46 protein-coding genes (1 of these 46 cut by a window edge) are annotated in these 52,364 nt (G+C 66.5%); 20 read left to right on the top strand and 26 right to left on the bottom strand.

Annotated features, from left to right (window positions below):
- On the bottom strand, positions 1–1,983 hold a 1,983-nt coding region (locus GST15_RS11970), incomplete at its 3' end, for a lytic transglycosylase domain-containing protein (protein ID WP_159017500.1).
- A gap of 211 nt (positions 1,984–2,194) precedes the next feature.
- Between GST15_RS11970 and GST15_RS11965 the strand changes: the two genes are divergently transcribed.
- Positions 2,195–5,116 carry a TonB-dependent receptor plug domain-containing protein gene (locus tag GST15_RS11965; protein WP_159017499.1) on the top strand — a complete coding sequence of 974 codons (2,922 nt, stop codon included), beginning with the start codon at positions 2,195–2,197 and terminating at the stop codon, positions 5,114–5,116.
- 279 nt (positions 5,117–5,395) lie between these two features.
- Here GST15_RS11965 and GST15_RS11960 read toward each other — a convergent pair whose 3' ends face one another.
- The 4 genes from GST15_RS11960 to GST15_RS11945 all read right to left on the bottom strand — a co-directional run bounded on the left by GST15_RS11960 (position 5,396) and on the right by GST15_RS11945 (position 8,617).
- Positions 5,396–6,157 carry an endonuclease/exonuclease/phosphatase family protein gene (locus tag GST15_RS11960; RefSeq protein ID WP_159017498.1) on the bottom strand — a complete coding sequence of 254 codons (762 nt, stop codon included), beginning with the start codon at positions 6,155–6,157 and terminating at the stop codon, positions 5,396–5,398.
- A gap of 10 nt (positions 6,158–6,167) precedes the next feature.
- Complete coding sequence (locus tag GST15_RS11955; RefSeq protein WP_159017497.1) at positions 6,168–7,010, bottom strand: thiol:disulfide interchange protein DsbA/DsbL; 843 nt, start codon at positions 7,008–7,010, stop codon at positions 6,168–6,170.
- Entirely contained in the window at positions 7,007–7,633 is a 627-nt protein-coding gene (locus tag GST15_RS11950) for a thiol:disulfide interchange protein DsbA/DsbL (RefSeq protein ID WP_159017552.1), read from the bottom strand. Before GST15_RS11950 ends, GST15_RS11955 begins: the two co-directional genes overlap by 4 nt.
- Before the next feature lie 147 nt (positions 7,634–7,780).
- On the bottom strand, positions 7,781–8,617 hold the full coding sequence (locus tag GST15_RS11945; protein ID WP_159017496.1) for a c-type cytochrome: 837 nt from the start codon (positions 8,615–8,617) through the stop codon (positions 7,781–7,783).
- 137 nt (positions 8,618–8,754) lie between these two features.
- On the opposite strand from GST15_RS11945, the gene yihA reads away from it, so the two are divergent.
- Positions 8,755–9,366 carry a ribosome biogenesis GTP-binding protein YihA/YsxC gene (yihA, locus tag GST15_RS11940; protein ID WP_425482241.1) on the top strand — a complete coding sequence of 204 codons (612 nt, stop codon included), beginning with the start codon at positions 8,755–8,757 and terminating at the stop codon, positions 9,364–9,366.
- Between the two features lie 12 nt (positions 9,367–9,378).
- Here the strand turns inward: yihA and GST15_RS11935 are convergent, their stop codons facing one another.
- Entirely contained in the window at positions 9,379–10,074 is a 696-nt protein-coding gene (locus GST15_RS11935) for a VIT1/CCC1 transporter family protein (RefSeq protein ID WP_159017494.1), read from the bottom strand.
- Positions 10,075–10,270: 196 nt separating this feature from the next.
- Between GST15_RS11935 and GST15_RS11930 the strand changes: the two genes are divergently transcribed.
- The 3 genes from GST15_RS11930 (at position 10,271) to fghA (ending at position 13,821) form a co-directional block, all read left to right on the top strand.
- Positions 10,271–11,635, top strand: a complete 1,365-nt coding sequence (locus tag GST15_RS11930) for a glutamate--cysteine ligase (protein ID WP_159017493.1) — start codon at positions 10,271–10,273, stop codon at positions 11,633–11,635.
- A 105-nt stretch (positions 11,636–11,740) separates the two neighbouring features.
- Positions 11,741–12,850, top strand: coding sequence for an S-(hydroxymethyl)glutathione dehydrogenase/class III alcohol dehydrogenase (locus GST15_RS11925; protein ID WP_159017492.1), 1,110 nt, complete (start codon positions 11,741–11,743; stop codon positions 12,848–12,850).
- 134 nt (positions 12,851–12,984) lie between these two features.
- Complete coding sequence (gene fghA / locus GST15_RS11920) at positions 12,985–13,821, top strand: S-formylglutathione hydrolase (protein ID WP_159017491.1); 837 nt, start codon at positions 12,985–12,987, stop codon at positions 13,819–13,821.
- 48 nt (positions 13,822–13,869) lie between these two features.
- Here the strand turns inward: fghA and GST15_RS11915 are convergent, their stop codons facing one another.
- Both GST15_RS11915 and GST15_RS11910 read right to left on the bottom strand, forming a co-directional pair.
- Positions 13,870–14,214: a hypothetical protein gene (locus GST15_RS11915; protein ID WP_159017551.1), complete on the bottom strand. Its 345-nt coding sequence runs from the start codon at positions 14,212–14,214 to the stop codon at positions 13,870–13,872.
- A gap of 70 nt (positions 14,215–14,284) precedes the next feature.
- Positions 14,285–15,226, bottom strand: coding sequence for a DegV family protein (locus GST15_RS11910; protein ID WP_159017490.1), 942 nt, complete (start codon positions 15,224–15,226; stop codon positions 14,285–14,287).
- A gap of 119 nt (positions 15,227–15,345) precedes the next feature.
- On the opposite strand from GST15_RS11910, the gene GST15_RS11905 reads away from it, so the two are divergent.
- Positions 15,346–17,007: a sensor domain-containing diguanylate cyclase gene (locus GST15_RS11905; protein ID WP_159017489.1), complete on the top strand. Its 1,662-nt coding sequence runs from the start codon at positions 15,346–15,348 to the stop codon at positions 17,005–17,007.
- Positions 17,008–17,031: 24 nt separating this feature from the next.
- On the opposite strand, the gene grxD is transcribed toward GST15_RS11905, so the two are convergent.
- Positions 17,032–17,955, bottom strand: a complete 924-nt coding sequence (grxD, locus tag GST15_RS11900) for a Grx4 family monothiol glutaredoxin (protein ID WP_159017488.1) — start codon at positions 17,953–17,955, stop codon at positions 17,032–17,034.
- Positions 17,956–18,036: 81 nt separating this feature from the next.
- Between grxD and GST15_RS11895 the strand changes: the two genes are divergently transcribed.
- Positions 18,037–18,873 carry a polysaccharide deacetylase family protein gene (locus GST15_RS11895; protein ID WP_159017487.1) on the top strand — a complete coding sequence of 279 codons (837 nt, stop codon included), beginning with the start codon at positions 18,037–18,039 and terminating at the stop codon, positions 18,871–18,873.
- 26 nt (positions 18,874–18,899) lie between these two features.
- On the opposite strand, the gene GST15_RS11890 is transcribed toward GST15_RS11895, so the two are convergent.
- Genes GST15_RS11890 through GST15_RS11880 form a run of 3 tightly spaced genes read right to left on the bottom strand, consistent with a single transcriptional unit; the run spans position 18,900 to position 21,514 of the window.
- The gene (locus tag GST15_RS11890; protein ID WP_159017486.1) at positions 18,900–19,589 is read right to left on the bottom strand and encodes a class I SAM-dependent methyltransferase; all 690 of its coding nucleotides are present in this window, start codon (positions 19,587–19,589) and stop codon (positions 18,900–18,902) included.
- On the bottom strand, positions 19,582–20,238 hold the full coding sequence (locus tag GST15_RS11885; RefSeq protein WP_233263171.1) for an SGNH/GDSL hydrolase family protein: 657 nt from the start codon (positions 20,236–20,238) through the stop codon (positions 19,582–19,584). Before GST15_RS11885 ends, GST15_RS11890 begins: the two co-directional genes overlap by 8 nt.
- Before the next feature lie 13 nt (positions 20,239–20,251).
- Positions 20,252–21,514 (bottom strand): aminotransferase class I/II-fold pyridoxal phosphate-dependent enzyme, encoded by a 1,263-nt coding sequence (locus GST15_RS11880; RefSeq protein ID WP_159017485.1) that lies wholly within the window; start codon positions 21,512–21,514, stop codon positions 20,252–20,254.
- Positions 21,515–21,656: 142 nt separating this feature from the next.
- On the opposite strand from GST15_RS11880, the gene rsgA reads away from it, so the two are divergent.
- Positions 21,657–22,772: a ribosome small subunit-dependent GTPase A gene (rsgA, locus tag GST15_RS11875; protein ID WP_233263170.1), complete on the top strand. Its 1,116-nt coding sequence runs from the start codon at positions 21,657–21,659 to the stop codon at positions 22,770–22,772.
- 133 nt (positions 22,773–22,905) lie between these two features.
- Positions 22,906–24,117: a flavohemoglobin expression-modulating QEGLA motif protein gene (locus GST15_RS11870; RefSeq protein ID WP_159017548.1), complete on the top strand. Its 1,212-nt coding sequence runs from the start codon at positions 22,906–22,908 to the stop codon at positions 24,115–24,117.
- Here GST15_RS11870 and GST15_RS11865 read toward each other — a convergent pair.
- Positions 24,114–25,472, bottom strand: a complete 1,359-nt coding sequence (locus tag GST15_RS11865; RefSeq protein ID WP_159017484.1) for a hypothetical protein — start codon at positions 25,470–25,472, stop codon at positions 24,114–24,116. The two genes, GST15_RS11870 and GST15_RS11865, sit on opposite strands and share 4 nt — an antisense overlap.
- Before the next feature lie 121 nt (positions 25,473–25,593).
- Between GST15_RS11865 and GST15_RS11860 the strand changes: the two genes are divergently transcribed.
- Positions 25,594–27,930, top strand: coding sequence for an NADP-dependent malic enzyme (locus GST15_RS11860; protein ID WP_159017483.1), 2,337 nt, complete (start codon positions 25,594–25,596; stop codon positions 27,928–27,930).
- A 190-nt stretch (positions 27,931–28,120) separates the two neighbouring features.
- Here the strand turns inward: GST15_RS11860 and GST15_RS11855 are convergent, their stop codons facing one another.
- Positions 28,121–28,594 carry an REP-associated tyrosine transposase gene (locus GST15_RS11855; RefSeq protein WP_159017482.1) on the bottom strand — a complete coding sequence of 158 codons (474 nt, stop codon included), beginning with the start codon at positions 28,592–28,594 and terminating at the stop codon, positions 28,121–28,123.
- 253 nt (positions 28,595–28,847) lie between these two features.
- Between GST15_RS11855 and aceE the strand changes: the two genes are divergently transcribed.
- Genes aceE through GST15_RS11835 form a run of 4 tightly spaced genes read left to right on the top strand, consistent with a single transcriptional unit; the run spans position 28,848 to position 33,721 of the window.
- Positions 28,848–31,535 carry a pyruvate dehydrogenase (acetyl-transferring), homodimeric type gene (gene aceE / locus GST15_RS11850; protein WP_159017481.1) on the top strand — a complete coding sequence of 896 codons (2,688 nt, stop codon included), beginning with the start codon at positions 28,848–28,850 and terminating at the stop codon, positions 31,533–31,535.
- 24 nt (positions 31,536–31,559) lie between these two features.
- Positions 31,560–32,606, top strand: coding sequence for a DUF262 domain-containing protein (locus tag GST15_RS11845; RefSeq protein ID WP_159017480.1), 1,047 nt, complete (start codon positions 31,560–31,562; stop codon positions 32,604–32,606).
- Between the two features lie 10 nt (positions 32,607–32,616).
- Positions 32,617–33,294, top strand: coding sequence for an MAE_28990/MAE_18760 family HEPN-like nuclease (locus GST15_RS11840; RefSeq protein ID WP_159017479.1), 678 nt, complete (start codon positions 32,617–32,619; stop codon positions 33,292–33,294).
- A gap of 19 nt (positions 33,295–33,313) precedes the next feature.
- Entirely contained in the window at positions 33,314–33,721 is a 408-nt protein-coding gene (locus GST15_RS11835; RefSeq protein ID WP_159017478.1) for a very short patch repair endonuclease, read from the top strand.
- 5 nt (positions 33,722–33,726) lie between these two features.
- Here the strand turns inward: GST15_RS11835 and GST15_RS11830 are convergent, their stop codons facing one another.
- The 3 genes from GST15_RS11830 to GST15_RS11820 all read right to left on the bottom strand — a co-directional run bounded on the left by GST15_RS11830 (position 33,727) and on the right by GST15_RS11820 (position 37,197).
- On the bottom strand, positions 33,727–34,578 hold the full coding sequence (locus GST15_RS11830) for a hypothetical protein (protein WP_159017477.1): 852 nt from the start codon (positions 34,576–34,578) through the stop codon (positions 33,727–33,729).
- A 27-nt stretch (positions 34,579–34,605) separates the two neighbouring features.
- Positions 34,606–35,835 carry a DNA cytosine methyltransferase gene (locus GST15_RS11825; protein ID WP_199268771.1) on the bottom strand — a complete coding sequence of 410 codons (1,230 nt, stop codon included), beginning with the start codon at positions 35,833–35,835 and terminating at the stop codon, positions 34,606–34,608.
- Between the two features lie 579 nt (positions 35,836–36,414).
- Positions 36,415–37,197, bottom strand: a complete 783-nt coding sequence (locus GST15_RS11820) for a TerC family protein (RefSeq protein ID WP_159017476.1) — start codon at positions 37,195–37,197, stop codon at positions 36,415–36,417.
- A 296-nt stretch (positions 37,198–37,493) separates the two neighbouring features.
- Between GST15_RS11820 and GST15_RS11815 the strand changes: the two genes are divergently transcribed.
- From GST15_RS11815 to GST15_RS11805, 3 genes are all read left to right on the top strand, one after another.
- Positions 37,494–38,354: a glycosyltransferase family 2 protein gene (locus GST15_RS11815; protein ID WP_159017475.1), complete on the top strand. Its 861-nt coding sequence runs from the start codon at positions 37,494–37,496 to the stop codon at positions 38,352–38,354.
- A 262-nt stretch (positions 38,355–38,616) separates the two neighbouring features.
- The gene (locus GST15_RS11810) at positions 38,617–40,407 is read left to right on the top strand and encodes a TIR domain-containing protein (protein ID WP_159017474.1); all 1,791 of its coding nucleotides are present in this window, start codon (positions 38,617–38,619) and stop codon (positions 40,405–40,407) included.
- A 183-nt stretch (positions 40,408–40,590) separates the two neighbouring features.
- Positions 40,591–41,433, top strand: a complete 843-nt coding sequence (locus GST15_RS11805; protein ID WP_159017473.1) for an energy transducer TonB — start codon at positions 40,591–40,593, stop codon at positions 41,431–41,433.
- 123 nt (positions 41,434–41,556) lie between these two features.
- On the opposite strand, the gene GST15_RS11800 is transcribed toward GST15_RS11805, so the two are convergent.
- From GST15_RS11800 to GST15_RS11785, 4 genes are all read right to left on the bottom strand, one after another.
- Positions 41,557–41,949 (bottom strand): hypothetical protein, encoded by a 393-nt coding sequence (locus GST15_RS11800; RefSeq protein ID WP_159017472.1) that lies wholly within the window; start codon positions 41,947–41,949, stop codon positions 41,557–41,559.
- A 185-nt stretch (positions 41,950–42,134) separates the two neighbouring features.
- Entirely contained in the window at positions 42,135–43,136 is a 1,002-nt protein-coding gene (locus GST15_RS11795) for a GlxA family transcriptional regulator (protein WP_159017471.1), read from the bottom strand.
- 4 nt (positions 43,137–43,140) lie between these two features.
- Complete coding sequence (locus GST15_RS11790; RefSeq protein ID WP_199268770.1) at positions 43,141–44,295, bottom strand: DJ-1/PfpI family protein; 1,155 nt, start codon at positions 44,293–44,295, stop codon at positions 43,141–43,143.
- 177 nt (positions 44,296–44,472) lie between these two features.
- A complete protein-coding gene (locus GST15_RS11785; protein WP_159017469.1) occupies positions 44,473–45,384 on the bottom strand; it encodes a hypothetical protein in 912 nt (303 codons plus the stop codon).
- Between the two features lie 230 nt (positions 45,385–45,614).
- Here GST15_RS11785 and GST15_RS11780 point away from each other — a divergent pair, with 230 nt between their 5' ends.
- Positions 45,615–46,778 carry a right-handed parallel beta-helix repeat-containing protein gene (locus GST15_RS11780; protein ID WP_159017468.1) on the top strand — a complete coding sequence of 388 codons (1,164 nt, stop codon included), beginning with the start codon at positions 45,615–45,617 and terminating at the stop codon, positions 46,776–46,778.
- 71 nt (positions 46,779–46,849) lie between these two features.
- On the opposite strand, the gene GST15_RS11775 is transcribed toward GST15_RS11780, so the two are convergent.
- Together GST15_RS11775 and GST15_RS11770 are read right to left on the bottom strand one after the other, a co-directional pair.
- Positions 46,850–48,106 (bottom strand): alkaline phosphatase family protein, encoded by a 1,257-nt coding sequence (locus GST15_RS11775; protein WP_159017467.1) that lies wholly within the window; start codon positions 48,104–48,106, stop codon positions 46,850–46,852.
- Positions 48,107–48,292: 186 nt separating this feature from the next.
- Complete coding sequence (locus GST15_RS11770) at positions 48,293–49,117, bottom strand: hypothetical protein (protein ID WP_159017466.1); 825 nt, start codon at positions 49,115–49,117, stop codon at positions 48,293–48,295.
- 296 nt (positions 49,118–49,413) lie between these two features.
- On the opposite strand from GST15_RS11770, the gene GST15_RS11765 reads away from it, so the two are divergent.
- Positions 49,414–50,349: a glycosyltransferase family 2 protein gene (locus tag GST15_RS11765; protein WP_159017465.1), complete on the top strand. Its 936-nt coding sequence runs from the start codon at positions 49,414–49,416 to the stop codon at positions 50,347–50,349.
- A 56-nt stretch (positions 50,350–50,405) separates the two neighbouring features.
- Here the strand turns inward: GST15_RS11765 and GST15_RS11760 are convergent, their stop codons facing one another.
- Entirely contained in the window at positions 50,406–50,708 is a 303-nt protein-coding gene (locus GST15_RS11760; RefSeq protein ID WP_159017464.1) for a hypothetical protein, read from the bottom strand.
- A gap of 206 nt (positions 50,709–50,914) precedes the next feature.
- On the opposite strand from GST15_RS11760, the gene GST15_RS11755 reads away from it, so the two are divergent.
- Positions 50,915–51,586, top strand: coding sequence for an SDR family oxidoreductase (locus tag GST15_RS11755; RefSeq protein ID WP_159017463.1), 672 nt, complete (start codon positions 50,915–50,917; stop codon positions 51,584–51,586).
- A 54-nt stretch (positions 51,587–51,640) separates the two neighbouring features.
- Here GST15_RS11755 and GST15_RS11750 read toward each other — a convergent pair whose 3' ends face one another.
- Positions 51,641–52,045 carry a hypothetical protein gene (locus tag GST15_RS11750; protein ID WP_159017462.1) on the bottom strand — a complete coding sequence of 135 codons (405 nt, stop codon included), beginning with the start codon at positions 52,043–52,045 and terminating at the stop codon, positions 51,641–51,643.
- A 74-nt stretch (positions 52,046–52,119) separates the two neighbouring features.
- Positions 52,120–52,364, bottom strand: partial view of a LytR/AlgR family response regulator transcription factor gene (locus GST15_RS11745; RefSeq protein ID WP_159017461.1) — the 3' portion only. It continues 532 nt past the right edge of the window; 245 of the gene's 777 nt are visible here — the last part of the coding sequence; the start codon falls outside the window, past its right edge — the gene reads right to left on this strand; its stop codon occupies positions 52,120–52,122.

Below are 52,364 nucleotides of genomic sequence, written 5' to 3'. Positions count from 1 at the left end.
GGCATCCGCCGTCGGCAGGGCCGGCGGGCAGGTGAACCCCTTGCGCGCGGCGCCAAGGTTGCCGCGCATGCGATCGCTCAGCGGCAATGCGTTTCCGTTGAGGCGCCAATCGTAGATCGTGCTGAACGACAGCACGCGCGCGACGTATTCGCGGGTTTCCTTGTAGCTGATCGTCTCGATCCAGAAATCCGGATCCATGCCCGGGCGCTGCGACTGCCAGCGCGCCAGCGGCGCTGGACCCGCGTTGTATCCGGCGATGGCGAAATAGGGCTGGCCGCCATCCTTGTCCAGCAACTGGCGCAGGTAGGCCGTGCCCAGGGTGATGTTGGTATCGGGGTCGTAGAGGCTGTCGGCGCCGGACCACGGGATCCCCAGCCGGCGCGCCACCGCCATGCCCGTTCCGGGCAACAACTGCATCAGGCCCATCGCATTGGCGGCCGAGTGCGCAGCGGGGTTGAACACGCTTTCCGCACGGATCTCCGCCGCGACCCATGCCGGGTCCAGTGTGTTGTTCGCGGCTTCGCGGCGGATGGTCTGCTGATGGTGCAGCGGGAACCGCAACTGGTACAGGCGCAGTTCCTCCGGCTTTTTGCCCAGCGCGAACACGGCGCGGTCGAACCAGCCGTTGTCCTGCGCCACCTCCACCGCGAGGCGGCGCTGGGTGTCGTCGAAGCGGCCCAGGGCATCGTCCCACTCGCGCTGCGCCCATGCGGGACGATCGATCCGGTACAGCTCCATCGCGCGCACCAGCGCCGGATCGGCGGCCACGGCAGCCTTGGCCGCATCGCTGTCATCCGGCAGCCAGGGGCATAGCGCGTAGGGCTGGTTGATGCGGTCGGCGGCGAGGAATCCGTGGAACTGCGGCTCGCGCGCGGCACGCCGGTACGCCAGTTGCGCGGCCGTCTTGTCGCCGGTGAGTTCGAGCAGCCGCGCCTCGAAATACGTCCAGCGCGAATCGCTGCGTTGCTTGTCCGGCATCGCGCGGATCGCGGCGAGGGCACCGCGCCAGTCCGAGCGCGCCATCGCCTCGCGCACCTGCCATTCGTGCAGCTTGTCGTCGTAGGCGGAGGCGGGCACCGCCGCCAGGCGCCGCGCGGATTCGGGTTCGTAGGATGCGACCGTCCACAGGGCGATCTGGTACAGCACGCGTGCGCGATCGGCTTCGGTGAATCCCAGCGCCTGCGCGAATCGTGGCAGCGCCTGTTCGGCCGCCAGCGGTACCGACTTGCCCAGCCGTGCCAGGCCCTGCGAGGCCATCCAGCGGCTGCGCGTCGTCGCTGGCCATGCCAATGCGCGGTCGTTCACCGCTTCCATGAAGGCGGCATAGTCGCTGGCCAGCGCGAAGTCCGCCGCCGGCAGGCCCTGCGCGGCCTCGCGCATCACCGTCGGGTTCCATTCCCCGGCGGCCTTGTCGATCCGTTCCCAGCGCAGGTCCGGCGGCAGTCCGCCGCGCGCGGCGAGCACGGCGAACGGCGTGTCGCATTCGTCGGGCAGCGGCTTGCCGGTGCTGCGCCACAGCGCCTGCGCATCGCTGACCCACTGCGCGTCGGCGTTGCCGGTGGCCTGGCGCGCGTTCAATTCGGCGCAGCGCAGGGTGCTGCCGCGTACGGAAGGCGCCCACGCGGCGCGGAAGGCCGGCCAGTCCTGGCGACGGGCCGTCGACGCCAGCCACAGCTCGCGGAAGGCCTCGGCCACCGGCTGGCCGCGATAGCGCGCCAGGAAGGACTGCGCCTGGCTGGCGGGGAGGGTGTCGATCGCGCGGACCAGCACCGCGTATTCGACCCAGCCATAGGCAGGGTCGCGCGCGAGCCCCGGGAACTGGCTGGCATCGAACAGGCCGCGCTCGGCCGAATCGATTGCCGCCCGCAGCGGCGACGCCGGCTGCGGGGCGGCGGCCGGCTGCGGGGCAGCCTGGGGCCAGCACTGGGCGGGCGCCAGCAGCAGCAACGCCACCAGGGGGGAAAAAGCGGTGCGATAGGTCATCGTCGGACTATAACGAAGCGAAAATGAATCCCTTTCCGGCCAACGGTCCCCCGGGGGTGTCTGGCCCCCCGGGGCAGCCCGGAGGCGGCGCACATCACGACCATGACGCAGTGCCGCTTGAACCGTCTTCACGAATTGTTTACAACACAGTTACCGCGGCGGCACAGGGGCGCTGGCGGGCGTCATCAACCACCTCTTTCCGGAGTTCACGATGCAATCGCTGCGCCGCAACCGCCTGACCATTGCCGTCAATCTCTCGCTCCTGCTGCTGCCCGGCCTTGCCGCGGCGCAGGATGCCGCCACGCCGCCTGCGCCCGCCGCTGCACCGGAGGAGGCCAAGACGCTCGACCGCGTCCAGGTCACGGGCACACGCATCAAGCAGACCAACGCCGTCACCAGCCAGCCGGTTGCGATCATCACGCGTGCGCAGATCGACCAGAGCGGCGCGACGTCCATCGGCGATTTCCTGCAGCAGTTGACCGCCAGCGGCCAGGCGCTCAACGCGAAGTTCAACTCCAGCGGCAACTTCGGTTATCCGTCCAGTGGTGGCGGCATCGGTGCCGGCTCCTCGCAGGTCGACCTGCGCAACCTGGGATCGCAGCGCGTGCTCGTGCTGGTCGATGGCATCCGCTGGGTCAATGAGTCGTCCGCGTCGGGCGTGAGCGGCAGCGCCGACCTCAACACCATCCCGATGGCGATCGTCGATCGCATCGAAGTCCTCGAGGACGGCGCATCGGCGATCTATGGTTCGGATGCGATCGCCGGCGTGGTGAACATCATCACCCGCAAGAAATATGACGGTGCGCTCGTGCACGTCAAGGCCGGCAGCTACGGCCATGGCGGCGACGACCGCGAGGCCGACATCACCGTTGGCGGCGCCAGCGATCGCTTCTCGGGCGTGTTCTCTGCCGGATACGTGGAGACCAAGGGCATCAGCTCCGGTGTGTGGGGGCAATCCTCCATGCCGATTCCGGGCGCGGGCATCGGCGCCGGCAGCTCCGCCACGCCGCAGGGTCGCTTCACGTTCTGCGATCCGCGCATCACCACGCCCGGCACGCAGGGCTACTGCGATGCACAGGGCAATGACTGGTTCGACATCACCCTCAACGACGGAACGACGACGCCGAACTACAACGGCGGCGATCCGACGGGTGCTGGCGGCACGTACCACAACTGGAGCGGCGCCGACCGTTTCAACTACGCCCCCTACAACCTGTTGCTGACGCCGTCCAAGCGCAAGTCGCTGTTCGCCAGCGCGACCTACGACATCAACGACACGACGTCGTTGCACGCGAAGGCGCTCTACAACAATCGCGAATCCACCAACCAGGCCGCGCCGGAGCCGATGTTCGTCGGTCCCTTCGCCGGTACCGGCGGCATTGCCGACTCGATCGTGATCTCGGCGCTGAACCCCTACAACCCGTTCGGGATCGACCTGGATCCGTCGAGCAACTTCGGCTGGGTGACCAAGCGTCCGCTCGAGCTGGGGCCACGCATCTTCAGCCAGAACGTGGATACCTGGTACGTCAACCTGGGCCTGAATGGCACATTCCAGGTCGGCCGCGGCATGGACTGGTCGGTGGATTACGTCCACTCCGAAAACAAGGCCGAGCAGACCTTCTCCAACGGTTTCAACATCGGCAAGATCAAGCTGGCCCTGGGTGATCCGACGGTGTGCGCAGCCTCGCCCGGTTGCATCCCGCTCGACCTGTTCGGTGGCGAAGGCCGCCCGATCACCCAGGCGATGCTGGACTACATCAGCACCCCGCAACACGATTCCAGCAAGCAGGTGCTCGACCTGCTGACCGCCAACCTGACCGGCGACCTGTGGCAGATGGGCGACGATCGTTACGCGGGCTTCGCGGTGGGTTACGAGCATCGCAAGTACGAAGGCAACTTCAATCCGGATCCGCTGCGCCAGACCGGCGAGTCGCAGGATTCGTTCGCCTCGCCGGTGTCGGCGTCCTACACCGTCAATGAAGGCTACGCCGAGCTGCTGCTTCCGTGGACGAAGGGCTTCAGCACCGACTTCGCGATCCGTCGCTCGCAATACTCGACCTTCGGTGGCGCCACCACCGGCAAGGCCGGATTCCGCTGGCAGCCGATCGAGGACCTGGTGCTGCGTGGCACCTGGTCGCAGGGCTTCCGCGCGCCTAACCTCGGCGAGCTGTACGGGCTGACGCAGTTCGGCGCGACGCTCACCGATCCCTGCGGCACCACCGGCACCCCGGGTCCGGCCGGCCCGGAATACGTGGCGGGATGCGCGGCGCAGGGCGTGCCGGTCACGTTCGAGCAGGCGAACACCCAGATCACCACCTTCACCGGCGGCAACCCGAACCTGCAGCCCGAGAAGTCGGACAACTACAGCTTCGGCGCGGTCTGGAGCCCGGGCTGGGCCGACAACCTCGCGTGGTCGTCCAAGCTCGACTTCGAGGTCAACTACTTCCATTACAAGATCAAGGACGCCATCCAGGCGCCTGACATCCAGGCGATCCTCAACGGTTGCACGGCTGGCACGATCACCGGAGCGGCCTGCTCCGGCTTCACCCGCGGCGCGGGCTTCAACCTCAACCCGCCGACGGATTTCCTGGCCAACCTCGGCACGATCACCACCAACGGCATCGACCTGAAGGCCAACTGGGTCGGGCCGCAGACCAACTGGGGCCAGTTGAATGCAGGGCTCCAGGCGACGCGCACCATCGGCTACAAGGCGGTGGATGCCGATGGCAACCAGACCCAGCGCCGGGTCGGGGTGGAAGTCAACGACAGTGCGATCCCCGACTGGCAGTCCAACCTGCAGCTGGGATGGAAGTCGGGCGACTGGAACGCCAGCTGGATCGTGCGCTACATCAGCTCGGTCAAGGAGGATTGCGGCAATGCGGGCGTGACCCCGGCCACCGGTTGCCCAACGGCGGCCGACATCCACACGCTGGGATCCACCGTCTACAACGACGCGCAGCTGGCGTGGAACCACTCGATGGGCATCCAGGGCCTGAAGTTGTCGGTTGGCGTCAACAACATCTTCGACAAGTCTCCACCGGTCTGCGTGACCTGCTCCTTGAACGGATATGACGCCGGCACCTACGACCTGCCGTTCCGCTTCTGGTACGTGAGCGCTGACTTCCGCTTCTGATTCCGGTCATCGGCAACGAATGCGGGCGGCGATGCGAATCGCCGCCCGTTTTTTTTGGCGGCAGACGCTGGGTTCTGCGCGGTTGTCTGACTTGCCTGCGGCGCTTTAAACGCTTTCGCCGTTGGCGAGTTACTTTTCTTTGGGCGCTTGCAAAGAAAAGTAACTCGCCAACGGCGAAAGCGTCTAAAAGCGCCGCAGGCAAAGTCACAACAGGGCTGCTCGCCAAAGGCGAAAGCGCTGGCGGCGCGCAGAACGCAAAACGAACGGCGCCGAAGCAACTCAGCCCTTCAGCGCGCTCTCCGGCACCGCCAGCTCGATCGACAACGCCAGGTGGTCCGACAGCGCAGCCGGGAACGCGTCCATGCTGTGGCAGGCGATCGCATCGGTCATCAGGATGTGGTCGATCGCGCGCTGCGGCTTCCAGCTGGGGAATGTCAGGATGCGCTCGGCCGGTGGCTGCAGGCGCGTGCGCTGGTACAGCATGTGCATTTCCGGCTGGTCGAAGGTGCAGTTGAAGTCGCCCATCAGCACCGCATGCGGATGTCCGTGCAGCAGTTCGGCGATGAAGGCCAGCTGCGACATGCGCGAGGCCGCGCCGAGCGACAGGTGCGACACCGCGATCACCAGGCCATCGTCGCCGTCGCCAAAGCGCGCCAGCAGAACGCCGCGACCGGCGATGCGGCCGGGCAGCGGATGGTCGCTGATCGAAACCGGTTCGAGCTTGCTCAGCAGGCCGTTGGCGCTGGAGGCGACGCCGCCCATGCTGCGGTTGGGCTGGTGGCTCCAGTAGGCGAAGCCGGCGCGCTCGGCCAGGTAATGGGTCTGGTTGGTGAAACCCGAGCGCAGGCTGCCGGGATCACTTTCCTGCAGGCCGACGATGTCGTGGCGTCCGGCCAGCTGCGCGATGGTGTCCAGCGCCCCACGCTTGTTGCCGGCCGGCAACACGTGCGACCAGCTGCGCGCGAAATAGTCGTGGTAGCCGCGCGTGCTGGATCCGGCCTGGATATTGGCGCTGAGCAGCTTGAGTCGACGCGTGGTCATGCCTCCGCGCTTACCTGGCCGCCGCGGCTCCGGCGGCGCGCTCCTGCGCGATCAGCTGGTTGGTGATGCGCAGGACGTCCTCGTCGCTCTTGCCGGTCACGCGATACCTGCCATCGACGATGACGGTCGGCGTCCCCTCGACGCCGGTGGCCAGCATGAACTGCTTCGCGCGCTTGAGCTTCGCGTCGACCGCAAAGCTGCTCATCGCATCGATGAACTGCTTCGCATCAGCGCCGTATTTGGCATAGAAGGCCGCGACCTTGCGGGCGTCCGGCGGATCGCTTTCGCTGGGCAGCGAATGCTCGATGTGGATGGCGTTGAAGACCGCGTCGTGCGTCCGGGCATCCAGGCCCATCGCGTCGGCCACCAGGAAGGCCTGCGCGTAGATGTGCCATTGCGCGTTGAAATCAGCCGGGACGTAGGTGACGCGCACATCGGCCGGCAGCGTCTTCTTCCACGCATTGAGCAATGGCTCGAAGCGGGCGCAGGCCGGGCAGATGAAGTTGAACACCTCCACCACTTCGATCTTTCCATCCAGGGGGGCGTACGGCTGGCCGCCCTGGATGACGATGTAGTCGGTGCCTGCGGTGGCAGTGCCCTTGGCCGCCGTGTCGGCGACCGCGGCGACCGCTGCGTCGGCGGCGGGATTCGCAGCCGGGGCGCCGACTGACGCCGGCGCGGCCGGTGCGTTGGCTCCAGCAGCGGCCGATGCGGCCGCCGCGACGGCATCCGCGCTCGGGGTGGTCGTGCTTGCGGCGGCGGCCGGGGCCGATGCGTCGGTCGACGGCGGGGCCTTGTTGCAGGCCGCCAGCGGCAGCAGCAGCAGGAGCAACAGCAGGGCTTGGCGCTTCATGGGCGATCTCCTTCAGGAATGCGGGGCCGGCGCGGGGCGACGCGCAGGCTGTCGATCAGGGCACTTGCGGTGCGCAGCCCTTCTTCATGCGTGCGCGCGGTGATCCGGTAGCGACCATTGATGATCAGTGTAGGCGTGCCTTCGACGCCGCTGCGCATGGCGAACTGGCGCGCGTATTCCAGTTTGGCATCGACCGCCGGACTGAGCATGTAGGCCCTGGCCCTGGCGGCATCCAGGCCGTGCTGGCCGAACCAGCCCGCCATTTCGTCGACGCTGGGGTCGCGCGGCAGCGTCGCGTCGACGTGGATGGCCTGGAAGATGGCGTCATGCAGCCTGGGCAGCATGCCGAAGTGTTCGGCGGCAAAGTAGGCGCGGGCCAGCACATCGCCTGCGGTGAACACCGCCGGCACCGTCGTGAAGCGCACGTCCGCCGGCTGTGCCCGCGTCCACGTCGACAGCGCTGGTTGGAATTCGGCGCAATGCGGGCACCAGTAGCCGAAGACCTCGACGACTTCGATCCTGCCACGCAGCGGCGCGTATGGCTGGCCCTGGTCGATCGTGACGTAGTCGCTGCCTTCCACCGGCGCCGGCACCGCGGCGCTTGCCGGCAGCGCCAGCAGCATCCAGCACAGCAGGGCGAAGACCTTGTTCACCAATGCATGTCCCTGGGGATGGCGCGTGGCGGCGGGCAAAAAAACGCCGGCTCAAACCATCTGGCCGGCGATTGATTCAAGGAGTGTCAGCCTGTGACCGTGCCACGCCGGCAAAGTTCAAGGGGTCGCGGGAGCGGGCGCCGCCGGGGCGTACGCAGCTTGCCCGGCGGATGCGACACCTTCGTCGGCGCGCGGATGCAGGCCCTGGAGATAGCTGGCGAGCGCCTGGATTTCCTCATCGGTCAACGGCTTGGCCACGGTCGCCATGATGCTGAACAGGTGCGGGTCGCTCTGGGTGGTGGTGCCGGTGCGGTATTCCTGCAGGCGACGGACCACGTACGCCGACTGCTGCCCGGCCAGATGAGGATAGGCCGGACCCGGATTGCCCGCGCCGGTGGGACCGTGGCAGGCCATGCACGCCGGCAGGCCGCGCGCCGCGTCGCCGCCGCGGAACAGCTTCTGCCCGACCTCGTAATACTTCATGCCCGCATAGGGACCGGTCGTGATCGCGGTGTCGTCCGCGATGCCCGACGCCGCCTTCTGCGTGGCGAAGTGGGCGCCGAGGTCGCGCATGTCCTGCGCGCTGAGCGGAGCCGCCATCGGCATCATCACCGCGGCCATGCCGGTGTTGCGCTGGCCGCTCTTGAACAACGCCAGCTGCTGGGCGATGTAGCGCTCCGGCATGCCGGCCAGGCGTGGATACTGCGGATCGGTCGGGTTGCCGTCCAGTCCGTGACAGGCCGCGCAGGCGCCGGCCTTGGTGGCGCCGGCCTTGGGATCGCCCCAATGGGCCTTCGCCAGGTCGGCGACGGCCGCTGCATCCAGCGGCGCGGCCTGGGCCTGGGCGGTGTCCGGCACCGGGGTGACGGCGGTCTGGGCGTAGGCGACCGCGACCGCACCAATGACGGCGCAGGTGGCGAGGGCAGCGATACCGAAAGCGCGAGCGTGGCGCATGCATGGCTCCGAGGGCACGAAGCGGGCGCCGACGGCGGCCGCAGAGAGGCGGAATTATCGTCGCCGCGACCATTGATGGTCAAACAAAGCCCGGCGCGCGCGCCGCCGACGCAATCCGGGCGTGCCATCCTATGGCCATGGCCATCCCCAATCCGCTTGCCCGCGCGCAGTACCTGCTCGCGGCGCATACCTTCCGCCAGCTGCCGCCGGACGGCGGTCATGAAGTCGCCTTCGCCGGGCGATCCAACGCCGGCAAGTCCAGCGCCTTGAATGCGATCTGCCAGCAGAACGCGCTCGCCCGCGTCTCCAAGACGCCCGGACGGACCCAGCAGCTGGTTTTCTTCGACATCCCGCCGACGACCGACCGCTTCCTGGTCGACCTGCCCGGCTACGGCTACGCCAAGGTTCCGCAGGACCTGCAGGCGCACTGGCAGGCCTTCCTCGACGGCTACTTCGGCAGCCGCCAGGCGCTGCGCGGGCTTGTGGTGGTGATGGATATCCGCCATCCGCTGCGCGAATACGACCGGCAGATGCTGGGCTACGCGGTCGGGCGCGGCTTGCCGGCGCACGCATTGCTGACCAAGGCCGACAAGCTCAGCCGCGGCGCGCAGGGCAATGCCCTGCTCGCGGTGCGCAAGGAATTGTCATCGGCCTTCGGCGACACCGTCAGCGTGCAGACGTTCTCGGGTGAATCCAAGCTGGGCGTGGACCAGGCGCGCGCGGTGATCGGCGGCTGGCTGGAGCTGTAGACGCCGGCAGCGTCACACCTGCACGTTGAACAGTTTGCCGACGAGCGACGTCGCGGCCATCGCCAGCGCACCCCAGAACACCACGCGCCACGCACCGCGCACGATGGAGGCGCCGCCGGTCCATCCGGCCAGTGCGCCCGAGATCGACAGGGCGACCAGCGTGGTCGCGATCGTCACCGGCTGCACCTGCGCCGGCGGCGCCAGCAGCACCGCGGCCATCGGCAGCAGTGACCCGACGGTGAACGCCGCCGCCGACGCCACGGCCGCCTGCAGGGGGCGGGCCCGCAGGGTCTCCGTGATGCCGAGCTCGTCGCGCGCATGCGATCCGAGGGCGTCGTGGGCCGTCAGCTGTTCGGCCACCTGTTTGGCCAGCCCGGCGTCCAGGCCGCGCTTGACGTAGATATGCGTGAGTTCGAGGAGCTCGCTGGCGGGGTTTTCCGCCAGCTCGCGCCGCTCCTTGGCCAGGTCGGCGCCCTCGGTGTCCGCCTGCGACTGCACCGACACATATTCGCCGGCTGCCATCGACACCGCTCCGGCGACCACGCCGGCGATGCCGCTGGCCAGCACGACGGCATGGGTGGCGCCACTGGCGGCGACGCCGACGACCAGGCCGGCGACCGAGACGATGCCGTCGTTGGCGCCGAGCACGGCGGCGCGCAGCCAGCCGGCGCGATCGGAACGGTGGGTTTCCAGGTGCCAGCGACGCATGCCGCGTTCTCCTTGGTGGGGCTCGCCCAACAGCCCGCATCATCGCGCACTCGGCCGCCCGTGTACGCCTTCGGCGCCAGAGGGGGCCGCCGTCCGGGATGCGTCGACGGGCCGCGCCGACGCGGCGGGATATAGTCGCCTCCTTGCGATGCCGGGGGTGCGCCCCCAACCTGCACTGCCCAACGCGAGCGATCCGATGTCGAGCCCGACCAACGTCGTCGAATCCCCGATCACCCAGCGCCAGACCCTCGTCGATTTCCTCGCCGCCGGCGGCCGCGCCAAGGCCGACTGGCGCATCGGTACCGAGCACGAGAAATTCGGCTTCCGCCTCGACGACCTGCGCCCGCCGACGTTCGAGGGCGAGCGCGGGATCGAGGCGCTGCTCAAGGGGCTGACCCGCTTTGGCTGGGCGCCCGTCGAGGAACACGGACGCGTGATCGCCCTGCTGCGCGACGGCGCCTCGGTGTCGCTGGAACCGGCCGGGCAGTTCGAGCTGTCGGGCGCGCAGCTGGAGACCATCCACCAGACCTGCGGCGAGGTCGACACCCACCTGCGCGAAGTCCGTACCGTCGCCGACGAGCTCGGCCTGGGTTTCCTCGGCATGGGCTTCCAGCCCAAGTGGCGTCGCGACGAGATGCCGTGGATGCCGAAGGGCCGCTACCGGATCATGCGCGACTACATGCCCAAGGTCGGCTCGCTCGGGCTGGACATGATGACGCGCACCTGCACCGTGCAGGTCAACCTCGACGTCGCCAACGAAGCGGACATGGTGAAGAAGTTCCGCGTGTCGCTGGCACTGCAGCCGATCGCGACCGCGTTGTTCGCCGACTCGCCGTTCACCGAAGGCAAGCCCAACGGTTATCTCAGCTATCGCTCGCACATCTGGACCGACACCGATCCCGATCGCACCGGCATGCTCGACTTCGTGTTCGAGGACGGATTCGGCTACGAGCGCTATGTCGACTACCTGCTCGACGTGCCGATGTACTTCTCCTATCGCAACGGTGAGTACGTCGATCTCTCGGGACAGTCCTTCCGACGGTTCATGGACGGCAAGCTCGACGCATTGCCCGGCGTGCTGCCGACGCTGCGCGACTGGTCCGACCACATGACCACGGCGTTCCCGGAAGTGCGGCTCAAGCAGTACCTGGAGATGCGCGGCGCCGATGGCGGCCCGTGGAACCGGCTGTGCGCGCTGCCGGCGTTCTGGGTGGGGCTGCTGTACGACGACACCGCGCTGGATGCAGCGTGGGACCTGGTCAAGGATTTCAGCATGGCCGAGCGCCATGCGCTGCGCGACGGCGTGCCGAAGCACGCCTTGAAGCTGCCGTTCCGTGGCGCGACCGTCCGCGAGCTGGCGCTCGAGGCGCTGAAGATCTCCGCGCACGGCCTGCAGCGACGCGCGATGACGAACCACAACGGCGCCGACGAAAGCATCTTCCTGACCCCGCTGATCGAATTCGCCGAAGCCAACGAGACGCCGGCCGAGCGCAAGCTGGCGCGCTTCCATGGCGAGTGGAACGGCGACATCGACCACGTGTTCCGCGAATACGCGTATTGACGTTCGTGTTTCCTGTGGGAGCGACGTCAGTCGCGATCGATACCCCTATCGCGACTGACGTCGCTCCCACAACAGCATTGGCAACCAGCATTTGGAGTCACACCCATGAAATCCCGCGCCGCCGTCGCCTTTGCCGCTGGCCAGCCGCTGCAGGTCGTCGAGATCGATGTCGAGCCACCGCGCGCCGGCGAAGTGCTGGTGCGCATCGTCGCGACCGGCGTCTGCCACACCGACGCGTTCACGCTCAGCGGCGATGATCCCGAAGGCCTGTTCCCCGTCGTGCTGGGACATGAAGGCGGCGGCATCGTGGTCGAAGTCGGCGAGGGCGTCACCAGCGTCAAGCCCGGCGACCACGTCATCCCGCTGTACACGGCCGAATGCCGCCAGTGCAAATTCTGCAAGTCCGGCAAGACCAACCTCTGCCAGGCCGTGCGCGCGACGCAGGGCAAGGGCCTGATGCCCGATGGCACGTCGCGTTTCTCCTACAACGGCCAGCCGCTGTTCCACTACATGGGCACCAGCACCTTCAGCGAATACACGGTGGTGCCGGAGATCTCGCTCGCGGTCATCGACAAGGATGCGCCACTGGAAAAGGTCTGCCTGCTCGGTTGTGGCGTCACCACCGGCATCGGTGCGGTGTTGAACACCGCGAAGGTAACGCCGGGGTCCACGGTTGCGGTGTTCGGCCTCGGCGGCATCGGGCTTGCCGTGGTCCAGGGCGCGGTGATGGCCGGCGCCAGCCGCATCATCGGCGTCGACACCAATCCCGGGAAGTTCGAACTCGCGCGGACGATGGGCGCAACCGACTGCGTCAACCCGAAGGACAGCGACCAACCCATCCAGGACGTGATCGTCGCGATGACCGATGGTGGCGTCGACTTCAGTTTCGAATGCATCGGCAACGTCGACGTCATGCGTGCGGCGCTGGAGTGCTGCCACAAGGGCTGGGGCGAGTCGGTGATCATCGGCGTCGCCGGCGCGGGACAGGAGATCCGCACGCGGCCCTTCCAGCTGGTCACCGGACGCGTCTGGCGCGGCTCGGCCTTTGGTGGTGTCAAGGGCCGCACGCAGCTGCCGGGCATGGTGAGGCAGGCGATGCGCGGCGAGATCGACCTGGATCCCTACATCACCCACGAGATGCCGCTGGAGCGCATCAACGACGCCTTCGACCTGATGCACGCGGGCAAGTCGATCCGCACCGTGATCCGCTATTGATCTTCCCTTTGCTGCTGCATCCCGGCCTGGCGTTCGCTGCGATCTGATGTTCCCTGCTCCCGCTCGCGGGAGAAGGTGCCCGCAGGGCGGATGAGGGCAGCGCCAGCCCATGCCGCCCATTTCCCGGAATCCCCATGCAACGCCTCGAGTCCCACGCCTGCTTCGGCGGCACCCAGGAAGTCTGGTCGCATGCCTCCAGCGCCCTCGGTTGCGACATGCGATTCGGCGTCTACCTGCCGCCGCAGGCCGGGCATGGTCCATGCCCGGTGCTGTACTGGCTGTCCGGCCTGACCTGCACCGAGCAGAACTTCATCACCAAGTCCGGTGCGCAGCGCTACGCGGCCGAGCATGGCGTCATCCTCGTGACACCGGATACCAGCCCGCGCGGCGAGGATGTCGCCAACGACCAACGCTACGATCTCGGGCAGGGCGCGGGCTTCTATCTCAACGCCACGCAGTCGCCGTGGGCGGCGCACTACCGCATGCACGACTACATCGTCGATGAACTGCCGGCATTGGTCGACGCGTGTTTTCCGACCGACGGCAGTCGCGCCATCAGCGGACACTCCATGGGTGGCCATGGCGCGCTGGTGATCGCATTGCGCAATCCGGGCCGCTATCGCAGCGTGTCGGCGTTTTCGCCGATCGTCGCGCCATCACGGGTGCCGTGGGGCGAACAGGCGTTCACCGCCTACCTGGGCGAGGACCGCGCCGCATGGCGCGAATGGGATGCCGTCGAGCTGGTCGCGGCGGCGCGCGAGCGCCTGCCGCTGCTGGTCGACCAGGGCGCGGCCGATGAGTTCCTCGCCACCCAGCTGCAGCCCGAACGACTCGCGCAGGCCTGCGCGGCCGTCGGGCATCCACTGACGCTGCGGATGCAGTCGGGCTACGACCACAGCTACTACTTCGTGCAGAGCTTCATCGGCGACCACATCGCCTGGCATGCCGCGGCGCTGAAGCGTTCTTCGTAGCAGCGGCTGACGGCCGCGAGCGCTTCGCCACGACCGGCCTGCGCCGGATCAGGCCGCGCGGACGTCGGTCAGGGTCCAGCCGCTGCCGGCCAGCAGGCGCATGCGCTGGCGCAGCACGCTGCTCGGAATCGAGGTGGTTGCGACCAGGTCGATGCCAAGGTCCTTCTGCTGGCCGCTGACGACGGCCTGCGGATCGGTCACCGCGAGCGACGCATCCACCGCGTCGGGGTCGGGTTGCTTGCCACGCCAGCGATCGAACAGCGCATCGGTGCGCAGCGCGGCCTGCAGTTCCTCGGCGAATGCGTCGGCTCCATGCGCGCGGAATGCGGTATCCGGGTCGCTGCCGCGCGCGAGTTTCGGGTCGGGAAGGCTGAGGTAATAGCGGGTGGGCATGGGCTGGCTCGTCATTGCGGGGTTGCAGTGTGCCTGCCTCGTGTCGGCGCAGCGTCAGCGCGGCGCGCCGTCAGCCGAAGACATGCGGCTCCGCGGCGAATCCCACCACCACGGCGCCCTTGCCGACATTGACCATGCCGGTCAGGCTCATCACGCTTTCATAGACGTCGACGTTGTTGGCGCGGCAGGCGTCGCGCAGCTGCTGGTACCCAGGCAATGCGCGCATTTCCTCCAGCTCGCCGCCGTAGCACAGGCACAGGGTCGGCGTCAGCAGGCCCGCGGCGACGCGACGGGCGGAAAACTCGAACACGGTCTGCACCGCCGCATCGAAACCCTTGATCTTGGCGACGGGGCCGGTTTCACCGCGATGGGCATGCAATACCGGTTTGATGTCCAACGCCGTGCCGATGGCGGCACTGAACAGGCTGACGCTGCGATCGCCCTTCTTGCGCGCACGATTGCGGATGTAATACAGGTCGCGCGGCACCAGGTAGCCATGCGTGTGCATCGCGAGGTGTTCCAGTCGCGCACGGATCTTCGGCGGGCCTTCGCCGGCCGCGCGCAGGCGCACCGCTTCGACCGGGAGGATGCCTTCGGCGGAGAACAGGTTCTGCGTATCGATCACCCGCAGCGAGAACGGGGTGTCGTTGCCCGCCGCGGCGCGGATCGGCCGGTATTCGTTGAGGATGGCGAAGCTCGCCTGCATCGCGTTGTCGAAGATCGGGCTGCGCGTGCGGGTGATGGTCATGCAGAAGACATAGTCGTAATCGATGACCAGCTTCTTCAGGAACAGGTCCTGGATCTGCTGCACCGTGAACGGCATCGTCTCGGCTTCGGCGCCGCGCTCGGCGATCTGCGCGTGCAGGAATTCCAGCGTCGCCTGCTCGTTGCGATGGTCCGCGAGCACCGCTTCGCCGATGCGCACCGTGATCGGCAGGATGGTGATGTCGTTCGCGGCGAGGAAGTCGGCCGGCAGGTCGCAGGCCGAGTCGACCACCAGTCCAATGCGCATGCGGTTTCCCCTGTTTCAAGCCCAGACAGACCGTACCGCATCGGCGGGGGGTCCTGCACCACCGCGGGCCTTGTGGCTGCAGCCCGGGGGGCAGACACTGGGTCGCAGGGGTGAAGCACATGCGTCGATGCTGGAGCGCCGGATTGTTTCTGCTGCTGGCTGGCCTGGCCGGCACTGTCGGTGCGCACGAAAGCGGCATCGCCAGCCTGGCGCGGGTTCGCTCGCCACAGGCCCCGGCGGCCATGGTGCCGGGGCTGTCGCCGGCCGCATTCGAGACCAGCGCGCGACATGATCGGCTCGATGGTGCCGTCGGCGGCAGCGGCTGGTGGCGACTGCAGCCATCGACCTCGAGCGGGGAACGGCTGCTGCTGGTGCTCCACCCGTTCAGCGCCCGGCTGACGGTGTTGATGCCGCCGGATTACCGGCCGCAACGTCAAAGTATCTTCGACCCGCAGCTGGACCCGCGCTATTCGCGCCGCGCGCTGGTCTTCCCGATCCGGGGCGACGGGCCGATCTTCATTGGCGTGGAGCACGCGCGCTATCCCCTGCAGGTCGCGGTGCGCAGTGTCGATGCGTACGCGGTGTCCGATCGCAGCCACCTGCAGGCCCTCTACAGCACCACCGGTGTCCTCATTGGCGTGTGCCTGGTCGCGCTGGTGTTCTGGCTGGTGCTGAGCGACCGCGTCTACCTGCTCTATGCGGGCTGCATGGCAGCGCAACTGCTCTACGTGTTGTGCGCTTATGGCGAGGCCTATGCACTGCCAGGGCTGCGTGGACTCGGCCGGCTCGGCGCCGCCGGCATCTGGCTGGTCGCGACACTGGCCACCATCGTGTCGGTGAGTTTCCTGGTGGATTTCGGCGAACTGCGGGCCCGGACGCCGCGCCTGAGCCGCGTGCTGGTGTGGGTCGGTTGCTACGCACCGGCGCTGACCCTGGTGCTGCTGGCGGCGCCATGGCCGCAGGACAAGAGCTGGTTCCCGAACCTGGGCAACGCACTGCTGATGCTGGCCAATGCCCTGGCGATCGTCTGCCTGCTCCTGGCATGGCGGCGGGGCGGCCGCTACGCGGGGATGATGCTGCTGGCCTGGGTGCCGCTGGTCGCCGTCTCCACCGCGCGCGCCGTGCAACTGAGCTCCGGCACCGCGCTGACGCCGCTGCTCGAATATGGGCTGCCACTGGTGCTGGCGTTCGCCGCCGTGGTGCTGATGCTGGGCATGGCCAACCGGATGCTGGCGTTCCGGCGCGAACGCGATCGCGCGCAGCTCGAAGCCGAGCGCGACCCGCTGACCGGCGTCCTGAACAGCGCCGGCATCAAGCGCCGACTGGACTGGGCGCTCGCGGCTTCCGAGGCAAGCCACCAGCCGCTCACGGTACTGTTCCTGGATATCGACCATTTCAAGCGCATCAACGACAGCCACGGCCATGCCATCGGCGATGCCTGCCTTGGGGCGCTGGTCCGCATCATCACTGCCGAATTGCAGTACGGCGATCACGTCGGCCGGCTGGGTGGCGAGGAATTCCTGTTGGTGATGCCAGGCGTCAACCGACGGAGCGCGCGCGATACCGCCGAGAGCATCCGCCGCAGCGTGGAGACGCGTTGCCGCCAGATCGCCGGCGTCCCGCTGGAGATGACGGTCAGCATCGGCGTCGCCGACAGCCGGCCCGACGACACCGTCGGCGACCTCATCGCACGCGCCGACGCCGCGATGTACGCGGCCAAGGGCGCCGGGCGCAACCGCGTGGTCAGCGCCCACGCGACCGAGCCCGTCGCGACGGGCTGACCTGCCGGAAAGGGCCCGGAGGCTTCAGTAGGCGGGGATCGCCGGATCCATCCGTGCCCACGCATCGATGCCGCCGTCCACGTTGTAGACCTCGGTGAAGCCCAGCTGCCGGAAATGTTCGGCTGCCTGGCCACTGCGGTTGCCGTGGTGGCACAGGAACGCCAGCGGCGTGTCCTTCGGCAACTGCTCCAATGCGGCAGTGCCCTGGTCCAGTGTCGAGAACGGCGCCTTGATGACGGCGAACGCGCGCTCCTCCGCCGGCCGCACGTCGACCAGCGTGATCGCGCCGGCCGCCAGCTTGCCTGCGGCTTCCATCGGCGACAGCGCGCGGACCGCTGGCGGTGCATTGGGGTTGTCGATCACCAGTCCGCGACCGCGTGCATCGTCGACCCAGTCGATGGACAGTCCGTCCGCGCGACGCGCCGATGCGGCATCGAACTGCACGCGGATCCCGTCCACGACGGCGGCGATCGCGCCGGCGTCGAGCGGTGCCAGCTGCAGGCGGGTGTTGAAGCGCGCATCGACTTCGATCCGCAATGCGTGGCCTTCGCCCGCGTTGCCCAATGCACCGCGCAGCATGTCCATCGCGGCATCGGTGATGCGGATGTCCGGGGGCGTGCGGTCCGGCGGCGGCAAGCCGAGCATCGCGTGCAGTTCGCCGGAACCGGCCATCTGCTCGATGATGTCGCTGCCGCCGACCAGCTGTGCGTCGATGTACAGCTGCGGGATCGTCGGCCAATCGCCATACGCCTTGATGCCGTCGCGGATGCCGGGATCCGCGAGCACGTCGACATGCGCGTAGTCGACGCCGAGCTCGGCGAGCGCGGCGACCGCCTTGGCGGAAAAGCCGCATTGCGGCGCGCGCGGCTCGCCCTTCATGAACAGCACGATGCGCTGGCTGTCCAGCAGGTTGGAGATGCGCTGGCGCATCGCTGGATCGAGCGACATGGGATGACTCCACGGATGGGCCCGATATTTTAAGCGCGCGCGGATAAGGCTGCGTTGAACGGCCGTGTCATCATGCCGCCCATGTCGAACCCCGCGTCCCTGGATCGTCCACCGCGCCATCCGCATGCCTGGATTTTCTTCCTGCTGGCATCGCAGGCGCTGGCCGTGGTGGTGTGGTGGCGGGTCGGGTGGGTGGTCGGATTGCCGCTGCTGATGGCCAGCCACCTGCCGTTCTGGTGGGGCACGCTGTGGCCGCGGTCGCGGATGTTCTGCCCGGTGCTGACGCAGCTGCCGACGACGGAGCGCGCGGTGTGGCTGACCATCGACGATGGCCCGTCGTCGCAGACGCTGGCGATGCTGGACCTGCTCGATCGGCATTCGGCGCGCGCGACGTTCTTCGTCGTCGGCGAACGCGCCGCCGCGCATCCGGAACTGGTGCACGAGATCGTGCGGCGCGGACATGGCATCGGCAACCACAGCACCACGCATCCGTCGCACTGGTTCTGGGCCTTGCCGCCGTGGACGATGCGTCGGGAGATCGAGCGCGCGCAGGGCATCCTGCACGACATCACCGGCGTGCGGCCGCGCTGGTTCCGCGCCGTCGTCGGCATGTCGAATCCGTTCGTCGCGAACGTGCTGAAGGACCAGCGACTGACGCGCGTGGCGTGGAGCGCGCGCGGCTTCGATGCCGTCGTCGCCGACGTCGAACGCGTGGTGCGGGACGTCGAAGCCCAGCTCGCGCCCGGCGCGATCGTGCTGATGCACGAGGGCGCCGCGCATGGACGCAACCTCGATGCCATGGCCTTGCTGCTGCAGCGACTGGATGCGCTGGGCTATCGCACGCTGCTGCCCGAATCGCTCGAGGTTCCAGTGCCCGCTCCGCTGCCTGCGGCGGTGGTGCAGGCGGAACAGGCCTAGCAGCAGCGACGATTCGTGCGCAGCCGTCAGGGTGCCTGCGCGACCACCATCCAGTTGTTGAACGGTGTATTGCCCCGCAAGGGCGTGAAAGCGACTTGCAGCCCCGCGTTTGCAAGCGTGGCGCGCAGGTCATCGGCGCGGGGGTAGTGGTGTGGCGCGGCGTTCATCCAGCCCAGCAGGTTGGCGATTCGATCGAACGTGCGGGTCAGCCACATGCGCCGACTGCCATCCTCGATCCCGGTGCGGATGACCAGTCGCGATCCGGGAACCAGCATCGCGATGGCTGCGTCGAGCAGACGCCGTTGGGCGGCATCGTCCAGGTACTGCAGCACGTCCAGGATCGCCACGCTGCCGGCGTGCACCGGGAAGGTCCGCGCGAGGTCGACCACCTCGAACACGACACCGTCGAGCGCCGCCGTGCTCGCGGCGCGCCGCGCTTCATCGATCTTGCCGGCGTCGTTGTCGACGCCGCGATACGCCAGCGCGAGGCCTTCGGCGCGCAGCGCATGGGCCAGCAATCCGATGCCGCAACCCAGGTCCAGCAACGGGCGCTCGCTGCCGCGCAAGGCACTCGCCACGCCCGGATACAACGGGTCGCTGCCGAGCTTGATGCGGCTGTAGTGGTAGTGCCAGCGATTGCCGTACCAGCGTTGGGGCAGGAATGCGCGCGCGATCCGCGTCGCGACGACGCCATCGAATGCCGGCGTGCTATCCATGCGCCAGCAGCCGCCTGGCAACCGGAAGTGCGGCGTCGGTCCACAACGCATGCATGGCTGCCGATGGATGCAGGCCGTCGTCGGCCAGCATGGCCGGCTCGGCCGCGTGTTCGCGGTAGATCGTGCCGATGTCGACGAAGGCCACGCCGCGGCCATCGCAGATCGTGCGTGCGGCCGTGTTGTACAGCTGCAGTTCGCTGGAGATCAGCGTGCGGTCGCGCCCCGACGCCGCGCCGAATGGGGTCAGGCCCCAATCCGGGATCGCCAGCACCAGCACGCGATCGGCGCGGCCACCGGCCAGCCAGATGGCGTGGCCGAGCAGGTCGGCGAACTGCCTGCGGTAATCCTGCAGCGAGCGGCCGCGATACTGGTTGTTGACGCCGACCAGCAGGCTGACGAAATCATGCGGCGCCGGCGACTGTGCCGCGATCGCGGCCTGCAGTTCGTCGGTGGTCCAGCCGGTCGTGGCGATGACATGCGGATCGGCAAGCGGGATGCCATCGCTGCGCAGGCGCGCCGCCAACCGCGTGGGCCAGCGATCCGCCGCGTCGATGCCTTCGCCAATGGTGTAGCTGTCGCCCAGCGCCAGGTAGGACAGCGTTCCGGCTGCATGCGCCGGTGGCGACGCATGTCTGCTGGACGTTGTCACCGGCGGCACCGGATCACGCGACCGCTGCCATGCGCACGGCAGGTGCCTGCGCGCGACGCGACAGCACGCGATCGATGCGCTGGAAGACGTCGCGCAGTACGTCGGCCTCCGGCAACAAGGTCACCCGGAAATGCAGGCGATCGGGTGCGTTGAAGCCAGAACCCGGAACGATCAGCACGTCCTCGCGCTCGAGCATCTCCAGGGCGAAGGCGTGGTCGTCGAAGCCATCGGCGGCTTGCCCGACCACCCCCGGGAATCCATACAGCGCGCCGCGCGGCGACACCAGGCGCAGGTGCTCGCTGGCCGCGCAACTCTCGACCAGCGCTTGTCGCGTCGCATGCAGGCGCCCGCCGGGGCGACACAGGACGCCGATGGTGTCGTCCCCGTGCAGTGCCTGCTCGATGGCGTATTGCCCGGGAACATTCGCGCACAGGCGCAATGCGCCCAGCAGGTCCATCGCATTGTGGAAATCCTGGCTGGCAGTCGCATCGCCACTGAGCACCGCCCAGCCGACGCGCCATCCGCAGGCACGATGCACCTTCGACAGGCCGCCGAAGGACAGGCAGGGGACGTCGCCGGCCAAAGGCGCCAGCGGGTGGAAGGGCACCGCGCCGGGCTCGTCGCCGTAGACGATGCCGTCGTAGATTTCGTCGGCCAGCAACAGCAGGCCGTGCCGCCGGGCGATGTCGACGATGCGCTCGAGCAGCGCGCGCGGATACACCGCGCCGGTCGGGTTGTTGGGATTGATCAGCACGATCGCGCGCGTGCGCGGCGTCACCAGCGCCTCGATCTCGTCCGGGTCCGGCAGGAAGCCGTCGTCGGCCCGGCAGCGGTAATACACCGGGCGGCCGTCGTTGAGGATGGTCGCGGCCGACCACAGCGGATAGTCGGGCGATGGCAGCAGCACCTCATCGCCGTGGTTGAGCAGCGCGCGCAGCGACAGGTCGATGAGCTCGCTCACGCCATTGCCGATGAAGACGCGATCGGGCGACGCATCCGGCGTGCCGCGCGCGGCATGGAATGCGGCGATGGCTTCGCGTGCCGCGGGCAGGCCCTGCTGGTGCGTATACGGGTCGGTCTGCGCGATCTGCCCGGTGATGGCGCGCTGCAGGTGCTCGGGCGCGCGGAATCCGAACGCGCCCGGGTTGCCGATGTTGAGCTTGATCAGCACGCGGCCCTGGGACTCGAGTTCGCGCGCGCGCCGCGACAGCTCACCGCGGATTTCATAGCGGACCTGGGACAGGCGTTCGCGGGTTTTCAGGCGGTTCGCGGACATCGACGGGGGCGGGCGGCGGTGGGCAGGCAAGCCTAGCGGATAAGCCGGGAGCGGGCGACGGCGACGCCGGCCGACGCCTGGATCGATCCCTCGGTCCCGGCGCGGCCCCGTAGAATGCGGCCATGACCCTGCATCCGACCCCGTGACACCGCTGCGCGCCATCGGCTGGCCGCATGCCGGGCCGGTCACCGACCCGCAATGGATGGCGGTGCTGGCGGCGCATCCGCAGGCGCGCCCGGCGCGGGTTGTCGAGCAGCATCGCTCCGGCTACATCGTCGCCGAGGGTCCCGGCGAGGGTTATGCCACCCAATCGCCGCCCGAATGGCAGCGCGCGCCGAGCTACAAGCAGGGCGCGCTGCCCAGCGAAGGCCGCGCCGCGGTCGGTGACTGGGTGCTGGTCGAGGGCGAGGGCGGCATCCACGGCCGACGCCGCAGCCAGATCGTGGCGCTGCTGCCACGCTATTCGGCGATCAAGCGCGCCGCCGCCGGCGAGCATTACAAGCAGCAGGTGATCGCGGCCAACATCGACACGGTGTTCGTCGTCTGCGGGCTGGATGGCGACTTCAACCCGCGCCGCATCGAGCGCTACCTGTTGCTGGTGCAGGGCAGCGGCTGCACGCCGGTGGTGGTCCTGACCAAGGCGGACACGGTGGACGACATGGCGGCCGCGCTGGATGCGCTGGTCGGCAGCGTGGGCGAAGCGGTCGCCGTGGTGCCGGTCAATGCCAGGGACCCGGCGAGCGTCGACGCGCTGCTGCCCTGGCTCAAGCCGGGGTCGACCGCGGTGCTGGTCGGTTCATCGGGCGCCGGCAAGTCGACGCTGACCAACACGCTGCTTGGCACCGACCGCATGAAGACCGCCGCCGTGCGCGAGAACGACGCGCGTGGCCGCCACACCACCACGCATCGCGCGCTGCTGCCGCTGCTCACCGGTGCCTGCCTGATCGACACGCCCGGCATGCGCGAACTCAAGCCGACCGGCGAGGAAGACGTCGCCGAGAATTTCGCCGACATCGATGCGCTGGCCGACCAGTGCAAGTTCCGCGATTGCCGCCACCAGGGCGAGCCCGGATGCGCCGTGCGCGCCGCGATCGATGCCGGCAGCCTCGCCGCGCAGCGCTATGCGCATTACCTGAAGCTGGGCGACGAGGTCGCCGAGGCGGCCACCAAGCTGGCGACGCGGCTGGCGCAGAAGGCCGAGCAGGCCACTGGCAAGCCCTCGCCCAAGCGCTCCGAACCACGGAACGGGCGCCGCTGACGACTGGTCGATATCGTGATGCGTCGAGCACGCCTGTCGACCGGCGCGTGCGGACAAGCCTGCGCCGGTATGCGATGGTCTGCCGGTGGAGCTAGCCCCCGACATCGCCCACCACGCCGCGCTGGACCAGCGCATGGTCCGCGCCGTGCGCGGGATCAAGCTGCTGAACATGGTCAGCTGGCCGATCGAGGTCCAGCACGCGTTCCTCGCGCAATGGGCGCGCGGCGAGACCGCATTACCCCGGCACGCGTATCCGACGCTCGATTTCAGCGAGGCCCGCCGCGAACTCGATGCGATCGCCGCGCAGGCCGATCCGCAGCATCCGCTGGGCCGTTACCTGCGTGAGTCGGCGCGATCCTGGGCGATCGCCGCAGAACTGCTCGAGGCACTGGGCACGCCCAACGTCACCGCGCACTCCATCCGCCTGTTCGGCCGCCCGGACGAACCGCTACCGGGCAACGGCCCGACCACGCGCGAGGCGGCGCGCCACTTCATCGACATCGCCAACGAGCTGGACCGCGAACTGCTGGCGCCATCGGAGCAGGTGATGATCTCGGCGACGGCCTTGCAGCTGCAGTTGCAGGCGGACCTGGATGATTTCTTCAACGAGCGCCTGATCGACGTCGTGCTCGACCCGCACCTGATCGCCAAGGCCGCCGCCGGCGCCACCCGCATCCGCCTGCGCTCGGGCGCGGCATTCAGCGATTACGACCGCCACCAGCTGCTGCAGCACGAAGCCTTCGTGCATTCGCTCACCGCCCTGAACGGACGCCTGCAACCGTTGCTGCCGAGCCTGGCGCTGTCCTCGCCGCGCACGACGGCGACGCAGGAAGGCCTGGCGACCTTCGCCGAACAGATCACCGGCAGCATCGACATCGAACGCATGAAGCGCGTGAGCCTGCGCATCGAGGCGGTGGCGATGGCGCTGGACGGGGCCGACTTCATCCAGGTGTTCCGCTATTTCCTCGACGCCGGGCAAAACCAGGTCGAGAGTTTCTCGTCGGCGCAGCGCGTGTTCCGTGGCGTGCCGCTGACCGGCGGCCATGCCTTCACCAAGGACACGGTCTACCTGCGCGGATTGATCGGCGTGCACACGTTCTTCCGCTGGGCGCTGCGGCAGGGCAAGTTGCGCCTGTGCCGGCAGTTGTTCGCGGGGAAGATGACCCTGGGCGACGTGCAGGCCTTCGAGCCGCTGTTCGAATCGGGCGAGCTGCTACCGCCGCGCTGGTTGCCCGAGTGGGTCGCGCGCGCCAACGGATTGGCCGGCATGCTCGCGTTCTCGCTGTTCGCCAACCGCATCCGGCTGGACACGATCGCCGACGAGCGCGCGGTGCTCGACCTCTAGCGCATGGGCGACAGCCGGCCGTCGTCCAGCACGACGAAATCCGCCGGCGCACCCGCATCCACGACAGTGGCGCGATTGCCGATGGCGACGCCGTCGTAGGACTGGATGTCGTGGGTCAGCCGTCGCAGGATCCACGCGTCGCGGGGATCCCGCGGCTGCAGGCGCACCGGGCCAACGCGCCTGCGCAGGACATCCGCCAGCGCCGGCGAAAACACCGCCTGCACGTCGCCGACGCGGCGCAGCTGGCGCATCACGTTGACGCCATGCCACACGCTGACCACGGCGACCAGGACGATCACGCCGCGGCCCCATCGCGGCGCGAATCGCCAGCTGCCGGCAACAACCACGGCGGTGATCGCGGCGAAGCCATACGCGTACTGGTTGCCACTGCCCGCCAGCAGCAGCACCGGCGCCAGTGCCGCCACGCCGCCGAGCAGGAACACCGCCGTGAGCCGGCGACTGCTGCGCCACACTGCGATCAGCAGCAGCAGCCACAGCACCGCCGCCGCGATGACGCTGCCGCCGATGCCCATCGCCAGCGTCGTGGACGCCTCCAGCTTCTGCGGCAGCAGCGGGAACCATTGGTATTCGAGCCAGCGCAGCGGCACGTGCGCGAGCGATGGCGCGTATTGCGCGCCATCGCGTGGTGCGTGCAGCAGCGCGTCGATGCGCAGCGCCAGGTAGATCGCGGCCACGCCGCCCGACGCCAGCATCGCGACCGCCCAGCGGCGCTGGCGTCCATCGAACCACCACGCCAGCGCCAGCAGCAGCGGAATCGCGAGGGCTGCTTCCTTGGCCAGCAGCCCGATGGCGGTCGCCAGTGTCGCGACGATCGCCGCTCGCCATTGATGGCCGGTGCCGGCGATCAACAGGCCCGCCAGCAGGGCGCAGGACAGCCACGCCAGGTCGCCGATGGTTGCCACCCAGCCGTGCACGTAAACCGCGTACGGACCGAGCGCGAACACCAGCGCCGCGATCGCCGCCGGCAACGCCGCCAGGCCGAAGCGCCGCGCCAGCGCACACAGCAGGGCGGCATTGGTCGCTCCCCACGCGACCAGCAGCGCATGCAGCGCCTGCGGCCGTGCGAACAGCTCCCGCGACAGCCACAGCCACAGGTTGAAGGTCAGCGGCCGGTACTGGAAGGCGTCCACGCCGATCCATGACACCCACGGGATCGGGCCGCTGTCACCGGCGAATGCGGCCCATTGCAGCTCGTCGTGGCTGAAATAGCCCGGGTTGCGCGCCAGCGGCAGTTGCGCCAGCAGCACCAGCGCGAAGACAGCCGCGGGCGCCCAGCGCTCGATCCACCCCTGCAGTCCCCAACGCCCCATGCCCACCTCCGTCGTGGCCGGCATTCTGCGCGATCGGCGATGGATTGCCGCCCATCCGGCACGCGCGACGCGGCCGCGGGCGCATCCGCGCGAAGCAGCCAGCCGAGCGTTTAGAATCAAGCGCCCGTCCGCGGCGCCTCCACCGATGCCTGATTCCCCGTCGTCCAGCAGCCCTGCAGCCGGTTCCACGCCGGGCCCCGCCAATCCAGGCGAGGAGCTCAAGCAGGCGGCGCTCGACTACCACCGCAGCGAGCCGCGCGGAAAGATCAAGGTCGTCCCGACCAAGCCGATGGTGTCGCAGCGCGACCTCGCGCTCGCGTATTCGCCCGGCGTCGCCTACGCCTGCGAAGCCATCGTCGCCGATCCCAATGCCGCCAGCGAGCTCACCGCGCGCGGCAACCTGGTCGCGGTGATCACCAATGGCACCGCCGTGCTCGGCCTGGGCGACATCGGCCCGCTGGCCGGCAAGCCGGTGATGGAAGGCAAGGGCATCCTGTTCCAGAAGTTCGCCGGCATCGACGTCTTCGACATCGAGCTGGACGAACGCGACCCGGACAAGCTGGTCGACATCATCGCGTCGATGGAGCCGACCTTCGGCGGCATCAACCTGGAGGACATCAAGGCACCGGAGTGCTTCATCGTCGAGCGCAAGCTGCGCGAGCGGATGAACATCCCCGTCTTCCACGACGACCAGCACGGCACCGCGATCATCGTCGGCGCCGCCGTGCTCAACGCGATCGAGATCGTCGGCAAGAAGATCGAAGACGTGAAGCTGGCGACGTCCGGCGCCGGTGCCGCCGGCATCGCCTGCCTGGACATGCTGGTCGCGCTGGGCCTGCAGCCCGCGAACATCCTCGCGGTGGATCGCGAAGGCGTGCTCTACACCGGCCGCGACAAGCTCGATCCCGACAAGGCCCGTTACGCGCGCGACACCGACAAGCGCACGCTCAGCGAAATCGTCGCCGGCGCCGACATCTTCCTCGGCCTGTCCGCCGGCGGCGTGCTCAAGCCGGAGATGGTCGCGACCATGGCCGACAAGCCGATCATTCTCGCGCTGGCCAATCCCTATCCCGAAATCCTGCCGGAAGACGCCAAACGCGTGCGCCCGGACTGCATCATCGCCACCGGCCGCTCGGACTATCCGAACCAGGTCAACAACGCGCTGTGCTTCCCCTACATCTTCCGCGGCGCGCTCGACGTCGGCGCGACCGAGATCAACGAGGCGATGAAGCTCGCCTGCGTGCGCGCGATCGCCGCGCTGGCGCGCATGGAATCCTCGGACCTGGGCAGCGCTTACGGCGGCGACGTGCCGAAATTCGGCCCGGAATACCTGATCCCGCGTCCCTTCGACCCGCGCCTGCTGGTGATGCTGGCGCCGGCCGTGGCCAGGGCAGCCATGGCATCGGGTATCGCCACGCGCCCGATCGCCGACTTCGACGCCTACGAGGAGAAGCTCGGCCAGTTCATCTATCGCACCGGCCTGCTGATGAAGCCGGTGTACGACCGCGCGCGCAGCGACCGCCAGCGCGTGGTGTATGCCGAAGGCGAAGAGGAAGTCGTGCTGCGCGCGGTGCAGACCGTGATCGACGAGGGGCTCGCCACGCCGATCCTGATCGGCCGTCCCGATGTCATCCAGGCGCGCATCGACCGGCTCGGTCTGCGCATGCGCGCCGGTGTCGACTTCGAACTCACCAACATCAATTCCGATCCGCGCTTCGACGATTACTGGCAGCAGTACCACGCGCTGACCGAACGTCGCGGCGTCACCCCGGCGGCGGCGAAGAACCTGCTGCGCTCGCGGCCCACGCTGATCGCATCGCTCATGGTCGAGCGCGGCGAAGCCGATGCCCTGATCTGCGGGCTGGTCGGCCGCTACCACAAGAAACTCGGCTACCTGCGCAGCGTGTTCGGCCTGGATCCCGGCGTGCAGAGCACCTCGGCGATGACCGGCGTCATCAACGAACGCGGCGTGTGGTTTTTCCTGGATACCCACGTGCAGCTCGACCCGAGCGCCGAGCAGATCGCCGAGGCCACCCTGCAGGCCAGCTACCGGCTCAAGCTGTTCGGCATCGAGCCCAAGGTCGCGCTGCTGTCGCACTCCAATTTCGGCAGCCACAGCGACGCCAGCGCGACCAAGATGGCCCGCGTGCGCGAACTGCTGAAGGCCCGCGTGCCCAAGCTCGAAGTCGACGGCGAGATGATGGCCGACACCGCGTGGGACGAAGACCTGCGCACCCGCATCTTCCCCAACACCACGCTCAAGGGCCGCGCCAATTTGTACGTGATGCCCAACCTGGATTCGGCCAGCATCACCTACAACATGGTGCGGATGATGACCGACGGCGTCGCCATCGGCCCGATCCTGATGGGCATCGACCAACCCGCGCACATCCTCACCCCCGCATCGACCCCGCGCCGCGTGGTCAACATGACCGCGATCGCCGCGGTGGAGGCGCAGATCAGGAAGGGGCAGCGGGGGTAGGGGTTAATTCAAACCGCTGGGCCGTTCCGCTCTTCGTAGGAGCGGCGTAAGCCGCGACCGAAGCCCGAAATGCGCCGAGCCGCGCTCTTCGTAGGAGCGGCGTAAGCCGCGACCGGAAGCCCCATCACGCACTGGAAGCTCGTCGTAGGAGCGGCGTAAGCCGCGACCAGAAGCCCCGCTACGCACTGGACTACACCCAGGCCGCGTCCCAAAGCGAATAATCGCCCACACGCCGCACCAGCCCCGCGCGCACGGGATTGAGCACGATGTAGCGCGCGACATCCACCGTGCTTTCTTCAGTTCGCAACGCCCGATCGTGATAACCACTCGCCCACACGCCCGATAACCCTGGCCGCTCAACGCGCACCTGGCGCGCGACATTCGCCTTCAACATCCGGATCGTCTCCGACAGGCCACGTCCATCGCCCAACTCGACCAGGCCATGCCAGTGATCGGGCATCAGCACCCAGGCCAGCAAGGCCGAGGACGCCCATGGACGCGGATCGGTGATTGCCCTCGCGGCGATGACTCCGATCTCCCAATCACCAAACAAGGGGATCCGCCCGCGTGTGACCGTGGTGACGAGGTATCGCTGGCCGCTGCGCGACGATCGCCCACGTCGCAGTGCCGAATGGCCGTGGGGGCGCGGGATGTAGGCTTCCATGCGGGGACCATGCGGCGCTCCGCAGTCGTGAGCTATCAGCGGATGGCGTCTGACGGCCTAGGAATCTCCCGGCCGCGGCTTACGCCGCTCCTACGAAGGGCGGGCGCTCGACGCGTTTCGGGGCTTCTGGTCGCGGCTTACGCCGCTCCTACGAAGAGCCATGGGGCCGAAGGGCGGCGCCAGCGGCTTTGCTAGAATCCCCCGACTAAACCCACGAAAAAAAGCGCAGCCAGCAGGCCGCGCGGAGCACCCGATGAACTGGCTCAACGAACTGCTGCTGGACGATCCCGATCCGACCGAGACCCGCGAGTGGGTGGAGTCGATCAAATCCGTCATCGACCACGACGGCGCGCAGCGGGCGCACCAGTTGCTCGAAGGCATGGTCGAGCTGACGCGGCGCGCCGGTGCGCACCTGCCGTTCTCGCCGACCACCGAATACATCAACACCATTCCCGCCGGCCAGGAAGCGAAAGCGCCCGGCGATTCGGCGATGGAGTGGCGCATCCGTTCGATCATCCGCTGGAACGCGATGGCGATGGTCGTGCGCGCCAACCGCAAGCCCGGCGACCTCGGCGGCCACATCGCGTCGTTCGCGTCCGGCGCCACGTTGTACGACGTCGGCTTCAACCATTTCTGGCGCGCGCCGACCGCCGAACATCCCGGCGACCTGCTCTATATCCAGGGCCATTCCTCGCCCGGCATCTACGCGCGCTCCTTCCTCGAAGGCCGCATCAACGAGTCGCAGCTGGATCACTTCCGCATGGAAGTCGACGGCCGCGGCCTGAGCTCGTATCCGCATCCGTGGCTGATGCCCGATTACTGGCAGACGCCGACCGTGTCGATGGGCCTTGGCCCGATCGCCGCGATCTACCAGGCGCGCAACTGGAAGTACCTCGAAGGCCGCGGCCTGATGCCGAAGACCGACCGCAAGGTCTGGTGCTTCCTCGGCGACGGCGAAACCGATGAGCCCGAATCCCTGGGCGCGATTTCCGTCGCCGGCCGCGAAGGCCTCGACAACCTGGTCTTCGTCGTCAACTGCAACCTGCAGCGCCTCGACGGCCCGGTGCGCGGCAACGGCAAGATCATCCAGGAGCTGGAAGGCAACTTCCGCGGCGCCGGCTGGAATGTCATCAAGACCATCTGGGGCAGCTACTGGGATCCGCTGCTCGCGCGCGACACCGACGGCAAGCTGCGCCAGCTGATGATGGAAACCGTCGACGGCGAATACCAGAACTGCAAGGCCTTCGGCGGCAAGTACACGCGCGACAACTTCTTCGGCAAGTATCCGGAGACCGCCGCGCTGGTGCAGAACCTGTCCGACGACGACATCTGGCGCCTGAACCGCGGCGGCCACGATCCGCACAAGGTCTACGCCGCGTACCACGAGGCAGTGCACACCACCGGCATGCCGACGGTGATCCTGGCCAAGACGGTCAAGGGTTACGGCATGGGCACGGCGGGCGAAGCACTCAATCCCACGCACGGCACCAAGAAGATGGACGACGCCGACGTGCGCGCGTTCCGCGATCGTTTCCAGATCCCGGTGACGGATGCGCAGCTCGCCGACAAGGTCATTCCGTTCTTCCACCCCGGCGAGAAGTCGCCGGAAGTCGAATACATGCACGAGCGCCGCAAGGCCCTCGGCGGTTTCCTGCCGCAGCGCCGCCGCAAGTCCACGCAGGCGCTCGAAGCGCCCAAGCTCGCCGTCTACGACCGCCTGCTCAAGACCAGCGGCGAGCGCGAGATCAGCACCACGATGGCCTTCGTGCAGGCGCTCAACATCACCCTGCGCGACAAGCAGGTCGGTCCGCGCTGCGTGCCCATCGTTGCCGATGAAGCAAGAACATTCGGCATGGAAGGCCTGTTCCGCCAGCTCGGCATCTATTCCCCGCTCGGACAGAAGTACAAGCCGGTCGATCGCGACCAGCTGATGTACTACCGCGAGGATTCCGCCGGGCAGGTGCTCGAGGAAGGCATCACCGAGTGCGGTGCGTTCTCGTCATGGATGGCCTGCGCCACCAGCTACAGCACCAATGACCTGCAGCTGATCCCGTTCTACATCTACTACTCGATGTTCGGCTTCCAGCGCATCGGCGACAGCGCCTGGCAGGCGGCGGACATGCGCTCGCGCGGCTTCCTGCTCGGCGCCACCGCCGGCCGCACCACGCTCAACGGCGAAGGCCTGCAGCACGAGGACGGCCAGAGCATGGTGCAGGCCGGGCTGATCCCCAACTGCCGCAGCTACGACCCGACCTTCAGCTTTGAGGTCGCGGTGATCCTGCAGTACGGCATGCAGCGCATGCTCGCCGAGCAGCACGACGAATATTTCTACATCACCCTGATGAACGAGAACTACGCCCATCCGGACATGCCGGAAGGCGCGGCCGACGGCATCATCCAGGGCATGTATTTGTTCGCCGACGCCGGCAAGGGCAAGAAGGGCGAACTGCGCGTGCAGCTGATGGGCTCCGGCACCATCCTGCGCGAAGTCATCGCCGCCGCCGAACTGCTCGACCGCGACTTCGGCATCAAGTCCGACGTCTGGTCCTGCCCGAGCTTCAACGAGCTCGCGCGCGAAGGCATCGACGCCGAACGCTGGAACCGCCTCAACCCCGAAGCCGCGCAGCGCAAGCCCGTCGTGACGCAGTTGCTCGAAGGCCGCCAGGGCCCCGCGATCGTCGCCACCGATTACGTGCGCGCCTATCCCGAACAGATCCGCGCCTACGTCCCGATGCGCTACAGCGTGCTAGGGACGGATGGGTTTGGGCGCTCGGATACGCGTGAGAATCTGCGGAGGCACTTCGAGGTGGATCGCTTCCATGTTGCGCATGCCGCGATCGCGGCGTTGGCGGCGGACGGGAAGATGACGGGGAAGGATGTGGCTCGGGCGATCAAGCTTTACAAGATTGATGCGGGGAAGGCGAATCCGATCGGGGTTTGATGATTACGAAATGGGGGAGCACGCGTGGCGAATATTTCGATTGGAAAGGACGACGCTATTCACGCGGCGGCAGACCAGCAAATCAAAGATCGTCAACATGAAGTCAAGTATGACCTTCGTGACTTTACGGTCGACTACCTTGTAAAGGCCTATAAAGACGATCTCTTCTTTATCCCAGAATATCAGCGCGAATTTATTTGGCCTGAAAAGAATCGTTCAAAGTTCATCGAGTCGGTGATTTTGGGCTTGCCGATCCCGATGTTATTTGTCGCTGATATGGCGGATGGTCGCCTTGAAATTGTGGATGGCGCTCAGCGGATTCAGACGCTTGAGCAGTTCATGAATGGTGATCTGCGCCTGTCAAATCTGTCACTCCTCGACCAGCTCCAAGGGTTCAGATTTGAAGATCTTTCCACTGCGCAGCAACGCAAGCTGCAGACGCGTGCGCTAAGAATTGTCGTCCTTGAAGACGGGACCTCTGAGGACATTCGTCAAGAATTGTTTCACCGAATCAATACGCAGTCGGTGCGAGCAAGAGGTAGTGAGGTTCGACGAGGTAGTTTCCAGGGGCCCCTCATCGAATTCATTCAACAATGTGCGAAGGACCCCCTCTTCAGGCGTCTATGCCCAATAAGCCCATCGCTGATTAAGCGGAGGGAGGATGAAGAACTCGTAACTAGGTTCTTTTGTTACTCGGATCGCTATAAAGCGTTTAAGCATGACGTGGACAAATTCGTCGACGAGTTTGTCGCCCAGCATCGGAACGACTTTGATGAAAATCGCATGCGAAGCGAGTTTGAGGGGATGCTTGAGTTCGTAAGCAAATTTTTTCCAAATGGATTCGCAAAAACAAAATCAGCGACAAGCACTCCCCGTGTGCGGTTTGAGGCAATAGCAGTAGGGGTCAATCTAGCCCGTAGGGAAGATCCAAAGTTGGTCCCTGCTCATCTGCCGGTCGAATGGGTTGATTCTCCGGAGTTTGTTGCCAAAACCACTACTCACGCTTCGAACTCAGGCCCCCGATTGAGAGGTCGAATCGAATTCGTGCGGGATAAGCTGTTGGTCGGCTGAGGGTCGGACGATGCTGAGCGTCCAGAGTGATGCTGATAGGCGGTTTGCGGAAGTAGGTCTGTTTATAAAATTTTTGAAGGAATTGGATAAAGCTCCTCGAAAAACGGGAGAGAGGTTTCCTTCTGCACGGCCATCGTCTCCAATTCTTAAGGCGTGTACATTTTTGCTTTTGTACAACGTCATTGAAAGCTGCGTCCGCTCTGCGCTAGGCCAGACGTACGAAGAAATTCTTAACGATGGAATGCGCTATACCGCGACCACCCAAAAAATTCGCGACCTCTGGCTTAAGCAACAATTAGATGTTTCCGCCGACTCTGCTAACCATCAGACGTACATCACGTTGGCCACGAAAGTGGCAGGCGCTATTTCCGATGGCGACGTAATACGACTCGACTCGCGAAAGCTACCTATCTCGGGAAACCTAGACAGCGATGCGGTTCGCGTCTTGTGCGCAAAACACGGAGTTAACCTAAAGGTTGCAAAGTGGGCTAAGGGCGGCGTTGAAATGACGACCATTAAAGATCAGCGCAATGCTCTTGCTCATGGCCTCAAATCGTTCTCCGAGTGCGGAAGAGATTACGCAGTCAAAGATCTTGAGAGAATTTACAAGCAAACGCAGCACTTCTTGAACGGATTTGTTCGAAGCGTGGGTAAATTCAACGCTGAGCATCGGTACAAACAACGCTGATTTCCAGAATCCATGAATCTTGGACAACTTATCTCCTGAGAAGCGAAGCTGGCAGATGAGCCGAATTCGGCAAGCTCACACTGCGCCGGAACTTGTCGTGCGCCGCGTGATCTTTGCTTTGGGCTATCGATTTCGATTGCATGATCGAAATCTTCCTGGCTCACCCGATATCGTCTTTCGTTCGCGGCGCAAAGTCATTTTCGTTCACGGATGCTTCTGGCATAGACATGTGGGATGTCGACTAACGACATCCCCGAAGACAAGACAAGAATTCTGGCAGGAAAAGTTTCGCGCGAATCAGGCGCGCGACCAGAAGGCCGTAGCGGCCCTGCGCGCACTTGGTTGGGAAACGATGATCATTTGGCAATGCGAGGCGAAGCCAGGCACTAACCTAGTAGTGAGGATTCGGGACTTTTTAGACGCGTGAGGATATTAGAAGGCGGCAAACTTCGACGCATACAGCGTTGCGATGCGGCCGATCATATTTGCGTAGTTGTCGCCATCACTACTGGTCGGGGCCGGAGGCTTAGTCCAAATGGTGCAGGGACTGCCATCGTTCCTAAAGTCGACGAGGACAATGCCGACGGCGTCGAATCCTTGATCTCCAGGTTTCGAGCGGCGGCGAATCTCGCGTACCTTCGCGACGGTTCGATCTGCTGCCTTAGGCTGTGGCTCTACATTCCACTTTGCGGGCTGCTCGGAAATTGAGTGCTTATTGTTGCTCGTCGACAGGAACTCACCGGAGGCGTTGATCGTTACAAGCGCGGCTGCGATCGCCGCATCCGTGTCGCCATGGATGGTTTGATGGCTTGAGTCGAGCTCGTCGTGAAGCCTAGGTAGAGCCTTGATGTGGGCGGTCATTGTCGCCTTTGCTTCAAGGGCAATATTGACGTTACCGACGGCGACTACTGGAACCTCTGGTAAGTCGTCTAAGTCGGCCTGTTCTGCGGGCGTCAAATGAATCCCGCATTCTTCAGCAAGCTGGCTGAAAGTCTTGTTTAGCCTAGCGTCCCCTGCTTTGCGTGGAGTGCAGACGACCAAGTCAAGAACCTTCTTCCGGCTCGTTTGGAAGTCTCGCATTTCGTGATTGATGCCAAACCCGACTTTTCCCGCGACGACATGTTGTCGAAGGAGCGGACAGTGCTTAAGAAGATCGAACATGATCGCCCAACACGCAATTTTCGAGTGGCGATCGCTTTGAGAATGGTATTGCCATACGTTACCGAATTTATCGGCGATCGCGGTCTCGCTGATAGACCGCGCCATTATGTCGAGTCCGAGCATTCGCAACGCCTTGGCAAAGGGATTTGGCTAAGCAATTCGAGCCTTTCGCGGCGTCACGTTTTGCATGCCGGTAAGGTGAGCTTGCAGTGTTTTCAAGAATTGTGGAGGAAAGCGCAAGCCTCCCCGCTCGGCACGGCTAAGAAAACCCGCCGTAGCCTTCGCTGACAATGGCGTAAGGGGGTGCAGTAGGAAGTTCTCCAGCGACTGATACTTGCGAACTACTGGCCACTCACTTGCGGCTACTTGCATGCGTCCATCGCCCATATTCCATCCGGCGACGGGCCACGACTTTCCGACGTTCATCGGCGTGACGATAAATTCGCCGAGTTCGCCAGGCTTAGCCAGACGCTTCCCAATCCATTCGGCCGCACGAACATTGACGGCGTTTCCAACCAACTTCCAGCGAGCGCTGGTTCGGGCCACTCTCTCGGCTGGCTTGGTCCATTCTGAAGGAAATCCCTGCAATCTCTCTGCATCACGCAGATCGGGCGTACCTACGGTGCCGTCGGGCAGTACGACGGCCGGCGCGGAAGGAATTCCTAACGAGGAACCGCCCTTTAATGTGGGAATCGCATCGACCGCCCACCCCAAACCTCGAACTCCTTCGGTCCAGTAGAACCCACAAGCTACCGAACGGAAGTCGCCTCTTTCGGATTGGTCGCCAGCTTCATCCGCGAAAAGTACGGTGCGAGGATCGCCAACTAGACTTGCAAGAAAATAAACACGCCGACGACGCTGCGGCAACCCGAATGCTCTGGAATCTATTACGCGGTAGACCCAGCGATAGCCCAGTTGTTCGAAAGCCGTCGCGATGACGTCCATCGCCCGACCGGAGGAGAGTTGGAGCATGAACGGAACATTCTCAAGCAGCACCCAAGGCGTTCTTTGGGCTTTGATTAGTCGAATTACCTCGCCAACTAATCCGGAGCGCGACCCTTCGATGCCTGCCGTTTGTCCAGCCTGACTTAAATCTTGGCAAGGGAAGCCGGCAACGACCAACGTCGTCTCTTTCGGCAACCGGGCAAGCGTTCGAACATCGCCGTGCGGGCAAATATCGAATCTCTGTTCCAGGACGGCAGACGCAGCAGCGTCGTTCTCGCACAGAAGGCGGGTCACATGGCCAGCTCGCGTCAAGCCTCTTTCGAGACCGCCGATGCCAGCGAACAGGCCTGCAACGATGTGCTGCATAGGTTCGGATGACCCCCCTCTTGGTTCGGCGGCCAGATAGGACGATGCCGTGTTTGTAGTTTGGTTCATTTGGATGCCTCTGTCTGCCCGCGCTGAGCCTAAATCGCCCCCGGCTCACCGCTTGCGACGGGCTTGGTCAGAACAGGGGTCAGAGTGCACTTTCGCTGCGCTCTGACACCGCACCTCTTGGCCGGCGCGACCCTGACCCGCATCAGGCGGGCTTGAGCCCGCCCTACACTTGCCTCGCCTTTCGCGACCAAAGGGGACGGAGGCAGTTAACCCACCTTGAGCAGCCGGTCGCCCGAAAAGCTGGCGGGTTGAAACCCGCCCTACGACGCCACCGCTTTGGTGCGTATCCGGGATAGGTGGTCGTGAGGCTGTGGCGGTTTCGCCTGCTACCGCTTCAACTCAAACACCGGATATGTTCTCTGACCCATTTAAGGCCGCTACTCCGCCGCGTCGCCCTCCTCGGCGTACTTCTCATGCAGCTTCGAACCGGGGTCAGAGTGCACTTTCGCGTTGTACCCACGCCTGATCGCAAGACGATGCAACCCACGTAAGGCGGGTTGAAACCCGCCCTACACCTGCCTCGCCTCTTGTAACCGTAGGGTGGGCCCGGCCCACCACGTGCGGCCCGTTGGCGATCGGCTACTCGCCCGCATCGCCCTCTTCGGCGTACTTCTCATGCAGCTTCACCGGCGGCGACTTGCGCTGGCTGCGGCGGCGGATCATCAGGTTGATCATCTCGACGAAGACCGAGAACGCCATCGCCGCGTAGATGTAGCCCTTCGGGATGTGCTGGCCGAAACCGTCGGCGATCAGCACCAGGCCGATCATGATCAGGAAGGCCAGCGCGAGCACCTTGACGGTCGGGTGGCGCTCGACGAAGTCGCCGATGGGTCTGGCGAACAGCAGCATGAAGGCGATCGAGATCAGGATCGCGGTGGCCATCAGCCAGCGTTCGTCGACCATGCCGACGGCGGTGATGATCGAGTCCAGCGAAAACACGATGTCGAGCACCATGATCTGCGCGATGACCGCGCCGAACGTCGCCGTCACCACGCCGACGGTGACTTCCTCGGTGGCGCCCTCGAGCTTCTGGTGGATCTCGTGCGTGGCCTTGGCGATCAGGAACAAGCCGCCGCCGACCAGGATCAGGTCGCGCCAGGAGAAATCCTGGCCGAGCGCCGAGAACAGCGGCGCGGTCAGCCCGACGATCCACGCGATGGCCATCAGCAGCCCGAGCCGCGTCACCGCCGCCAGGGTGATGCCGAGCCGGCGCGCCTTGTCACGTTGTTGGGGCGGCAGTTTCCCGGCCAGGATCGAGATGAAGATGATGTTGTCGATGCCCAGCACCAGCTCCAGGGCGGTGAGGGTGGCCAGCGCGATCCAGATCTCGGGGTTCGCGAGCTGTATGGCGAGCTGTTCCATGCGGGGCGTCTCCGAAACCGGGGTCAGGGTACATTTTCAGCTGCTGCGCCCAGGCAACCTTGGCACTGGACAGTCGCGATGGTGTGATAGTCGCCCAACGGCGACCTGTGGCGGTCGCGGGCGTGCGGTCGCCAAGGGCGTCGCGCCTGAAACCGCTCCTGCAAGTGGCGGCGTCGGCGACAGGTAGGCTGGATGAATTGGGGCGGCGCGCTTGAATGTTCTTCCTGTGAGCAGCGCGTTGACCGGCGCTTGCGAGTGCCGGTGCGTGCCAGCATGGAATCTGATCCGGAGCAGCCATGAGTGTTCAAGCCAGGGTTCGACCAGCCAGCGCCGACAGTCCGGATCACGGTGGATCCGCCGTCAGGTGCGCCCCGGTCAGCGTCGTCGTTCCCTGCTTCCGCTGTGCGCGGACCATCGATGATGCGATCGCATCGGTCATGGCGCAGACGCTGCGGCCGGCCGAGGTCCTGCTGGTGGACGACGGCAGCGGTGACGACACGCTCGCGCAGCTGTACCGGATTGCCGCCGCGCACGAGGCCGGCTGGATCAAGGTGATCGCGTTGCCCGCCAACGGCGGCGTGTCGGCAGCGCGCAACGTGGCCTGGGAGCGGGCGACACAGCCCTACCTCGCGCTGCTGGATGCGGACGACACCTGGGCTCCGCGCAAGCTCGAGCTGCAGATGGCGGCGCTGGAAGCGGACCCGGCCATCGCCCTGATCGGGGCGCGGATGATCACGCGGCCCCGGGGCACGCTGGTTCCGCCGCTGCGGCCGCCGGTGCGCACGCGGATCATCAGCCGTCGCCGGGTGCTGTTCCATAACCCGTTTCCGACCAGCTCGCTGGTGTTGCGTCGCGACTTGCCGTTTCGTTTCGACGCGGCCTTCAAGCGCTCCGGCGATTACCTGCTGTGCTCGCGGATCTGCTTCTCCGGGTATCGATGCGCCAGGATCAACCAGGTGCTGGGGATCTGGCACGAGCGCCTCCCCGGCGCGGTCGGATTGAGCGACGACCACGCCGCCATCCATGGTTTCCGTCGCGTGCTGCGCCGCAAGCTGCTGCAGGAAGGCCTGATCAGCCGGCCGGAATACCTGTTCGCCCGCGCCGTCGGCGTCGTCAGCCGATGGCGCCGCCGACTTAAAGGGGACGGAGGCAGTTAAACCACCCCTGCCACCTTCGCCACCTTCCGCCGCCCGGGCGGTCGCACGCGCGCATCAAAACAAAAAGGGGTCAGAGAACATTTCCGCTTCATTCGGCCAATCGATGTTCCCTGACCCCGTTTTTTTGGATCAAACGACGTCGGCGCGAAGCACCGCTCCACCGCCGATGAGGTGATCGCCGCATGAACCTGAGCCGCTGACCCCCGGGCGTATGATCGGCCGTCTCGGGTGCGGCTGACCCGGAACGCGAGGCCTGACTGTCATGGCAGATGTCTTCGTTTCCTACGCGCGCAGCGACAAGTCGCGCGTCGCGCCGCTGGTGGCCGCGATCGAGGCGAAGGGCTGGTCGGTCTGGTGGGATCCGGAGATCACCCCGGGCCAGGAGTTCGACGACCAGATCGACGCCGAGATCGATGCCGCCAGGGCGGTGCTGGTGGTCTGGACGCCGGTGTCCGTGGTCTCGCGCTGGGTGCGCGGCGAGGCGCGTGAAGCGGCCGAGCGCGGCATCCTGGTGCCGGTGCGGTTCGAGCAGGCGCGCTTGCCGATGGACGTGCGCGCCATCCACACCACCGACCTGGACGGCTGGAACGAGGATCCGGCGAGCGCGACGGCGCAGGAATTCCTGCGTGCGCTGGGCACGATGATCGCGCGCACGCAGGCGGCGCAGTCGGCCAAGGCCGGCGCAGTCGCGGCTGCTGCGCCCGCGCCGGAAGAGTCGGCGCGTTTCACCATCTGCGTGCTGCCGTTCGCCAACATGAGTGGCGATCCGGAGCAGGAATACTTCAGCGACGGCATCACCGAGGACATCATCACCGACCTCAGCAAGATCTCGGCGCTGGCGGTGATCTCGCGCAACAGCGCATTCATGTACAAGGACAAGCACGTCGACATCCCCAAGCTCGCGCGCGAGCTCAAGGTCAGCCACGTGCTCGAAGGCAGCGTGCGCAAGGCCGGTGGGCGGGTGCGCATCAGCGCGCAGCTGGTCGACGGCGCCACCAACAACCACATCTGGGCCGAGCGTTACGACCGCGATTCCAGCGACATCTTCGCGCTGCAGGACGAGATCTCCGCGGCGATCGTCAAGGCGCTGAAGCTGCGGCTGCTGCCCGAGGAGAAGAAGGCGATCGAGCGTCGCGGCACCGAAAACGCCGAGGCGCACAACCTGTACCTGATGGCGCGGCAGAGCTACATCTCCGGGCAGGAGTCCGATGCGCGCTCGGCGCGGGCGATCGTGCGCCTGTGTGCCCGCGCCACCGAGATCGATCCGGGCTATGCGCAAGCCTGGGCGCTGATGGCCACTGGCTACAAGAACCTGCGCGATGACCAAGGCGGACGTTCCGATGACGGGCTGGCCGCGGTGGAACGCGCGCTGGCACTCGATCCACACCTCGCCGAGGCCCACGCGATCAAGGCGCAGATCCTGCTGGCGGACGGTGATGCCGATGCGGGCGCGGCCGAGGTCGCGATCGCGCTGCGCCTGGATCCGGAGTCGTACGAAGTCAATCGCTCGGCCGGCCGCCTGAACTACCAGCTGCACCAGCACGAAACCGCCATCCGCTATTACGAGAAAGCCGCGAGCCTGATGGAAGCCGACCTCAATTCGGCATCCATGCTGATCAGTTGTTACACCGCGATCGGCGATGCCGCGGGGACGCGGCGCGCGGCGCAGCTGGCGCTCAAGCGCGCCGAAGCGATCCTGGCGCGGGACCAGAACAACTCAGCGGTGACCGGCTACAGCGCCTACGCGCTGGCGGCACTCGGCGAGGACGAACGCGCCAAGGCGCGCATGAACCGCGCGATGCTCATCGATCCCGACAACTTCAACATGCGCTACAACTTCGCGTGCGCGATCGCCGTGTACCTCAAGGACAAGGACGCCGCGCTGGACATGCTGCGCTCGGTGTTCGAGACGGTCACCGAAAGCTTCATGCCCTACCTGAAAGCCGATCCGGACCTCGACCTGCTGCACGACGATCCGCGTTACCAGGCCATGCTCGCCGACGCCGAGGCGCGCCTGGGCGTGGCGGCGGAGTCCGATGCGGCGCGGGCCTGAGGGCAGACAGGGACGCATAAAGGGGGTCAGAGACCATTTCCGTTTGCATGGCGGTCTGGTCCCATCCAGGGCGGCCCGAATCATGGGTGGGTTGGGGTGGGGCGATGGCGGGACCGACGCGGCCCCCACCCATGCCGTGAAGATTGCCGGTAATCTGCAACCGAACCGACCATGGAGGGGATCATGCGCAATCGCGCCTGGGCTGTGATGCTGCTGTTGTTGTTCTCGAGTGGCCTGGCATTGGCGCGTGGCGACACTGATCACGCCGAGGCCAGCATGCAGTTGACTGGAACCGTCGACATCGATGCATCGGGAGCGGTCACCGGCTATTCGATCGATCATCGCCGGGGCATCGATACCGCGGTCATCCATCTGATCAATCGCGCGGTGCCGAATTGGCGATTCGAGCCCCTGCCATCCGGCGCGGCGGCGCCAGCGACTCCGGTCCAACTGCTCATCGTTGCGAAGCAGATCTCCGCAAACCAATACGCGATGCGCATCCAAAGTGCCCATTTCGGCAATTCGGTCGCGAATCCGAGCGCGCAGTTGATGCCGGTTTCACTCAAGCCGCCGCCGTATCCACCGCAGGCCCTGCGGGAACTCATCGAGGGAAAGGTCTATGTCGTGCTGCGTATCGACCGGACCGGGCATGTGTCCGATGCCATGGCCGAACAGGTCAATGTCGGCCGGATGGGCAGCGCCCCGGCGATGGAAAGGGCGCGCAAGTTGCTGGCCGATGCGACCTTGCTGGCCGCGAAGACCTGGACGTTTCGCCCGCCAACGACCGGCGCTTCCGCGGGTGATCCCTATTGGCTTGGTGCCATACCGGTCGCATTCGAGCTGACAGACGGTACCCGCGCCAATTACGCGCAATGGCACGACTACATTCCCGGCCCGAAACTTCCAATCCCGTGGCGCTCGGTCCGAGGCAAGGACGAGCAGTCCGATTCGGAAGCACTGGCGGCAGGGGCCTTCAGCACGATTGGTTCAGGCCGCCATCTGCTGACGTCCTTGGAAGGTGAATGAGAAGAGCGATTCCCGGTCCGCGGCAACCGTATCGGAAATAGTGTCGCGGACAGCTCCCGACGATGCTGTGGTTGCTGGTGCGGGGATTGGCGTTGCCGCTGACGGTTGACTAGACCGTCCGACTCAACACGCCCCTGCCTGCACCCAGCCGTTCGCCACGCGGCGCATCTTCTGCCCGTCCAGGCAGCGCTCGTTGCCATTGCCGCGCTGGGCGGCATCGCGCGTGGCCCGTCGCTGTTCGACCAGCTCCCGCTGCACGCGCAGGGTCTGTTCGCGTGCGGCGCGTGCGGCCTGGTCGCTCGCGATGGCCACCGCGAGCGCGGCGTTGGCGGCGGACTCGACTGGACGAGGTGCCGGCGTCGTCACCGATGCGGGCGTCGCCGTCGCTGCTGCGCTGATCGACGCGCCTCGCGGCGCTGTCTGGTCGCAGGCACCCAGGCAGGCCATCAGCAGCAGCAACGCCGTGAGTCGTCCTGTTGTGCGCGTGCTCGGCGCGGGAACCCTGGCTATGCGCATTCGATGGCCCCTTCGTTCGCGATGGTGGAGCATACCCCCGGCGTTGGCGCCCTTGTCGAGAGTCCCGATGGCAAGGCCCCTGGCGAGGATCGAGCAAGGGCAAGAAGGGTGGCGGCCGACCGGGCCGATGCGCGCGTGCGAGCAGGCATGACGACGTCGCTTCGACGGTGATCGACGCGGGCGGCTTAGTGTCCCCGGGCCGCGAAGCGCTCGCGATACTGCGTTGGGCTGATGCCGAGCTGGCGCTGGAACGCGCGCCGCAAGGATTGATCGTCGCCGTGGCCGGCGGCGGCCGCAATGGATTTCAGCGGCAGTTCGGTTTCTTCCAGCGCGCGGCAGGCGGCTTCCAGGCGCATGGCGTCGACGGTTTTGGCCGGCGTGCGTCCGACTTTGCTGGCATAGCTGCGGGCGAAGTTGCGCGGTGACATGCCGACGTGTTCGGCCAGGCGTTCCACGCACAGGTCGTCGGCCAGGTGCGCGGCCATCCACGCGTGCAGGTCGGCGAAATCGCCGCGGTCATGCAGCTGCGCGGCCAGCGGCACGCTGAACTGCGATTGCCCGCCCGAGCGCTTGATGAACATCACCAGTTGCCGTGCGGTCTGGATCGCGACCTGGTGGCCGAAGTCGGCTTCGATCAGCGCGAGCGTCAGGTCGATGCCGGCGCTGACACCGGCCGAGGTCCACACCGGTCCGTCCTGGATGTAGATGCGATCGGCATCGACGTGGATGTCCGGATACTGCGCACCGAGCCGGGTCACCCAGTCCCAGTGCGTCGCCACCTGGCGTCCTTCCAGCTGGCCCGCCGCCGCCAGCAGGAACGCACCGGTGCACACCGAGCACAGGCGGCGCACGCCCGGCGCACGTTGCGCGATCCATTCGACCAGTCGCGGTGGCGCATGGAAGGTATCGCCCTTGCAGCCGCCCGGCGCGATCAGCGTGTCGATCGCCACGCCGTCGAGCGACGACAGCGCCACGGTCACCACCGGCAGTCCGCAGCTCGTGGTGATCGCGCCACCATCGACCGACGCGACGATGGTGTCGTACAGCGCCGGCCCGTTGCGGTCGCCGTCGCGACGCGCGGTGGCCAGCGCCTGCAGCGGGCCGCTGAGGTCGAGCAGGTTCATCTGCTCGTGTGCGAGCAGCACCACGCGCACGGGGACATCGGGACGGACGGCGTCGGTCTTCATCCGTTTAGTTATGGAACCCGGGGTACTCGAAGTCCAGTGCCACGCCAAAGGCGGTGTTGCGGCCGTAGCGCCCGGCGATCGACGCCAGCACCGTGTCGAACGCCTGCGCGGACGGAGCCGGCTGCAGGGCCGGCAGCACGACGTCCAGCGCAGCCGCGTCGCCCAGCACGCGATCCGGCAGCAGCACCAGGCCATGGCGCGTCGTCACCGGGTCCTTCGACGCAGCCAGCGCCATCGCATGGCTGCGACCGGTGCGCGAATACGCATCGGCGGTGATCGCCAAGGCGATCTCGTCCATGCCCGCCGTGACCGGCACGCCGACGTGCTGCATGGAATGGAACCAGTGGTTGGTGTAGTTGGTCGCCGCGAAGCCGCGCAGGTTGACGCCCAGGCGCGGCTGGAACGCGTCGCTGTCGTGCTGCGCGCTCCAGTCGGCGACACCAAGTCCTGCCGCGACCGCGGCCGCGCGCGCGTGCCCCGCGATCGCTTCGACCAGCGCGAGCGACGTCGGCATCGCGGCGCTGATGCCGGCGCTGGACACGACCCGGCCGTCGGCGACGTAACGCGTGTCCTTCACCCAGTGCGTGCCGGGATACTGCTGCGCGCGCAGGGATTCGGTCGCCCAGTGCGCGGTCGCGACATGCCCGTTCGACACGCCGGCATTCGCCAGCGCGCCATCGCAGATGCTGACCGTGGTGGCGCCGCGCCGGCTCTGTCCGGCGATCCAGCCGAGCAGGACCGGGTCGTTGCGATCGACCATCGCCGGCACGATCACGTAGTCGGCGCCATCGGGATACCGCGCGTTGAAGTCGCGTGCCGTCGTCTGCGCTTGCAGCGTCAATGCCGGACGCATGGTGAGCGGGCCGGGGTGCGTCGCGACGGTGATCACGTCGGCCGCATCCGATGCCATCAGCACGCCATAAGGAATCACGAAATCGACCAGTTCGGTGCCGCTGTTGTTGCCGATGATCGCGATCACCGGACGGCTGCGGCCGAAGCGGCTGCGCCAGGGCGCGATGCGCTCCATCGCGGCATGCCCGGCGACGGCGGACAGCGCGGGAATGGCGGGTGGATCGGCGGCGACGACGGTCGAGGTGCACAGCAGGGCCAGCGCAGCCACGACAGACCGGGAGCGGAGCGGGAAGGAGGACGTGCGCACGGTGGATTCCTGATCGAAGCAGTGACGGGAGCGCACTATCGAAGGCATGGCCGGTGGCGTAAATGACAGAAGACAGTCAATCACTGCCATGGCTCCGGCGGCGGTTGCCGGGAGGCGGCGCGCCTTGAACGACAAAGGCGGCCGATGGCCGCCTTTGTCATGCAACGATGGCGTCGCTCAGGCCGCGATCGACTGCGCCGCGGCGGGCACGCTGTCGTCGCCGCAGACATCGCGCCACAGGTAGTACATCACCCCGAACATCACCGCGAAGAGCGTCAGCATCATCGCCAGGTACAGCGGGATCATCAGGACCATCAGGACCATCACCAGCCACGCGCCCACCAGCTTGCCCAGCAGGGCGAACAGGCCGACCAGCAGCACGACCACGATGGCCAGCACGATCCACGCGACCACCGAGCTCACGACAAACACGAGCAGTGGCAGCACGTTCTTCACCGCGCCCAGCAGGCCGTCGCCGATGGCGCCGAAGACGCTGCGACGGCCCAGCGCGACCTGTCCCAGGCTGATCGCATAGACGCCCATCATGAAGAGGCCGACCACCAGGAAAAGGGCGAAGGCGACTCCGAAACCGTCGGGCAGCGTCGTTGGCGGCGGCTGGTGGTTGGCCTGCGCGGTCATGGCCTGCATGTACCAGCGTGCGATGCCACCGCCGGTCGCGGCGATGACGGCGCCGAATGCAGCGATGTAGACCACCGCCATCGCCAGGCCGTAACCAATCAGGCGCAATGCGTCGCCCTGGCGATACGGCTGGAAGATGTCGCGCGCGCGCACCGGCAATCCGCGTTCGGCCGCATCGATCACGCGCAGGTAGCCGGCGTACAGCGGCACCAGCAGCAGGCCACCGATGGCGGAGATCGCCATGATCCAGCCGAAGGTCGCCGGGCTGGCCGGCGTACCGGTGCGCAGTGCGCCGAACTGCATCGGCATCGTGATCACAGTCGGCAACAGGCACAGCAGCAGCAGGAAGGCCGCGCCGCCGAACAAGGCCTTCGGATTGCCGTAACCCACGTTGATGCCGCGCTTGAGCCAGTCGAAGCCAGCCAACGGACCGTTCGATCGTGTTGCCATGTGCCGCTCCCCAGTGTGGTCGACGCCCCCGCGTCGTATGCCGAGCATAACGGGCGGGGCGGCCGGCCGGGCCGACAACGACACCGCGCTAACGGGTCATATGGGGAACTTCGATCTGCTGGCGACCGTATTCCATGGATCGCCGGTGCCCCGGACCCGGCAAGGATCGTCGTCATGGAAGTTGCCCACATTGCGTTGCCGATCCGCTGCCTGCCCCGGCGCACGCACCGATGAACGCACGTCGCGATTTCCTGGGCGGCGCGATCGGGATGGCATTGTTGGCAATGCTGCCCGGATGCAAGGCCGCGTCGGCGCCGGTGCCGACGTCTGCGGCCGCGCCGTCGCCAGCCCCGCTGTCGCCGGACGCACCGCCAGGCCGGGCGCGCGGTGCCACGCGGATCGATGTGCGCCAGCATGGCGCGCAGGGCGATGGCGTGCAGGACGACACGGCGGCCTTCCAGCGTGCGATCGATGCGCTGCCCGCCGACGGCGGTACCGTCGAGGTGCCTTCGGGGACCTATTTGATCGACCCACTCCAGAGCGTGCGCCTGCGTGGCCGGATGCACCTGCAATTGGCGCCGGACGCCAGGCTGGTCGCCAAGCCCAATGCCGCCGACCGCGCCTACGTGCTCTGGATCCTGCTGGTGGATGACGTGGAAGTTTCGGGCGGTCGCATCGTCGGCGAACGCGACAGACACCTCGGCACCACCGGCGAATGGGGCCATGGCATCCAGATCGTCGGCGCATCGCGGGTCACGGTGCGCGATATGCAGATCTCCGACTGCTGGGGCGACGGCATCTGCATCGGCGGCAGGAAACCCAAGGGCGGCGGCCCGAAAGTGCTCAGCAGCGACGTGGTCATCGACGGCGTCGTCTCGACCGGCAACCGCCGACAGGGCCTGTCGATTACCGGATCGCGTGACGTGCGGGTCACCAACTCGGAGTTCAGCCACACCGCAGGGACCGCGCCGCAGTGCGGGATCGACATCGAACCGGACAAGCCCGACTTTGCGAGCAACGTGCACATCCAGAACTGCCGGATCCACGACAACGCGGCCTACGGGATCCTCGCCTACAAGCGCACGCGCAACGTCACCATCGAGGACTGCACGATCCAGGACAATCGCAGTTGCGGCGTGGTGCTCGACGGTTGCGCGACAGCCAGCATCATCGGCAACAGCATCCGCGACAACGGATCGACCGGCTTGCTGGTCAAGAACGACAGCAGCGACTGCAGCATCGGTCGCAACACCTTCGCCAACAACCGGTCGGGGAAGATGCCCCGACCGGGGATTGCTGCTTCCATCAAGGGCGCCAGCCCACGTGTCGCGCGGGACATCCTGGTCCAGGACGCGGCGTCGGATATCCGGGTGGACACGAATACGTTCCTCTAGCCACCAAGGAGGAACGGCGACCGCAAGGTCGCCGTTCCTTTATGGCACCTGGTACCGCTGTCGGCCGACGCTTATCGCCTGCTTGCGAACAGGTCGCTCATCACCGGCACATTGGCGTCGCAGGCGTGATTGAGGCAGGGCAGGCCGAAGCCGGCCTCGAGCGTCTTGAGCAGCGAGTAGTGGGTGTAGCGACGCATGCTGCGTTTGCCGCCGGCTGCATAGTTGGTGTCGACGATCATCATCACCTGGTTGGTGTTGGGCGCGGTGCTGTAGTCGTTCTCATCCCAGACGACGACGATGGCGTTCCTGCCCTCGTTCCAGGACGGCGACGCCTTGATCGACTCGACGATGGTCTGCACGCTCACGTCGCCGCGGTAGATCAGCGCGGGGTTCAGGCCGGCCTGCGTGCCGTCGCCGCTGGGATCGTAGTTGCAGAAGGGCCCGCCGTTGCCGCGTCCGTGCTGGTCGTTGCACTGGTTGGGCGCGATGAAGGCAAAGGCCGGCATGTGCTCCGCCTGCAGGTCCGAATACAGGCCGTAGGCGCCGTCGAAGCCGACGCTGTTCAGCGTGCTGTTGGCGCGGTTGCTGCCGCGCTGCGTGCTGCGGAAATAGACGAACGGATTGTGCTTGACCGCGTACAGCGCCACGATTCCGGCCGCCGACAGCGGCGGGTTGAGCGTCGGGTGGATCGCGCTGAAGTCGGTGGTGTTGTCGAAGACGCCATCGCTGACGTTGACGTTGTCGGCGCCGACCGGCGGCAGGCTTTCCTGGTAGCTCTTCCAGCGCATTCCGCGTGCGACCAGCTGGTCGGCGATGGTCTTGCCGACGATGTCGTGGGAGGCGGCGATCGCCATGGTGCCATCGATGTTGATGCTGCCTGGCAGCCCCTGGCTCGCGTTGGTGAGATCCAGCGCGGGCGTGGCGGCTTCGGTGCCGATGCCGGCGATCGGGCAGATCGGGCCGGGGCTGGACGGATGCTCGGTGGCGGCGATACCGCTGGCAAGGTTGGGGATGCAGGCGTTGTCGTGCCAGGCGGGATTGTTGTCGTTCAGCACGCCGAAGTTCGATCCGCCGACGATTTCCAGGTAGTTGGTCAGGCTGGGATGGGCGATGGCGAAATAATTGGTGGCCAGGTTCGCGCTGCGCGCCAGGTGGTTGATGTACGGCGCGTTCGGGTTGTCCAGCAGCTGGGTGTAGCCGTGGTTTTCCATCATGACCAGGTACACGTGATCCAGGTGCGGGATGCCCTTGGGCACCGGGCCTTCGGCAGCCACTGCCGATCCGGCCACTGCGGTAGCGAGCAGCGTCAATGCGACGAACGTCTTCATGTTGGTCCTTGTGGGGGAATGTCCGCGGACACCGACGCACGCTGCGTCGGTGAGCGGATCGCCGCCACGCTAGGAGCGCGCCATGACTTGGCCGTGACCGTCATCGGTCACTTGCATGACGCATGCAGGTACGCGCCCCTGGTCGGGCCGGAGCCTGGTTGTTCCACCGTGTGCTGCGTGCGCCGGCTAGCGTGCGCTCGGCGCGGTGTAACCGAACTTGTCGATGATGTGCCGGTCGCGCTCGCCGACCAGCTGCTCGGTTGCCGCGTCGTAGTAATAGCCGGGGCCGTGCTTCTTCGACGAGGTGTTGGTCCTGGGCGCCGAAACCAGCCTGGCCTGCATGTCGGGCGGGACTGCCACCTGCATGCGCTGCAATGCCGCGAGCAGGTCGGACTCCAGGTGCTCGTTGCGGATGAAATGGTCGATGAACGAGTGCTTGTCTTCATGCGCGGCCAGCTGTTCGGGCGTGCGCACGGCGCGCAGCACGTCGAGCTCGCCGGTCCTGCAGGTGAAGAGCTTCATGTAGCGGTAGGTCAGCAATCCCGCGAAGCGGTTCAGGGGACAGCGCCAATAGCCTTCGCCGACGTCGGCCCAGTACGCCTGGTCGTTGAGCATGTACAGCCATTCGCGGAATGCACCGGCGTCGTTGATGTCGCGGAAGGTGCGCTTCCATTGCGCGGCATGCCAATTGGGACGGCTTTGCAGGGTTTCGATGAGCAATGCGTAGGGACGCAGCCGCCAGCCACGCTTGCGCAACCGGATGCCCTGCGTGGTGACGTTGTCGAAGAAATCTCCCTTGCTGTCGCAGCTGTAGGCCCACAGCGACACGTACCAGTCCCATGGATCCCTCACCGATCCGAGGAAGGACCGCCCATCGACGAACAGGCGGGGATCGGCCTGGATATGCCGCTCGACGAACTCACCGCCGACGATCTCCTTGAGCAGGTTGCGGATGTGGGTGCATCCGGTCTTCTGCAATTCCACGAACACGATCCTGTCGGACACGAACATGCAAAACCCCGTTGTTGTCATTCACGTTTTGTCGACCCATGCACGGCAGCCAACCCGCCCCGGCCGCCGCTCCCGTTGGCCAACGGCGTGGCGCACTGTCCAGTTCAAGTCGAATGATGCCTGCGTGGCGTGATCGGTCCGATCACGCTTCCCGCAACGGCTTCGCGCATGCGTCTGCTGGCCGATTCGAGGGCATCCCCGCAGCAGTCCATGAATCCTTCACATGCGGGGGTGCAGATTATCCCCGTTCAGATTTGCCGTGCCGAAACCCATGATCGCAGCCCGATGAGGCCCACGTGGAGAAGACAACAAGTGCGCTGCGGACGCCGTTGGCTGCCGAAGGCTTCTGGAAACCGGCCATGCACGTTGCATTGAAAACCCGACCAGTCCTTCCGGATGTCGGCTCGGTGGCGGCGACGCGCGCCCCGGTCAGCGTCATCGTTCCGTGCTATCGCTGCAGGGCGACGATCGACGACGCCGTTGCTTCCATCGTGGCGCAGACAGTGCGGCCAGCCGAAGTCCTGCTGGTGGAAGACGGCAGCGGCGACGACACCCTGGCACACCTGCACCGGATCGCCGACGCGCATGCGCCTGGCTGGATCAAGGTGATCGCCATGCCGGCCAACGGTGGTCCGTCGCTGGCGCGCAATGCGGGCTGGGATCACGCCGGACAGGCGTACATCGCGTTCCTCGATGCGGACGATACGTGGGGAACGCAGAAACTCGAGCTGCAGATGGCGGCACTGCAGGCGGATCCCGACATCGCGCTGATCGCGCACGAGATGGTCAAGCGCCCACGCGGCACGCCGATGCCCGGGCTGCAGACGCCACTGCAGACGCAGATCGTCGGTCGGCGCAGGTTGCTGTTCCACAATCCCTTCCCGACGGCGTCGGTGGTGCTGCGTCGCGACCTGCCGTTTCGTTTCGACACGGACTTCTCGCACTCCGAGGATTACCTGCTGTGGTCGCGGATCGTCTTTTCCGGCCATCGCTGCGCCAGGATCAACCAGGTGCTGGCGATCTGGAACGAGCGCGAACACGGCGCCGTCGGCCTGAGCGATGACTTCGTGGCGATCCACCGCGCCCGCCGCGAACTGCGCCGCAGGCTGCTGCGGGAGGGTCTGATCAGCCGGCCCGAATATCTGTTCGCCCGCATGGTTGGCGCCGTGAGCAGGATGCGCCGCAACGTCGCGGAATGGATGCTCGAACGCGGCCTGTATCGGCGTCGCTAGACATCCGCGTTGGATACGACTGTCGCAGGCAAGCCGGCGTAAGCCGGCGACGTCCGTCAGTGCACGGCGACCTGGTCGGCTTGGGCAGGCTTGGCGGCGGCGATGGTATCGGTCGCTGCCGGTCCGGCCTTGGGCGGTGCCGCGTCCGCGTCCTTTGGCGCGGGCGCCTGCGCCGCGGCACGCAGCAGGTCGGCCATGGCGCGGCCGATCGGGCTCAGCGGCTTGTGCGATTTTGCGACGGCGGCATGGGACTGCGTGTCGCCGGCTCCGGATGCAGTCGCAGCGTCGCGATCCTGCGCGCACGCCAGCGGCGCCGAGATGCAGCCGATGATTCCGAGCATGAGCGTTTGATGGCGCATGGATGGCCCCTTCGCTCGCGCGCTTGCTGGACGGACACGCGCAGCCTAGGCGCGGGAATCAGCAGCCCGGCGTGAAGGCAGACGCCATCCGATGAACACCGGCTGACGCGCTTGCGCGCACGGTCGGGCCGCGGATCTGCGCCGGTTCCCCTTGACTCCGACGCGTGTCACCGCCATTCATCCTCCTCCCCGCACGGATCGACGACATGGCCAACATCCTCATCACCGGCGCCAATCGCGGCATCGGCCTGGCGCTGACGCAGCAATTCACTTCGCGCGGCGACCACGTCATCGCGGTGTGCCGCCACGGCAGTCCGGAGCTGGACAAGACCGGTGCGCAGGTCGAGGCGGGCGTCGACGTCACCGATGGCGCAGCGGTCGATGCGCTCGCGCAGCGCCTGGCCGATGTGCGCATCGATACGCTGGTGCTCAACGCCGGCATCCTGGCGAAGGAATCGCTGGGCACGATTGACGCGGCCGGGTTCGACAGCATGCGCCGGCAGTTCGAGGTCAATGCGCTGGGACCCCTGCGCGTGGCGCAGGCCTTGCGCGATCGGCTGGGCGACGGCGGCAAGGTCGGCATCATCACCAGCCGCATGGGATCGGTGGCCGACAACGGCTCCGGCGGGTATTACGGCTATCGCGCGTCGAAGGCTGCGGTGAATGCGATCGGAAAGTCGCTGGCGGTGGACCTGAAGCCGCGCGGGATCGCGGTGGTGTTGCTGCATCCGGGCTATGTCGCCACCGACATGGTCGGTGGCAGCGGGGATGTCACGCCGACGGACGCGGCGAAGCAGCTGGTCGCGCGGCTGGATGCGTTGACCCTGGAGCAGAGCGGGAGTTTCTGGCACGCCAATGGCAGTGCGTTGCCCTGGTAGATCGTTGCGTCCATCGCGACTGACGTCGCTCCCACAGGTGCGTCGCAGGTGCGTTCAGCGCGTTGCGACCGCAGCCGGCCGGTCGCAATCCGGGCCCACGCTGCGCGCGTCAGCGCCGACACACACGCGCAGGTCGGACACAGTCGTGACCTGGCGGCTGCCGCCCGTGGCCACGGCGAAGCGCTCGACCGGCGTGGACTGGCAGTCCCGGTCGCGCTTGCTGGTCGACGCGGATGCGGGTGCAGGCGTCGGTACGCAGTCGCGCGGATACAGGGTGTAGTAGCACTGCCCGCTTGCACTGCGCAGGCACTCGAAGCGGGTGACGGTGGGTTGCGCGACGACCTTGCTGTAGAGGGTGTCGGTGCCGTCGGCATGGATGCGGTCGACGGTGACGTGGCTGCCAAGGTCGAGGCCGAACATCGACAGGACGACGTAGACGAGGGTGGCGAATGCGTTCATGGGTCACCTTGCAGGGAGCGGCGCGTGGCGCCGGTTGGATTGCGGAATGGGATCGCGGCGCGAACCGGTGTCGGTCACATATGGCGGAACAGCGCCATGTAGGGCGCGCTGACGGTCAGGGTCTCGGGACGGGACTTGAGGCGCACGGTGCCGCGGCCGCTGTCGTCGCGGACGATGCCGGCGATGGCCTTGAGGTTGACGATGGTCGAGCGATGGATCTGCTTGAACGTGCTGGTGTCGAGCACGGTCATCAGCTCGCGGATCGGCGTGCGCAACAGCGCCTCGCCGTCGGCGGTCACCACCGTCGTGTACTTGTTGT

Source organism: Cognatiluteimonas profundi, assembly GCF_009792795.1.
Classification (GTDB): domain Bacteria; phylum Pseudomonadota; class Gammaproteobacteria; order Xanthomonadales; family Xanthomonadaceae; genus Cognatiluteimonas; species Cognatiluteimonas profundi.
The sequence above is the reverse complement of the archived record's forward strand: the minus strand, read 5'-3'. Positions and strand labels throughout refer to the sequence as shown.

Excerpts from the sequence above, each read along its gene's own strand:
- GST15_RS11855 (WP_159017482.1), bottom strand. The coding sequence starts at position 28,594 with ATGGAAGCCTACATCCCGCGCCCCCACGGCCATTCGGCACTGCGACGT.
- GST15_RS11805 (WP_159017473.1), top strand. The coding sequence starts at position 40,591 with ATGCGCAATCGCGCCTGGGCTGTGATGCTGCTGTTGTTGTTCTCGAGT.
- GST15_RS11950 (WP_159017552.1), bottom strand. The coding sequence starts at position 7,633 with ATGCTGCTGGCGCTGCCGGCAAGCGCCGCGGTGCCGGCGCCGGTGGAA.
- aceE (WP_159017481.1), top strand. The coding sequence starts at position 28,848 with ATGAACTGGCTCAACGAACTGCTGCTGGACGATCCCGATCCGACCGAG.
- GST15_RS11755 (WP_159017463.1), top strand. The coding sequence starts at position 50,915 with ATGGCCAACATCCTCATCACCGGCGCCAATCGCGGCATCGGCCTGGCG.
- GST15_RS11780 (WP_159017468.1), top strand. The coding sequence starts at position 45,615 with ATGAACGCACGTCGCGATTTCCTGGGCGGCGCGATCGGGATGGCATTG.
- GST15_RS11915 (WP_159017551.1), bottom strand. The coding sequence starts at position 14,214 with ATGCCCACCCGCTATTACCTCAGCCTTCCCGACCCGAAACTCGCGCGC.
- fghA (WP_159017491.1), top strand. The coding sequence starts at position 12,985 with ATGCAACGCCTCGAGTCCCACGCCTGCTTCGGCGGCACCCAGGAAGTC.
- GST15_RS11930 (WP_159017493.1), top strand. The coding sequence starts at position 10,271 with ATGTCGAGCCCGACCAACGTCGTCGAATCCCCGATCACCCAGCGCCAG.
- GST15_RS11825 (WP_199268771.1), bottom strand. The coding sequence starts at position 35,835 with ATGAACCAAACTACAAACACGGCATCGTCCTATCTGGCCGCCGAACCA.
- GST15_RS11870 (WP_159017548.1), top strand. The coding sequence starts at position 22,906 with ATGGTCCGCGCCGTGCGCGGGATCAAGCTGCTGAACATGGTCAGCTGG.
- GST15_RS11820 (WP_159017476.1), bottom strand. The coding sequence starts at position 37,197 with ATGGAACAGCTCGCCATACAGCTCGCGAACCCCGAGATCTGGATCGCG.
- GST15_RS11925 (WP_159017492.1), top strand. The coding sequence starts at position 11,741 with ATGAAATCCCGCGCCGCCGTCGCCTTTGCCGCTGGCCAGCCGCTGCAG.
- GST15_RS11890 (WP_159017486.1), bottom strand. The coding sequence starts at position 19,589 with ATGGATAGCACGCCGGCATTCGATGGCGTCGTCGCGACGCGGATCGCG.
- GST15_RS11945 (WP_159017496.1), bottom strand. The coding sequence starts at position 8,617 with ATGCGCCACGCTCGCGCTTTCGGTATCGCTGCCCTCGCCACCTGCGCC.
- GST15_RS11775 (WP_159017467.1), bottom strand. The coding sequence starts at position 48,106 with ATGAAGACGTTCGTCGCATTGACGCTGCTCGCTACCGCAGTGGCCGGA.
- GST15_RS11905 (WP_159017489.1), top strand. The coding sequence starts at position 15,346 with ATGCGTCGATGCTGGAGCGCCGGATTGTTTCTGCTGCTGGCTGGCCTG.
- GST15_RS11800 (WP_159017472.1), bottom strand. The coding sequence starts at position 41,949 with ATGCGCATAGCCAGGGTTCCCGCGCCGAGCACGCGCACAACAGGACGA.
- GST15_RS11785 (WP_159017469.1), bottom strand. The coding sequence starts at position 45,384 with ATGGCAACACGATCGAACGGTCCGTTGGCTGGCTTCGACTGGCTCAAG.
- GST15_RS11960 (WP_159017498.1), bottom strand. The coding sequence starts at position 6,157 with ATGACCACGCGTCGACTCAAGCTGCTCAGCGCCAATATCCAGGCCGGA.
- grxD (WP_159017488.1), bottom strand. The coding sequence starts at position 17,955 with ATGTCGCTCGATCCAGCGATGCGCCAGCGCATCTCCAACCTGCTGGAC.
- yihA (WP_425482241.1), top strand. The coding sequence starts at position 8,755 with ATGGCCATCCCCAATCCGCTTGCCCGCGCGCAGTACCTGCTCGCGGCG.
- GST15_RS11830 (WP_159017477.1), bottom strand. The coding sequence starts at position 34,578 with ATGCTCGGACTCGACATAATGGCGCGGTCTATCAGCGAGACCGCGATC.
- GST15_RS11815 (WP_159017475.1), top strand. The coding sequence starts at position 37,494 with ATGAGTGTTCAAGCCAGGGTTCGACCAGCCAGCGCCGACAGTCCGGAT.
- GST15_RS11865 (WP_159017484.1), bottom strand. The coding sequence starts at position 25,472 with ATGCCGGCCACGACGGAGGTGGGCATGGGGCGTTGGGGACTGCAGGGG.
- GST15_RS11810 (WP_159017474.1), top strand. The coding sequence starts at position 38,617 with ATGGCAGATGTCTTCGTTTCCTACGCGCGCAGCGACAAGTCGCGCGTC.
- GST15_RS11840 (WP_159017479.1), top strand. The coding sequence starts at position 32,617 with ATGCTGAGCGTCCAGAGTGATGCTGATAGGCGGTTTGCGGAAGTAGGT.
- GST15_RS11795 (WP_159017471.1), bottom strand. The coding sequence starts at position 43,136 with ATGAAGACCGACGCCGTCCGTCCCGATGTCCCCGTGCGCGTGGTGCTG.
- GST15_RS11895 (WP_159017487.1), top strand. The coding sequence starts at position 18,037 with ATGTCGAACCCCGCGTCCCTGGATCGTCCACCGCGCCATCCGCATGCC.
- GST15_RS11955 (WP_159017497.1), bottom strand. The coding sequence starts at position 7,010 with ATGAAGCGCCAAGCCCTGCTGTTGCTCCTGCTGCTGCTGCCGCTGGCG.
- GST15_RS11910 (WP_159017490.1), bottom strand. The coding sequence starts at position 15,226 with ATGCGCATTGGACTGGTGGTCGACTCGGCCTGCGACCTGCCGGCCGAC.
- GST15_RS11750 (WP_159017462.1), bottom strand. The coding sequence starts at position 52,045 with ATGAACGCATTCGCCACCCTCGTCTACGTCGTCCTGTCGATGTTCGGC.
- GST15_RS11965 (WP_159017499.1), top strand. The coding sequence starts at position 2,195 with ATGCAATCGCTGCGCCGCAACCGCCTGACCATTGCCGTCAATCTCTCG.
- GST15_RS11880 (WP_159017485.1), bottom strand. The coding sequence starts at position 21,514 with ATGTCCGCGAACCGCCTGAAAACCCGCGAACGCCTGTCCCAGGTCCGC.
- GST15_RS11760 (WP_159017464.1), bottom strand. The coding sequence starts at position 50,708 with ATGCGCCATCAAACGCTCATGCTCGGAATCATCGGCTGCATCTCGGCG.
- GST15_RS11770 (WP_159017466.1), bottom strand. The coding sequence starts at position 49,117 with ATGTTCGTGTCCGACAGGATCGTGTTCGTGGAATTGCAGAAGACCGGA.
- GST15_RS11860 (WP_159017483.1), top strand. The coding sequence starts at position 25,594 with ATGCCTGATTCCCCGTCGTCCAGCAGCCCTGCAGCCGGTTCCACGCCG.
- GST15_RS11935 (WP_159017494.1), bottom strand. The coding sequence starts at position 10,074 with ATGCGTCGCTGGCACCTGGAAACCCACCGTTCCGATCGCGCCGGCTGG.